This window comes from Glacieibacterium arshaanense, from assembly GCF_004681125.1.
In the GTDB taxonomy this organism is placed as follows: Bacteria; Pseudomonadota; Alphaproteobacteria; order Sphingomonadales; family Sphingomonadaceae; genus Polymorphobacter_A; species Polymorphobacter_A arshaanense.
The window spans coordinates 220,359-277,707 of sequence record NZ_SIHO01000003.1; the positions used below are offsets into that span (position 1 = coordinate 220,359).

The window sequence follows — 57,349 nt, forward strand, 5'->3', positions numbered from 1 at the left end:
CGTCGCCGGCTTCGTCACCGACGACCCGTGGGGCGACCGTCACCAGCCGATGTCGGAGGCTGAGTTCACCGCGATGCTCAAGGCCGGCGTGCCGTTCGCGCGCGACCCCGGCATCGCGATGGAGTATTCGAACTTTGGCTTTGCGACGCTCGGGCGCATCGTCAGCAACGTCTCGGGCCAGCGCTATCAGGATTATATCCGTGAGCAATTCATGCTGCCGCTCGGCATGACGTCGACGGGCTATGACATCGCCAAGTCACCCGAAGCGCTGCGTGCCATCGGCTACCGCTGGCAGGACAATGGCTGGCTGCGCGAGCCCGATATGGCCGACGGCGTGTTCGGCGCGATGGGCGGCGTCGAAACCAGCGCAAACGACTATGCGCGCTGGGTGGCGTTCCTGTTGTCGGGTTGGCCGCCGCGCGATTCCGCCGATACCGGCCCGGTCAAGCGCGCCACGCTGCGTGAAATCGTCGAGGGCTCGAACTTCCCGCGCGGGGCCATGCGCACGGCGTCGGCCGGTGCGCCGTGCCGGCAGGCGATGACCTATGCGATGGGCTGGTATGTCGTCGAAGACTGCGACATCGGCCGCTACCTGACGCACGGCGGCGGCTACCCCGGCTATGGCTCGCGCGTCATGCTGCTGCCCGACCGCGGCGTCGGCATCTTCGTGCTGACCAACCGCACCTATTCGGGGCCGTCGGTGCCAACGCTCAAGGCGGCGTTGGCGCTGGTTGCAAGTGGTGACTTCCCCGAACGCGCCGTGCCGGTCAGCACCGCTGTCGCAAAAGGCTATGACATCGCGCGCAGCATCTGGGCGGCGGGTTCGGTTAGCGACGCCAAGCCCGGGCTGGCGATGAACTTCCTGATGGACAGCGATGAAGCCCATTGGGCCAGCGACTTGGCGCGCATGATAGCGCAAGTTGGTGCGTGCCCGGCGACCGAAGCCCCTAGTCCACGCAGCGCGATGGCAGCGAACTTCACCTGGACGTGCGAACATGGCCGCATTGCTGGCAGCCTTCTGTTGGCGCCGACTCCCGAGGTGGCGTTGCAGGATCTAGAGTTCGAGGTGCTGACGCCTTGAGGCGCTCAGCCCCACGGGTTGCGTGACGGCGCGTGCGGATCGAGAGCCGAGCGGCGTTCGGTGGTGGGGGCAGGGAGCACGCCCATTTCCGCCGCTATCGCCTCGAGTGCGGCGATGCGGTTGCCGGTGTCGGGGTGCGTCGAAAACAGATTGTCCATTCGGCTGCCGAGATGCGGCGGCACGATGTACAGCGACGCCATCGCGGGGTCGCGCGCCGCGACCGGGTTGATGTGACGCGCGGTGCCGTTCGCCAGCTTGGCGAGCGCGCTGGCGAGCGCCAGCGGCTGCCCCGACAGATCGGCAGCAGCGCGGTCGGCGGCATATTCGCGGGTGCGTGAGATCGCCATCTGGACGATTGCCGCCGCCATCGGCGCCAGAATGACCATCGCCAACATCGCCAGCGGGTTGGGGCGATCCGAGCCGCGCCCGCCGAATAGCATGCCGAAGTTGGCGAACATCGAAATGGCACCGGCCACCGTCGCGGTGACAGTCATGATCAGCGTGTCGCGGTTCTTCACATGGCCGAGCTCGTGCGCCATGACCGCTGCGATTTCGTCGCGGTTGAGGATGGCGAGCATGCCGGTGGTCGCGGCGACTGCGGCGTTTTCGGGGTTGCGGCCGGTGGCGAAGGCGTTGGGCGCATCCTGCTGGACAATATAGACTTTGGGCATCGGCAGGCCGGCACGCTCGCTCAGGTCCTTGACGATGCCATAGTATTCGGGCGCGCTATCGGCATCGACTTCGTGCGCATCGTGCATGCGCAGCACCATCTTGTCCGAATTCCAATAGGCATAGAAGTTCATGCCGCCGGCGATGACCAGCGCGATCAGCGCCCCGGCTTTGCCGGCGAACATCGCGCCCAGCGCCATGAACAGCGCGGTCAGCGCGGCGAGCAGCATGAAGGTCTTGGTCATATTCATGGTGCGCTAGGTTGCCACAGCGCGCCGCGATTTCAAGAGTCCAGACCTGCGACAGGTTGAAGCGCAGACCCCAGACACCCTAAATCCGGGTGCAGGGACAAGTCCCTGCCCGCCGGAGGCCCTTCTATTCAGCACTCCAGTGAATATCGATCGCCTGTTCCGAATCCGCCAGCACGCGGCCCACCGGCAACGTCGACTTGGCACCGTCCTTGATCGCCATTTCGAACATCGTGCGCTTGTCCTGGCCCGATAGCGCGAACGTCAGCGTGCGTGCCGACAGAATTGCCGCGCGGGTCAGCGTGATGCGCGCGACGGGGGCTTCGGCCGGCAGCGGGTCGGGCATGACACCGATGACGCGGCATTTGTCGGGCGCGTTGATAGCGGCATCGAGGTCGGGGCCAGCGAAGATCGATGCCGTGTGGCCATCGGCGCCGACGCCGAGCCAGACGAGATCGAGCGGCCAGCGCAGTGCCTCTAGGCGCACATCGGCGTCGTGGCCGGCCTTTTTGTAATCCTTGGCGGCATCGGTCGCGAGCGGGATGACGCGCGCGCCGAGCGGCAGGAAGGTGCGCGCGATGGTGCCGACGTTGCTCAGCGGGCTGGTCGGCGCGACGAGGCGGTCATCGGTGGGGATGATGGTAACGCGCTTCCAGTTGAGCTTGGCCGCCGCAAGCCGTTCGAACACCGGGCCCGGCGTCTTGCCGCCGGGGAAGGCGACGATGGCTTCGCCGCGGGCATCGAGCGCGCTGTCGATGATGAACTCGACATCGGACGCGACCGCATCGGCCATTTCGTCGGCATCGTCATAGTCCCACCATTCGGCTTCGATCATCTTGAACTCCGTACGTCACATTGGCGGCTGCGCTTGCGGTGCCGCGCCCGGCTTGTCAACGTTATACATCGGCGGGGTGCGGCGGCATTTCCACGGCCAAACTAGCGCAGTGCGCCGATTCCCGATATGCCCGAATAATTGAATGCCGCTCAAATTGAAGGCGGACGGGGAAACGAAGATGGCAAACGAACATTTCGACGTGCTGGTTGTCGGCGCCGGCATCTCCGGCATCGGCGCCGGGCATTATTTGCAGGAACGCTGCCCCGACAAAAGCTATGCCATTCTCGAACGCCGCGCCGCGCTCGGTGGCACCTGGGACCTGTTCCGTTACCCCGGCATCCGTTCCGATTCGGACATGTACACGCTGGGCTATGCGTTCCGGCCGTGGACCGGCGCCAAGTCGATCGCCGACGGCCCGGCGATCCTCGACTATCTGCAGGCGACCGCGCGCGACGAGGGCATCGACCGCAAGATCCGCTACAACCACCGGGTGCTCGCCGCCAACTGGTCGACGCCGGACGCGCAATGGACGGTCGATCTCGATGTCGGTGGAGAACGCCGGCAGCTGACCACCGGCTTCCTGTTCATGTGCAGCGGCTATTACAATTACGACGCCGGCTACATGCCCGAATTTCCGGGCATCGACAGCTATAAGGGCGAAGTCGTCCACCCGCAGAAGTGGACGGCCGACATCGTCCATGCCGGCAAGCGCGTCATCGTCATCGGCAGCGGCGCCACCGCGGTGACGCTGGTCCCCGAAATGGCCAAGACCGCCGCGCATGTGACGATGCTGCAGCGTTCCCCCAGCTATGTCGTGTCGCGCCCGGGCGAGGACAGCATCGGGCTGTCGTTGCGCAAATACCTGCCGTCGATGCTGGCGTACCAGTTGACGCGATGGAAGAACGTTCTGCTCGGCATGTACTTCTTCCGGCTGATGCGCAAGTATCCGACGCAGGCCAAGGCGCGGCTGGTCGGCATGGTGCGCGACGAGCTCGGCCCCGACTATGACGTCGAAAAGCACTTCAGCCCGCGCTATAACCCCTGGGACCAGCGCGTCTGCGCGGTGCCCAACGCCGACATGTTTGAAGCCATCCGCAACGGCTCGGCATCGGTCGAAACCGACATCATCGACACCTTCAACGCCACCGGCATCCGGCTCAAATCGGGCAAGCAGCTCGACGCCGACATGATCGTCACCGCGACCGGCCTCGACATGCAGCTGATGGGTGGCGCGAAACTGAGCGTCGACGGCGTGCCGGTCGAAATCAGCAAGGCGCTGACCTACAAGGGCATGATGTTCAGCGACATCCCCAATCTGGCGCTGTCGACGGGCTATACCAACGCATCCTGGACGCTCAAGACCGACCTGACCTGCGCCTATGTCTGCCGCCTGCTGCAGCACATGGACGCGACGGGCACGCGCCAGTGCACGCCGCGCATCACCGATGCCGATGTCGCGCCGGCACCGTTCATCGATTTCAGCTCGGGCTATATCGAGCGCGCCGCCGCGCACCTGCCCAAGCAGGGCAACAAGGCGCCGTGGAAGCTGCACCAGAATTACGCGCTCGACATTTTGACGCTGCGCTTCGGCAAGGTCGATGACGGGACGATGGAGTTCAGCAATCCCGTGCGCGTGAAGGTCGCGGCGTGATGGTGGTTTCAAGGGCCTCCGGCGGGCAGGCGTGACGCCTGTACCCGATTGAATATCGCTTGTCATTCTCGCGTAGACGCGAGTCCCCCTTTCGCACCGTCGGATGCATTTCCGCCTTCGCGGGAATGACAAAGGTCTTATAACTGGGTGCAGGGGCTAGCCCCTGCCCGCCGGAGGCTCTTCAATCTTCGAGGTAATTCAATGACCAAACGCAAACTCGGCCCCTTTGAAATCGAACCCGTCGGCCTCGGCTGCATGTCGCTGAGCCATACGTACGGGCCGCCGCCAAGCGACGAAGACGGCGCCAAGCTGCTCAACCGCGCGCTCGATCTAGGCTATGATTTCTTTGACACCGCGTCGATTTACGGTGTCGGTCATAACGAGACGCTGATCGGCCAGGCGCTCAAGGGCCGGCGCGACGAGTTCGTGCTGGCGTCGAAATGCGGGCTGCGCGTCGGCAATGACGAGGCGCGCGCGACGCGGATTCTCGACGGCTCGCCTGCGGGGATCGCCGAGGTGCTCGATCTCAGCCTGACGCGGCTGGGGGTTGATCATATCGACCTGTATTATCTGCATCGGCTCGACCCGAAGACGCCGATCGAAGAGTCGGTTGGGGCGCTGGCGGACGCGGTCAAGGCGGGCAAGATCCGCAGCATCGGCCTGTCGGAGGTGTCGGCGGCGACGTTGCGGCGCGCCGCGGCAGTGCATCCGATTGCTGCGGTGCAGACCGAATATTCGCTGTGGACGCGCAATCCGGAGATTGCCGTGCTCGACGCCTGCCGCGAACTGGGCACGACGTTCGTGGCGTTTTCGCCGGTGGCGCGCGGCTTTCTGGCTGACGGCGTCGGCGATGCCAGTGCCCTGACGAAGGGCGATTTTCGCCGCCACATGCCGCGCTTCAACCCCCCACATCTGGAGGCCAATCTCAAGCTGCTCGCGGCGTTCAAGGCCATTGCCACCGAACTCGGCGTCACGCCGGGGCAACTGTCGCTGGCGTGGCTACTGAACCGCGACGATCGGCTGGTGACCATCCCCGGCACCGGGTCGATTCCGCACCTCGAGGAGAATTTCGGCGCGCGCGACATCGTGCTGGCGCCCGAGGTGATGGCGCGGCTCGATGCGCTGATCAACCGCCACACTGTTTCTGGGCCGCGCTATGCACCGGCGATGCAGGCATCGATCGATACCGAAGATTTCGCCGACTGACTTCAGCCGGAACAGGGGAACGCTACGTGCAAGCCAAATCGAGGTTGCGGTCGCTGGTCGGCGGGTCGATCGGCAATCTGGTCGAATGGTATGACTGGTACGTCTATTCGGCGTTCGCGCTGTATTTTTCGAAGAGCTTTTTTCCACAGGGTGACCGTACAGCGCAGTTGCTCAACACCGCGGCAGTTTTCGCTATCGGCTTTCTGATGCGGCCGATCGGCGGCTGGTGGCTCGGCAAATACGCCGATGTCCGCGGGCGCAAGGCGGCGTTGACGCTTTCGGTGCTGCTGATGTGCACGGGCTCGCTTCTGATTGCCGTCGTGCCGCCGTTTGCCGTCATCGGCGTCTGGGCACCGGTGGTGCTGGTGGTGGCGCGGCTGCTCCAGGGCCTATCGGTCGGCGGCGAATATGGCACTTCGGCGACGTACATGAGCGAGATGGCGACGGCGAAGCACCGCGGTTTCACCGCCAGTTTCCAATATGTCACGCTGATCATGGGGCAGCTGCTAGCGCTCGGCGTGCTACTGGTGCTGCAGGCGACCATGAGCGACACGGACCTAAATGGCTGGGGCTGGCGCATTCCGTTCGCAGTGGGTGCCGTGCTGGCGGTCGTTGCGTTGTGGCTGCGGCGCAGCATCGAGGAAACGCATAGTTTCGAAGTGCTGCCGGCGTCCGAACGGCGCGGCATCGCCGGTGAGCTGTTCAAGCACCCGCGCGCACTTCTTACCGTGCTCGGCTTGACCGCCGGCGGCTCGCTCGGCTTCTATACCTTTACCACCTACATGCAGAAATTCCTCGTCAACAGCGCCGGCTGGAGCAAGGACGATGCGACCAGTGTTTCGGCGGTATCGCTGCTGCTGTTCATGGTGCTGCAGCCGCTTTTCGGCGCGTTGTCCGACCGCTTCGGGCGGCGCCCGCAGCTGATCGTCTTCGCCGCGCTGGGCGTGCTCGGCACCATCCCGATGCTGACGCGTTTGTCGGCCGCTGCCGACTGGATGACCGGCTTCTGGCTGATCATGGCGGCGCTGGTGGTTATGAGTTGCTACACCGCCATCTCCGGGCTGGTGAAAGCCGAGCTGTTCCCCGCACACATCCGCGCGCTCGGCGTCGGGCTGCCCTACGGTATTGCGGTGTCGGTGTTCGGCGGCAGTGCCGAATATGTCGCGCTCAAATTCAAGGATATGGGCCACGAAAACTGGTTCTTCGTCTATGTCACGGTGATGTTCGGCGTTGCGCTGGTCGCGGCTTGGGCGCTGCCGGAAACGCGTGACGAGACAATGATCGAGGACGATTAAGAGCCTCCGGCGGGCAGGCCTCAGGCCTGCCCGCCGGAGGCTCTTTTTCCCTGCCTGCCGCAGTGCGGAATAATTGGCGAACGCGCGCAATCCTTCTATGCTAGAAAATCGCGGAAGGGGCGATTTTGACCACAACAGTGCCGACCAAACCTCGGGTATTCCTGTCGTATGCACGGGTTGACCGCGCGCGCGTGGCGAAGCTCGCGGCGGCGCTGACCGCGGCGGGGCACCAATTGTGGTGGGATACCGCGATCGAGGCGGGGTCGGCGTTCGCTGCCGATATCGCGCGCGAGCTTGATGCGGCCGATGTGGTCGTCGTCGCTTGGTCGGCGGCGTCGGTAAAATCGGCATGGGTGCTCGATGAAGCGGGCGCCGGGCGCGACCGCAACCGGCTGGTGCCTGTGCTGCTCGATGGCACGCCGCCGCCGCTGGGGTTCCGCCAGCTGCACGCGATTGATCTGTCGAACGGTCGCGAGCGCAAACCGGCGGGTGCCGCCGAACTGGTGCGCGCCGTTGAACGTGTCGCGAGTTCCTTGCCGCTTGAACCCGCGGCCAAGGTGGCGCGCGCCGCGCCGAAGCTGCTGCCGTGGCTGGTCGGGTTGATCGCGCTGGCACTGGTCGCGGTGCTTGGCTGGCAGATGCTGGGGCCGAAATTCACGCGTAGCGATGACAAGCCGGTGGTTGCGGTGCTGCCATTCCTCGACATGTCGGCCGCCAAGGGCGAGGCCTATTTTGCTGAAGGCCTTGCCGAGGAAATTCTCGATACGTTGGCGACCGATACAAGGCTCAAGGTGCTGGGGCGGACAACCGCTTGGGCGATGCGCGACAAGGCCGGCGACCCTGCCTATCTGCGCAGCAAGTTCGGGGTGACGCGTCTGCTCGAAGGCTCGGTACGTGGCGGCGGCGCCGACTCCGGCGGGCGGGTCAAAGTGTCGGTGCGGCTGATCGACACCAAAGACGGCGCCGAGATCTGGTCGCAGGTCTTCGATCGCAGTGAAGCCAATGTGCTTGCGGTGCAGGAAGAAGTTGCGGCCGCGGTGGCCGCGCAATTGGCGGGGCCGGCGAGCGGTGACGGCAAGGCCGCGCATGCCGATGCCACCAGCGTGCCGCCGCGCGTTTACGAAGACATATTGGTGGCGCGCCAGCTCATCCGCACGCGCCAGGCCGATGCGTTGCAACGGGCGCGCGTGCTCGCCGACACGGCGGTGGGGACGGCGCCGAACTACGCGCCGGCCTATGCTGCGCGCTCGACGGCGCTGGTACTGCTGACGCTGTATGGTGACTTGCCGCTGCAACCAGCGTTGACCGACGCGCGGCGCGATGCCGAACGCGCGGTTGCGATCGATCCGCGACTGTCGGAGGCCTATGCGGCGCTGGGCAATGTGCTGATTTCGTTGAATGACCCGCCTGGCGCGATTGCCGCACTTACGCGCGCGGTCAAGCTGCGGCCGAACAATTCCGAAGCGAGGATGCTGCTCGGCCGGGTGATGATGGACAACGGTCAACTCAACCACGCTATCACCGAGTTTACTGCAGCTGTGGCCGCCGATCCGTTGTGGACGACGCCGACAGTCAATCTGATCCGCGCCTATGGGCTGGCGAACCAGCCGACAAAGGTCTGGGAAGTCGAGCGGGCGTTCCGCGCCTTGTCACCCGATCCGGCGGATGCCGAACTTGTGGAAAGCGATGCGGCGATGGCGACGGGTGATTTCGCTCGTGCGCTCAAGCTTGCCGAGGCGGCGCTGCGCCGTAACCCCAAGTCGACCAATGCGATTTCCAGCCGCAACAATGCGCTAATGCCGCTACTCGGCGTTGACCAGATTCCGCTGACGCAGCGGATTTTCTGGCCCGATGCCTATTGGCAGGCGCTGTCGGGGCGCTGGGAAGAGGTGGCGCGGTTGTTGCTGCAGCAGGGCCGCTCGGTTTGGGACGATACAGTGCAGATTTACCTGATGTCGTATGCACTGACCGATCTCGGACGCGGCGCCGATTTGGTGGCGAGCTTTGACGCGCGCTTTGCCAGCATTGCCGAGTATACGGCTTCGCCAGCGGCGTCACCCGGCGGCGCGACTTTGATCGCCAGTGCGATGGATAAGGCCGGTCGCAGTGCCGATGCGACAGCATTGCGCGGCTTCGCGCGGGCCCGGATGGTGCGCAACGAAGCCGGCGGGCTGTCGCCGTCGTGGAACGCCGCCGATTGGGCGACCTTGCTGCTGGCGAGCAATGACCGCGCCGGTGCGGTGGCCAAGCTCGAGGACGGCCTGACGCGTAATTGGGCGGATGTGTGCAGCGGGCCGCTGTGGATCGGCGATCTGTGGCCGTTGAAGCCGTTGCGCGGCGATGCGCGCTTCGACCGCGTTCTCGAACGCTGCCGGACGGCGATCAACAAACAGCGCGCGCAGGCCGGCTTACCGCCGGCGGCGCTGAAGTAACGTGAAACCGGGCAATTTGGCTGGAGATATTGCGATGCGTCGATTGGGACTGGCCGCCGCGCTCATAATGCTTTGGGCCGCTGCGCCGCTGGCGGCGCAAACACCGCCGCCACCGTCGACCGTTGCTGCTACACCCGCCATCGATGTTGCTACACCGGCCGCGCCGTCGGCTATTGCGCCGCCCGCACCACCGGTGCGCAAGCCCGCTACCACCAATGTCGTGATGACAACCAGCGCCGGCACCATCGTCATCGCGCTCGAAACCGAACGCGCGCCGGCGACCGCAGCGAACTTCCTGCGCTATGTCGATCAGAAGCGCTACGACGGCACCACCATCTACCGCGCCATGAAGCTCGGCAAGGACGGGCAATACGGGCTGATCCAGGGTGGCATTTCAGGCAACCCCAAGCGCGCGCTGGCCCCCGTCGCGCACGAATCGACAGCGAAGACCGGCCTGACGCACGACGACGGCGCGATTTCGATGGCGCGCTCGACCCCCGGCTCCGCAACCGGCGATTTTTTCATCGCGATCGGCGCGATGACAGGTCTCGATGCCAATCCTGCTGCCAGCGGTGACAATCAGGGCTTTGCCGTATTCGGCCACGTTGTCGAAGGCATGGACCTGGTCAAAAAGATCCAGCATTTGCCGACGTCCCCAACGCTCGGCGCCGGCGTTATGAAGGGTCAGATGCTCGCCGATCCGGTCAAGATCATCTCGGTCAAGCGCGCCAAGTAACTCAGCTTATGATCAGCCCGTGCGCGATCATGCTGTTCGCGCAATCGACGATCGAGTCCGCTGCCGGGCGCGGTACCCAGCCGAGTATGGCCTTGGCGTGGCTGGCGTCGCAGATGCGCGCCTTGCCGAGTTCGGGCAGCACCATGCCGACGGTCTTGTCGAACTTGCCGACGAGGCGCAACAGGAAGTCCGGCAGGCCGCGCGTCGGCACGCGCTTGGCCTGTTGACCGAGCCGGTCCTTCAGGATCGCAGCAATGTCCTTCATCCACAGGAATTCGCCCGCGCACAGGAAGCGTTCGCCGTTCATGCCCGGCGCGGTCATGGCGCGGACATGCGCGTCGGCGATATCGCGGACATCGACAATGGCGAAGCCGAAGTTGGGCAGGCCCGGCAGTTCGCCGTTCATCAGCTTCGAGATGATTTCGAGCGAGGCCGAATAGTCATTGCCGAGCACCGGCCCGAGCACGGCGCCGGGGTTGATCGTGGCAAATTCAAGCGCGCCGCCCTCGCGCGCCATGAAATCACGTGCCGCACGTTCGGCGATGACCTTTGAGCGCACATAGGCATAAGTGTCGGGATGCGCGGGGTTGGTCCAGTCGGCTTCGGTGAAGACCTGCCGCGCGCCGTCCATGCCGTAGCAGATGGCTGCGGTCGACGACGTCATCACGACACGTTTGACGCCGGCATCGCGCGCCGCGCGCAGCACGCGCAGCGTGCCTTCGCGCGCGGGCACGACGATTTCGTCATCGTGCTTGGGATTGGCGGCGGGGATCGGCGACGCAATGTGCAGGACATAATCGACGCCCTTGGCGGCATCGGCCCAGCCGGCATCATGCGATAAGTCGGCGGCAACGAGTTCGAGCTGATCGACGTTGATCCCCAGCGTCTTGTGCAGGCCAGCGCTCTTGGCGGGGTTGCGCACGGTGCCGCGCACGCTCCAGCCGTCGCGCAGCAGCTGCTGGATGGCGAAGCCGGCGATATAGCCCGACGCTCCGGTGACGAGGACCCGACCCTTGCTTGCCATTTGTGTTGCTCCGGTGAATGAGTGCGATGAAACCGCTAGGCGCGGCGCGATGAACTGGATACAAACTGACAAATCATGTCTAATATGTCAAACATTGAATTGACCCCTGATGCCCAGCGCCGCGCCCGCGTCCGCGAAGCCGCGCTCGATGTGTTCGCGCGCTACGGCTTCCGCCGCACCTCGATGGCCGACCTCGCGGCCGCCGCAGGCATGTCGCGGCCGGCGCTCTATCTGCTGCATCCCAACAAGGCGGCAGTGTTTGCCGACTTGGCCGGCGCGATGCTCGAAGCCAGTTTCGCCGCTGCTGTGGCGGCATGGCCGCCGGGCACGCCGGTCGGGCAGGGGTTGGCGGCGGCGTTGCTGGCCAAAGACCTCGGGCTGTTCCGCTTGCTCGCCGCCTCGCCGCACGGTGCCGAAATTCTCAGCGAAGGCACCGCGCTGACGATGGACCTGCACGCCGACATCGAAGCGCGCTTTCGCGCCCTGCTGATCGAACGCCTGTCCGCCGCCGGCGCCGGCGACGCGCCCGCGCTAGCGCGCATGGTCACCAAGGCCGCTGACGGCCTCAAGCACGCCGGCGGCCGCGAGGCGGATTATGTCGCCGACATCAACCGGCTCGCGGCACTGGTGGCGCGCAGCGCCTAGGCGGCGGTCGCGAACAGCGCCTTGAGCTCGGTCTTCAAAATCTTGCCGTTGGCGTTGCGCGGCAGCGGGCCGTCCCAGAAGCGCACCTCTACCGGCACCTTGAACGCCGCCAATCGTGCGGCGACGAAGGCGCGCAACTCTTCGGCGTCGGCAGTCGCGCCGGTCTTGAGTGTGACGACCGCGGCAGGTTCCTCGCCGAGGCTGTGGTGCGGCCGTGCGACGATGGCGGCGTCCATGACAGCGGGGTGCTCGTACAGCGCCGCTTCGACTTCGACGCAATAGATGTTCTCGCCGCCGCGGATCAGCATGTCCTTGGCGCGGTCCATGATGAACAGGAATCCTTCGTCATCGATGCGGCCAATATCGCCGGTGCGCACCCATCCGTCGACGAATGTCGCGGCGCTGGCTTCGGGCTTGTTCCAATAGCCCTTCACCACGTTGGGCCCGAAGCCCCAGATTTCGCCGACCGAATTTGGCGGCAGGACTTTGCCGTCGGGGTCGGTGACGCGCAGGTCGCATACCGCGACCGCCGGGCCGCAGCTTTCGGGGCGGTTCTCGTAATCTTCGGCCTGATGGTGCGTAAAGGTCGCGCTGGTCTCGGTCATGCCCCAGCCATTGCCGGGCAGCGCCTTGGGCCAGTTCGCCTTAATCTGGCGCACCAGTTCGGGTGCCGATGGCGCGCCACCATAGGAAACGCTCTCAAGGCTCGACAGGTCATATTTGGCGCGGTCGGGGTGTTCTATGATCTGCCAGGCGATCGTCGGCACGCCGCCGGCACCGGTGATGCGCTCGCGCTCGATCAGCTCCATCGCGCGCGGCACGTCCCATTTGCGCATCATCACCAGCTTGGCGCCGGCGAACAGTGACGGCGACAGGATGGCGTGGCAGCCAGTGGCGTGGAAGAACGGCACGCTGATCAACGTGCCCTTCTGCGGCGCGCCGGGGTCGGGCTCGGGCGGGGTTTCGCCGCGGCGCAGATACGAACGCGCCGCCGACGAGGCGCTCGCCATGATGTTCGAGACGATGTTGCGATGCGTGCCGAGCGCGCCCTTGGGCTTGCCGGTGGTGCCGCTGGTGTAGAAAATCGTCGCATCGTCTTCGGGCTCGATCGCGACATCGGGCAGCCCGCCCGCTGGCAACCCGCCCCAGCTGTCAGGCGCGCCTATGACGCTGTCGAGCCGCTGGATCAGCGGATTGCCGCCTTCGGGCCCGAAATCATCTCCGGTGCGCGTCACATAGATGCGTTCGAGGCTCGGGCAATTGGGCAGGTGCTCGGTCAGCCGCGCTAGTCGTTCGGCGTCGACAAGCAGCACTTTGGTGCCTGAGTCGGACAAGCCGTATTCAAGCTCGGCACCCGTCCACCACGCATTGAGCGGTGTGACGATCGCGCCGCACAGCGTGGCCGCAAAGAACGCCACCGGCCATTCGGGCAGGTTGCGCATTACCACCGCGACGCGGTCGCCCTTGACGACGCCGTCGGCCTGCAATTGCGCCGCCAGCCTGAGCGTCGCGCGCGCGAAGGCTTCGAAGCTGACGCGCTCGTCCTCGTGCACCAGAAAAATCTTGTCGTCGTGCGCCCGGCCGGCGATGAACACGTCGCGCAGCGTCGGCGGTGCGTTCTTCCACGTCCGCGTCGGGCGGCCGCGAATGACCACGGTTTCCATTTCAAGCGGCATTCCCGGCGCGGTGAGCAGCGCATGCGCCTCGGCAATCGACATGGCAGGCCAGTTGGTGGTCATCGACACTCCCCAGAGTCGGTTGGATTTTATGGTGCTTATGCCGAGCCGCCGGCGTTTTGCCTAGGGCGTCAGGCTGTCGTCTTGCGCATCGGTCATAACGTCCCAGTCGCGCCGCATCACCGGGTTAAGCAACGTATACGCCAGCGCACCGACGAGCAGCGCCGCGCCGATCCAATAGGGGAGCGACGGCGCGAGCTGGTAAAGCCCGATGCCGACAGCCGGCGCCAGCACGAAGCAGGCGCCGTTGACCGAGGTGACCGCACCCGCGACCGCGCCCTGTTCATGCGGCTCGACCAGCAATGACGAGCCTGCGGTGAACCCCGGCCGTGCAAAGCCGTAGCCAAGACTGGTCAGCGCGAACGCCACGACAATACCGTGATAGTCGCTCGACATGGCAATGCCGAAGGTGCCCAGCGCCGCGAGGCCGGCACCCCAGCGCATCAACGTGCCCGGCGACATGCGCAGCATGCGGATCAGCCCCCATTGCGCCAGCAGCGTCGCGCCGGCACCGGCCATCAGCGCGATGCCGATGAACTTCTGCGCTTCCGCTGCATTGCCGCCGAGCCGGTCGATGATCAGGAATCCCAGCGCCTGACCGGTCGCCGCCTGGATGCTGCCCATCGCAAAGCCAAACGCCATCAGCGGAAAGATGCGGCGGTCGCGCCATGACAGCGCGGCGCGGCGCCCGATATCGGCCGCCACAGCGCTGGCGCCGGTGCCAGAGCCGCCGATTGTCGGCATGCTCGACAAGGCGCCGTGGTGGATGCCGCCGGGATCGACCATCGGCGCGTTCGTCGGGTCGTCGTCGGGCAACAACCGCCGCACGGTCACAAGTACGACCAGCGCTATCGCGGCAAAAGCGAACAGCGGCCCCGACAACCCAAAAATTCCGAGCACGAAGAACGGCGCCACCGCCGGCCCGAGAATGGTGCCGAGCCCGAACGCCGAGCTCAATGTAGCCAGCGCAGTGGTGCGTTCGTGCGCCTCGGTGCGCGCTGCGACATAGGCCTGGCTCGCCGGATTGGCGGCCGAACCGAAGATGCCGAACAGGCTGCGCAAACCGGCGAACAGTGCAAAGGTGACGACCGGAATCAGCAGGCCCTTCAACCCGGCGAGGATGACAAAGGCGCAGCCGAGCATCGACACGCCGAACCCGGCAACACCGATCAGCATCAGCCGCTTGCGGCCGCGGATGTCCGACTGACGCGCCCAATAGGGCGCCGAAAACGTCCACAGCAGCGCCGAGAACGAGAAGATGATCGCGACCAGCATGTCGGGGATGTGGATTTCGCGCGCTATCGCCGGCAGCACCGACTGCAGCGCGGTGTTGCCCGCTGCCACGACCAGCAGCACGGTGAACAGCAGCGCAAAGTCGCGGCGCGGGATCGAAGGTTCAGTCATAGCCCCTGCTAGGCGCGCGGTGCGCGGTTTGCCAAGTCATGATTGCGACCTGCGGCTTGACGCGCTGCGCGCGCGCCCCCTAACTGTGATCAAACCTTGGGAGAGACTGACATGAAATTCTACAACTCGATCGGCCCCAACCCACACGTCGTACGCATGTTCGCAGCCGAAAAGGGCCTGACCCTGCCGACCGTCAGCGTCGATCTGCTCGCCGGTGAAAACCGCCAGCCGGCGCATATGGCGCGCAACCCGACCGGCACCACGCCGGCGCTCGAACTCGACACCGGCAAGTTCATCGCCGAAATCACCGTCATCGCCGACTATCTCGAAGAACTGCACCCGACCCCGGCGCTGATCGGCTCAACCCCCGAGGAGCGCGCCGAAACGCGTATGTGGACGCGCCGCATCGACCTCGGCATCCTCGAACCGATGACCAACGGCTTCCGCGCATCGCAAGGCCGCGGACTGTTCGAACCACGCATGAAGCTGGTCAGCCCCGAAGCCGCCGAAGAACTCAAGGCGCTGGCGCGCCACAAGTTGCTGTGGCTCGACAAGGAACTCGACGGCCGCCAGTTCGTCTGCGGCGACCGTTTCACACTCGCCGACATCCTGCTGTTCGCATTCATGGCATTCGGCGCTGAAGTTGGCCAGCCGATCCCCGACGAGGCGAAGTGGGTCAAGGCGTGGTTCGAACGCGTCAAGGCGCGCCCGAGCGCGGCAGCCTAGTTAAGAGCCTCCGGCGGGCAGGTCCTTGGCCCTGCATCCGATTAGTGCGCCCGCATACTTTGGAGTGTAGGGACTAGTCCCTGCACCGCCCGAGGCCCTTGTTTCAATGCGCCGGCGCAGCGGCGCGTGATGACCACAGGCAGGCGGCGGCGATGATGCCGCCGCCGAGCCAGATTGCCGGCGCGACGCCTTCACCGAAGAACGCCCAGCCGAACAGCGCCGCCCAAGGCAGCGCGGTGAATTCGATCGGCGCCAGCGTCTGGGCGTCGGCGCGGGCATAGGCGCGGCTGAGCAGCTGGACGCCGAGGTTTCCGAGCAGGCCGAGCAGCACGAACCATGGCAGCGCCGTAAGTGCCGGCATGACGCGCAGTTCGGGCGGCAGGAACACCAGCGCCGGCGTCAACATCAGCAGCGGCACCATCGCACCCATCAGCGTCACCACTACCGAGCCGTCGGCGGCGGCACGCGCGCGCAGCAACACCAGCGCCACGGCATAGGTCAGCGCCGCACCGCTGACGGCAGCGAGTCCGAGCAAGCGTGTCTCGCCGCGGATGTCGGCACCCTGCACCGCGACCAGCACGCCGATGAAGCCGAGTATGCCGGCGGCGAAGTTCTGCCAGCGCATCTTTTCGCCGAGCATCGCCCAGGCGAGCGGTGGGGTCAGCAGCGGCGCGGTGAACGACAGCGTGATCGCTTCGGCGAGCGTCAGCACCGTCAGCGACCAATAGAACAGGAACGCTGACGCCGCGATCATCGCGCCGCGCAGCAGATGCGCCGGCCACATCTCGCGCGTCAGCCGCGGGCGACCGGCGCCCCACCATACCACCATTGCTAGCGCGGTGCCGAGCAGATAGCGACCGATCACCACAATCAGCACCGCATGATCGCGGTTGAGATATTTGATGACCGCATCCATCGCGCAAAGGAATGCCAGACCACCGGCGCCGATCAGCATCGGCTTGAGATTATGGCCGCGCGTCATAAGGCCGCCGGTACCGCAAAGCGCTCGGCCAGGAAATCGGCGAGCGCCCGAACCTTTGCTGACAGTCGCCCGGCCGGCGGATAGACCAGCCGCAGCGCCGAGGTCTGCAGGCAATGATCGGGCAGCAGTAGTTCGAGGTGACCATCGGCGAGCGCCTTGCTGACGATGAAATCGGGGAGTTCTGCGAGTCCCAGCCCTGCGATGGCAGCGCCGAGCATCACCGTGCCATTGTCGGCGCGCAGGCGTTCGGGGCCGCGAAACTGCCGGAAGCCGTCGGGCGTGGCGAAACGCCATTGGTCGGCCACGGGCAGGTTGCGGTACAGCAGGCAGGGGTGCGCGGTCAGCGCCTCAGGCCGGTCGGGGCGGCCATGCGCATCTAGATACGCCGGACTGCCGACGATAACGCGCGTGACCGGCCGCAACACCCGCGAGATCAATCCCGAATCGGCCATCGTCACGCTGACCCGCAGGCCAAGGTCGACACCTTCGCCGACGAGGTCGACGCTGCGGTCATCGAGCAGCAGATCGATATTGAGCGCCGGGTGCCGCGCCATGAAGTCGTAAAGGACTGGCGCCAGATGGCCGGTGCCGAATGCCAATGGCGCCGACAGCCTGATGGTGCCGGTCAAAGCGCCGCGCAGGCCGGCCACCGCTTCCTCGGCGGCGCGGGCATCGTCGAGCAACCGTGTTGCCGCTTCGAGATAGGCCGCACCCGCCTCAGTCAGCGCCAGCGTGCGTGTCGTGCGATGGAACAAACGCGCGCCGAGCCGCGTTTCAAGTTCGGTAACGCGTCGTGACAGTTGCGATGTCGAGCCACCAAGCCGCGCGGCGGCAGCAGTGAAGCTGCCCGCGCCCGCCACCGCCACGAACGCTTCCATATCTTCGAACCGGCCCGTCATTGTTGCAAATTACGCAAAGAATATTCGCGTGCAAGTCTCTTTGTCGCAATCACTGCAACGCATAAATCGTGGAAACCCTATCAGGAGACTGTAAATGACCAAAGTTCTCGTGCTCTACTATTCCAGCTACGGCCATATCGAAACGATGGCGCACGCCGTCGCCGAAGGTGCCGCCAGCGTCGACGGCGTCAGCGCGACGGTCAAGCGTGTACCCGAAATCGTGCCGGCCGAAGTCGCAGCCGCGTCGCATTTCAAGACCGATCAGGCCGCGCCTGTCGCCACCGTCGACGAACTCGCCGACTATGACGCGATCATCATTGGTACGCCGACCCGCTTCGGCAACATGGCGGCGCAGATGAAGAACTTCCTCGACCAGACCGGCGCGCTGTGGTTCCAGGGCAAGCTGATCGGCAAGGTCGGCGGCGTCTTTACCTCGACCGCGACACAGCATGGCGGGCAGGAATCGACGCTGCTGGCGACGATCAACGTGCTGATGCACCACGGCCTGTTGATTGCCGGACTGCCGTACAGCTTCCAGGAACAGATGTCGCTCGCCGAAATCGTCGGCGGTTCGCCTTATGGCGCCACGACCATTGCCGGCGGTGACGGCTCGCGTCAGCCCAGCAAGGTCGACCTCAACGGTGCGCGCTTCCAGGGCAAGCACATTGCCGAAACCGCTGCGGCGCTCAAAAAGGGCCGTGCGGCCTAAAGCTCGATCAGATGGTTCGGTAGCTCGTCACTGTCGTCGGCGCGCGGTGGGAAATGCGCGGCAAGCGCCCCACCGGCGTGGCCGACGGCGGCGACAAGCCCGTCGGCGGTGCGGCCGGCCTTGATGCCGTCGAGCAGTGCAACGATGGTGCTGCCCCAGAATTCGGGCTCGACGCGTTCGTAGATAGCCGCATCGGCAACGACTTCGGCAATACGGTCGGCCATGCAGGCGAAGATCAGCACGCCGGTGCGGTCGCGGGTACGTTCAAGGCCGCGCGCCCGGAACTGCGCCAGTGCCTGATGATGCACACGATCGCGTTTGATCGGTGTCGGGGTCAGCCAGGCGCCGAGGCGGGTCCACCACAGCAAAGCCGCCAGCCCCAGAAATATCAGCAGCTGCACAAGCGCATAGGCTTCGAAGCCGCGCACCATGTCGAGCCGCAGGTCGTCGGTGCTCCACACATCAAGCGGGATCAGCCGCGCCGGATCGGCGCCAAGCAGCACCGCGGCCAGCGGCAGCACGAACGCGAGCAGCGCCGCCACCGTCAAAGTCGTGCCGATGTAGCGATGCGGCTTTTCATCGACGATGCAGACGATTTCGCCGCTGGTCTTGAGCTCGGCCTGGGCAATGGCGCTGGCGATGGCCGCGCGTTCGACATCTGAAAACGGCATTACCAGCTCCCCGACGAACCGCCGCCGCCGAAGCCGCCGCCACCGCCGCCAAAACCGCCGCCACCGCCCCAGCCGCCACCGCCACCGAAACCGCCGCCGCCCCAGCCGTTGCTGCGGCCATTGTCACGGCCCCAGCCGCCGGTGCCTGGGCCCCAGATGACGACCGGTGGCACACCGCCCATGCGGCGGCCGCGCTTCGAACGCTTGATGGCGACAAAAATCCACAGGATGATCAGCGCGAGCCAGAACAGTGCCACCGGCGAGAAACCGGCGTCGGCAGGCGCAGCGGCACCGGCCTTCGCCGCTGCGGCCTTGGCGGCCTCTGGTGGCAATTGCAGTTGCGCGATCAGCGCATCGGTGCCCGCGACAACGCCGGCGGGAATGTTGCCGGCCTTGAACTGCGGAATGATGTCGTTGCGGATGATGCGGTTGGTCAGTGCGTCGGTGAGCACCGGTTCAAGCCCGTAGCCGACCTCGATGCGGACCTTGCGGTCGGTCGGCGCGACGATCAGCAACGCACCATTGTTGGTGCCCTTCTGGCCGATGCCCCAGGCGCGGCCGAGCTGGTAGCCATAGTCGCCGATGTCATAGCCCTTGAGGTCGGGCAGCGTCACCACGACCAGCTGGGTGCCATTGGCGGCTTCGAGCGCGGCGAGCTTCTGCGTCAGGGCCGCCTCGACCTCGGGCGGCAACACCTGCGCGTCGTCAACGACGCGCCCGGTCAGTTTCGGAAACGTCGGTGCCGCCAGCGCAATGCTCGACATCAGCCACAGCAACAGCACGCACAGCATCAGCCCCGCCGCACGCCAAGGTGTTGCGGCGGGCGTAGCCTGCCCGAAACCGACGGGACTATTTGGCTGGGGTGTCAAAGCTCACTTTCGGGGCGACTTCGGCGTTGACCGTGGTCGCCTTGAACGGCTGCAGCGGCTTCGAGCCATAGATGACCTTGGCGCCGATCATGTCGGGGAAAGTGCGGATCGTCGTGTTATAATCCTGCACCGCGGTGTTATAGTCCTGCCGCGCGATGGTGATGCGGTTTTCGGTGCCCTCGAGCTGCGACTGCAGCTGCAAGAAGCCCTCGTTCGACTTCAGCTCGGGGTACTTTTCGACGCTGACCAGCAAGCGGCCAAGCGCGCTCGACAGATTGCCTTGCGCGGCCTGATATTGCTCCATAACTGCCGGGTCGCTGAGCTTCGTCGGATCGACGGTGACCTGCGTCGCCTTAGCGCGCGCATCGATGACTGCGGTCAGCGTCGCCTGTTCCTGCTTCGCCGCGCCCTGCACGGTGGCGACAAGGTTGGGGATAAGGTCGGCGCGGCGCTGGTACTGGTTTTCAACCTGTGCCCACGCGGCCTTGGCGGCTTCTTCCTTGGTCGGGATGGTGTTGACGCCGCAACCGGCAAGCGCGAGCGTCAGAGCCAATGGCACGGCGATGCGTGCGGTGCGGGTGGCAAATATCGACATCGTCCGACTTCTCCCTGTTCGTCCGGCGCACCGGAAACGACCGTTGATTGCATTTACTGCGAGCCAGAAACGAATATAGATAGTCGTGGCTCGGCAAACAACTGGGGTGGCAACATGATTCAGGAATTCAAGGCATTCATCTCGCGCGGCAACGTCCTCGACCTCGCGGTCGCGGTCATCATCGGCGCGGCATTCGGCAAGATCGTCGCCTCGCTGACCGACGACATCATCATGCCGGTCATCGGCGCGATCACCGGCGGCATTGATTTCAGCAGTAATTTCATTCGGCTAAGCGCCATTCCCGCCGCCTATGCGGGGTCGCCCGATGACTATGCCGCGCTCAAAAAGGCCGGCGTCGTGCTGCTCGGCTACGGCAGCTTCCTGACCGCGGTGATCAACTTCCTGATCCTGGCGTTCGTCATCTTCATGCTGGTGCGCGTCGCCAACAAGGCCATAAAGCCCGCCGAAGCGCCGCCGGCGCCCGCCACGCCCGAGGACGTCGTGCTGCTGACCGAGATCCGCGACTTGCTCAAGTCGCGCGGCGCCTAGGCCCCGCCAGCACCGGAAAACACGTAATATGATGCCGATTCATGGGTTTGGAGACATGCTCCAGACCACACCGTCATGGATATTGGGAACCGGGTTCCTGATCCTGCAACTCATCGCCTGCGAGCTCGGATTCTTCTGGCACCACCGCTCGGTGGTCAAGAGCGGCGCCGAGCACGAGGCCGGCGAGGAGATGCATGTGCTCGCCGCCGCGCTCGGGCTGTTGGCGCTGATGATCGCCTTCACCTTCGAAATGGCGCAGGGCCGCTATGAGGACCGGCGCCAGCTGGTCGTCGATGAAGCCAATGCCATCGTGCAGACCTATCTGCAGTCACAGTTGCTCAACAATCCCGGCCGCGACGAACTCGGCAACCAGTTGCGCGAATATGTCGATATCCGGTTGAGCTATTTCAAAAGCGGTGGCGACCGCGCCAAGATCGCCGCCTATGACGAAGCCTCGAAGAACAAGCATGTCGATCTATGGCGGACGATGTTGCGCGCTACCGCCGACCAGCGCGGCTCGACGACGGTATTGCTGGTGGCCGAACCGATGGCGCGGATCGTCGACACGCAGGCCGACAGGCGCTCGTCGCGTGTCGCGCGTGTGCCTGCCGAGGTCATGCAGGCGCTGACCATCTATTCGCTGATCACCGCGTTCACGCTCGGCTATATCATGGGGAATGTGCGGACGCGCCACCGCAGCGCTTCGACGATATTGTTCGTGCTGACCACGGTGTCGATCATGGTGACGCTCGACCTCGACAACCCGGTCAGCGGCGGCATCCAGTTAAGCCCTGAACCGCTGCAATCGGCACGCGAGGTGCTGCACACGCAATTTCAGCCGGCGGCCAAGCCATGAAAAAAAAGGGGCGCGCAACGTAAAGTCGCGCGCCCCGCTTTTTCGATGTGACGAAGCGCTTAGCGCGGACCGCGCGAGCGAATCGGGTTCACCACCACGCGCGGGTCGCGCGCCGGCTTGGCGCTGCCGTAGCGGCCCTTGCCCTGGCCACCACCGCCACCGGGGCGGCGGCCGGCCATGCTGCGCGGATCGCGTTCTTCACGCGGCGGCGGAGGTGCGGCCTTTTCGCGGGCGGCAGTTGCCGACACCAGCGCACGGAAATCGGCGGGCAGCGGCAGCATATCGACCTTGATGCGCGTCAGCTTTTCGATGTCGCGCAGGAACGGCCGCTCGTCATCGGCGCAGAACGCGATGGCCTGGCCGGTGGCGCCGGCACGTGCGGTGCGGCCGATGCGGTGGACATAGCTTTCGGGAACGTTCGGCAGTTCATAGTTTATGACGTGGCTGACGCCGTCGACATCGATGCCGCGGGCGGCGATGTCGGTGGCGACTAGCACCTTGCAGTTGCCGCGCTTGAACGCATCGAGTGCGCGCTCGCGCTGGCCCTGGCTCTTGTTGCCGTGGATCGCCTCGGCAACGATGCCGGCATTGCCAAGCTGGCGGACGACGCGATCGGCGCCGTGCTTGGTGCGGGTGAATACCAGCGAACGTTCGACGCCTTCACCGCGCAGCACGCTTTGCAGCAGCGCCGGCTTTTCGGACTGGTTGACGAAGCACACCCATTGCTCGACGCGCTCGGCGGTGGTCGCCGCCGGCTTGACCGACACCTTGACCGGATCGGTCAGGAAGCGGCTGGCGAGGTCTTCGATGGTGCGCGGCATCGTTGCCGAGAAGAACAAAGTCTGGCGCGCCTTCGGCAGGATCTGCACGATGCGCTTCAGCGCATGGATGAAGCCGAGGTCGAGCATCTGGTCGGCTTCGTCGAGCACCAGCACTTCGACCTTGCGCAGGTCGACAGCACCGCGGTCGATGAGGTCGATCAGCCGGCCCGGCGTTGCCACCATGATATCGACGCCGTGGCCGGCATCGCGAATCTGCTTGTTGATCGGCACGCCACCGAACACGACGTTGACCGATAGCCGCATGAAGCGGCCATAGGCGCGGAAGCTGTCGGCGATCTGGCTGGCGAGTTCACGCGTCGGCGCTAGCACGAGGCAGCGCACCGAGCCGCGCGTCGGCGACTTGGGTTGCAGCGACAGGCGGTGCAGCGTCGGCAGCGCGAACGCCGCGGTTTTGCCGGTGCCCGTCTGCGCGATGCCGCACAGGTCGCGACCGGTCATCACGGACGGGATAGCCTGCGCCTGAATCGGCGTCGGGGTGTGATAGCCTTCGGCAGCAAGCGCCTTGGCAATCGGTTCGGCGAGGCCGAAATCGGAAAATTGAGTCAATTTGGTACTTTCTGGTCGCGTGCAAAATGCACATGCGACGCCTGCACCGAAATGGTGCGGAGGTCGCGGGGGGTCTTTTCGACGACCCGCATGATAAGGGCAGCCCGGGTGGGGAGTGCGCATGAGAACGATGTCGAGGCGGTTTCGCCTGATCACGCACATCGTTCGAGCAGCGGCACCTTGGCCACGCTTACGCAGTGCGGCATATGGACGTGACGGCGCGGAATGTCAAGTTGCAGGGTGGGGATTGCGCTCCGGCGCCGGCCGCGACAGCCAGATCACTAGGCATGCCAGCGCCAACCCGACGATGCCGATGCCCGCTTCGGCGAGCAGCATGTTGGTCGAGCCGTAGCGCGTCTGTACCGCGCCGACGATCATCGTCACCACCGGCACCGGCAGGTTGGCGGCGCTCGAAAACGTCGCACCCATCGTTGCAGCGCCGACACTGCCGAGGCATTCGAAGCACACCGCGCCGATCGCCGCCCAGGCCGCGCCGGTCAGCATCGCATTGACCAGCACCATAGTGCCGAACCAACCCGGCGTGTGCGGCGCCAGTGCCATCACCAGCAACCCGACGGCGCTGACAAAGCTGCAGCCGACGAATACCGCACGGCGCGGATAGCGGTCGGCAAGATAGCCGCCGAACAGAGCGCCGGGGATACTGGCCACGCCGCCGAGTGCGCCGGTGGTCAGCGCCACTAGATCGGCGGACGCGCCCCAGTCATCGGCAACCGCGCTCCACAAATTCGCTGACGCTGCCAGCGCGACCGGGGTCATCGACAGCATCAGCGCCAATGCGCCTTTGCGCGTTCGCAAGATCTCCAGCAGCGTCCGGCCGAGCGCGGCGAACTGCGTCCCGAGCCTGAGTCCTGCCTGCCGCTCCGGCAGCCGCACGCGCCGCATCGGCAGCGCTGCGAACAGGATGATCGCCGCCATCAGCAGTGCCGCACCCTCGACGCCGGCGCCGTGCTGCGCCAGCCATAGCCCGGCGCCGCCGCCAACTCCCTGGCCGCCGAGTTGCCCGGCCTGTTGCCAGCCCGCAACTGCGCCGCGCTCGCTAACCGGGTTGGTCTGCGCCATCAGCGCCGTCGTCGCAGTTGCCGACACCGCCGTGGCTATGCCCAGCAGCAGGCTGAGCGCCGACAATAGCGGCATCGACGCCGTCACCAGCGGGGTCACCGCAATGCCGGCGAGCGCCGCGAGCGTGGCGAAGGTCGCCAACCAGTACCAATGCTTGACGGTCAGGCTGACATCGATGACCGGACCGATCAGCAGCTTCGCGGATTGCGGGAACAGGAACAGCCCGACCAGCCCGGCAATCGCCGCAACGCTGACCCCGGCCTGCGCCAGTTCATACCCCAGCGCGATGGTCAGAAAGCCGCTGCAAAGCCCCCATGCCATGTAGAGCAGAGCAAACGCCGGCGGTCGTACGCCGCGCGTCGTGGCAACAGTTTCGTTCATGAATTTCCCCCTGCCGAAAGCTTGACAGCATGGTCGCGCAAGTCAATCGCCTATGTGGTAGGAAGGGGTTGTTTTGAGGGCCCGGCCGGTGCAATACGCGGGCGTATCATGTTGACCCAACGTTCTCGCTATGCGCTGCGCGCGCTGATCTTCCTGGCCCGCGCCGAAAGTGTCGCGCCGGTGCCGATCAGCACGATTGCCGCTGACCAGAAGCTGCCGCGCAAGTTTCTCGAAGCCATTCTGCTCGAACTGCGCAACGGTGGGCTGGTCGAAAGCTATCGTGGCAAGCTAGGCGGCTACCGTTTGGCGCGGGTGCCGCAGAAAATCAGTTTCGGCGAGATCATCCGGCTGATCGAAGGCCCGCTGGCGTTGGTGCCATGCGTCAGCGTAACCGCCTACCAGCCGTGCGCCGACTGTTTCGACGAAGCCACCTGCGCGATCCGCAAGGTCATGCTGACGGTGCGCGAATCGACCGCCAGTATCCTCGACAGCAAGACGCTCGCCGACATTCTGGAACAGCGCGAAGCTGCCTGAGCGGCTCGGCGTGTGGGCACGGCAAACCCAAGCTTGGGGCCGGCCAAGCATTTCGCTATTGCCCAGCAACTCGCTGGGCTTAGGTAACGCCATCATGGGGTGCCGATTCGGAAGGGCTGCGATGCGCCGAGGTTCAATGTTCGTGCTGCGCTCGGCCGAGGCCGGTGCGCGTGGCAATTAGGGGCAAACTTTGACGGCCGTGGCGCTTCAAACAGCGCGCGCGCGCGCGCCGCGCGGCATGGTCGAACGCTCGATCATGCCCGGTTTCGGGCTGACAATGGGCTTTACCGTCTTCTACCTCAGCGTCATCGTGCTCATCCCGCTATCGGCGGTATTCATCAAGTCCGCCGGGATGGGCTTCGAAGCCTTCGCCGAAGTCGCGCTGTCGAAGCGCGCGCTCTATGCCTACCGCCTGAGCTTCGGTGCTGCTGCCATCGCCGCTACGATCAACGCCGTGTTCGGGTTGATCGTCGCCTGGGTGCTGGTGCGCTACGAATTTCCCGGCAAACGCCTGGTCAATGCGCTAGTCGACCTGCCGTTTGCGCTGCCGACGGCGGTGGCAGGTATTGCATTGACCGCGCTTTATGCGCCCAACGGCTGGATCGGCTCATTGCTCGCCCCGTACGGCATCAAGGTGGCGTTCCAGCCGCTTGGCGTCGTCGTGGCGCTGACCTTCATCGGGCTGCCGTTCGTGGTGCGGACGGTCGAGCCGGTGCTCGCCGACCTTGGCCCCGAAGTCGAGGAGGCCGCCGCCAGCCTCGGCGCCGGGCGCTGGCAGACCTTTGCGCGCGTCATCTGGCCGGCGATCCTGCCGGCGCTGGCGACGGGCTTCGCACTGGCGTTTGCGCGCGCGGTTGGTGAATATGGCTCGGTGATATTCATCGCCGGGAACATGCCGTACAAGTCCGAAATCGCGCCGCTGCTCATCGTCATGCAACTCGAACAATATAATGTCCCGGGTGCGACAGCGATTGCCGTGACGATGTTGCTGGCGTCCTTCGCAATGCTATTCGCGATCAACCTGTTGCAGGGCTGGAGCCGGCGCAGGATGGCCGCATGAGTCGCAGCGTTTCCACCACCGAGCCGCGCTGGATGCGTTGGCTGTTGATCGGGCTGGCGCTTGGCTTCCTGGTGCTGAACCTCGCGCTGCCGCTGGCGGCAGTGTTCTTCGAAGCCTTCCGCAAGGGCTGGGACGCCTATGTTGCGGGCATCGTCGAGCCCGATGCCATTGCCGCAATGAAGCTGACGTTACTAGTGGCGTCTATCGCGGTGCCGCTCAACATCGTCTTCGGCATTAGCGCCGCCTGGGCGATCACCAAGTTCGAGTTCCGCTACAAATCGCTGCTGATCACGCTGATCGACCTGCCGTTTTCGGTGTCGCCGGTGGTGTCAGGGCTCGTCTATGTGCTGGTCTTCGGCCTGCAGGGCTGGCTTGGGCCATGGCTGCAGGCTCATGACTGGCAGATCATCTTCGCGGTCCCTGGCATTGTGCTCGCGACGATGTTCGTGACTTTTCCGTTCGTAGCGCGCGAGCTCATCCCGCTTATGCAGGAGCAGGGCCGAGAGGACGAGGAAGCCGCAATTTCACTCGGCGCCGGCGGCTGGCAGACGTTTACGCGCGTCACCTTGCCCAATATCCGTTGGGGGCTGCTTTACGGCGTGCTGCTGTGCAATGCCCGCGCGATGGGTGAATTCGGCGCGGTTTCGGTGGTATCGGGGCATATTCGCGGGCTGACCAACACCATGCCGCTGCACATCGAAATCCTGTACAACGAATACAACTTCGTCGCGGCGTTCGCGGTAGCCACACTGCTCGCCGGGCTCGCGCTGGTGACGCTGGCGATCAAGACGCTGCTCGAATGGCGCTACCGCGACCAGCTGCACGTCAGCGGTCATTGAGGAAAACATGACGGTTTCAGCCCATAACATCGTCAAGCATTTCGGCGCGTTCACCGCGCTCAATGACGTCAGCCTCGAAGCTCAGCCGGGCGAGTTCCTCGCGCTGCTCGGACCGTCGGGATCGGGCAAGACGACGCTTCTGCGCATCATGGCGGGGCTCGAATTCCCTGACAGCGGCAGCATCCGGTTCGACGGCGTCGATGTCTCGACGCGGCCGACGCGCGAGCGCGCTGTCGGCTTCGTGTTCCAGCACTATGCGCTGTTCCGCCACATGACGGTCGCCGAAAACGTCGGCTTCGGGCTGACGGTCAAACCCCGCAACGAGCGGCCGACGCCGGCAAGGATCAGCGCGCGAGTCGATGAACTGCTCAGCCTCGTCCAACTCGGCCACCTCGGCGACCGCTACCCGAGCCAGTTGTCGGGCGGTCAGCGCCAGCGGGTGGCACTCGCCCGAGCGCTTGCGGTCAATCCCAACATCCTGCTGCTCGACGAACCGTTCGGGGCGCTCGATGCCAAGGTGCGCAAGGACCTGCGACGCTGGCTGCGCGAAGTCCACCAGACGATGAAGCTGACGTCGGTGTTCGTCACGCACGACCAGGAAGAGGCGCTCGACCTTGCCGACCGCGTGGTTGTGATGAACCACGGCGTCATCGAGCAGATCGACACGCCCGACGCGGTCTATAACCGCCCGGCGAGCGCCTTCGTCTGCGACTTCCTCGGTAATGCCAACAAGCTCGATTGCACGATTGCGAACGGCGCGGTCGAAATCGGCGGCCACCGTATCGAAAACACTGCGCCACCAGCCAGCGATGGCCTTGGCGTCGCGTTCATCCGACCACATGAATTCGATGTTGCCGCTGCCGGCCAGCCCGGTGTACCGGTGACGCTACGCCGGCTGACGCGCACCGGCCCGATGGCGGCGCTCGATTGCCTGACTGAAACCGGCGCATTAATCGAAATGACGACGATCGAGCCGCCCACGGGATTGCTGCCCGGCGCTGCGCTAACCCTGGTGCCGCGCCGCGTCCGCGCCTATTCGGCCTGACGCCTCGATCAGCCCTTGGGGGCGACCGGCGGCAGCGGCGCCAGCGCCGCACTTTCCAATACCGCCAAGCCACGCATGCCGGTGCGCAGCCGCCCCGCGTTGTTCAGCCAAGTGCTGGCGATGCGGCGCTTGTCGGCGGGCAGCGCGCCAATCTGCAAGACCGCGCCATCGACGTTGCCGATGAGCAGCGCGGCCTGTGCGGCAGCGACGCGGTCGACTGGGTCGGTCGCGGCACTGCCGGTTTCGCGGACGCGGACGATGCTCGACAGGCTGTTAGTGAACGTGTCCCACCAGCTCGCATCGGCGGGCGCGACAGCGCCGGTCAGCCGAGGTGCCAGCTGCGCAAGATCGCGCGCCAGGCTGCGCGACGTCACCGGTGCTGCGCCCAGCGCCAGCACGGCGGCAAGCGGCTCGGCATGCGCAGCACCGAAACGCGACTGCAGCGCCGCCTCGGCACTCGGCACTGCAACCGCGAGCTTTTCGCCCTTTTCGAGCGCGCGGCGCGTCACCCCGAGCAGCAACACTGACTGCGCCGCTTCGGCGTCATGCGCGACGCTGGCGAGCGTCGCTTGCGTCGCTGCCGCACTGGCATCGACGCGTGCTGCCAGCATCGAGACCTGCGTGCTGACCGCATCGATGCGCGCGTTGGTCGTGCCGATGCGCGACGTCAGCTGACCGAAATCGCCGCCGGCCAATGCTGCCGTTGCGGCGGGCTTTTCCGGTTGCGCCTCGAGTGCGGCGACACGACGTTCGATCTTGAGCGTTGCGGCACGCTGGGCTTCGAGATCGGCGACTGTCGGAAGTGTCGACGCGGCAAACCCCGGCAGCTGGCTGCGGATGCGCGTTTCGAACCACGGGTTGGCAATCAGCCCCAGTGCAAACGCTAGCAGCACCGCGCTGATGACCCACGGCAACACCGGTCGCGACCGCGGTGGTGGCGATGCTAGTGGGCGTTCACGCAGCGCGTTGATGCGGTCGAGGCTCGACCGGCTCAGGCTGGGGGCGTCAGTGTCGGTAGGGTCCATCGTCAGCCCTTGTCGCACACCAGCCCCGCCGCCGCAAAGAGCGCAGCTTCGTTGGGGGTCGCGGCGATGCTGACATGCCGCCAGCCATTGCCCGCAGCGGCGGCGACTTTGGCGCTGAGCGCCGCGACGTGCAGCGCCCCGCGCGCCACACCGGCACGGTCGGCAAGCGCCGCGAATACCTGCGCGCTGCGTGCCGAATAGAGCAGCACGACGTCGATTTCGCCTGCCGCCAGTGCTATGCGCGCCGCATCAGGCAGCGTACGGGCGCGGCGTGCAGCATAGACGATGCGGACATCGACCGTCATGCCAGCAGGCAGCTGGGCGCGGGTCCGGTCGGCACCCGCGAGATGCAACAAAGTGGAGATGCCTGCGGCATCCGCCGTCGCCAGCGCCGCCGCAACATCGCCGCCGCCGTCGCAGACGTCGCCGAACCCGGCAGCGCGCAGCGCCACAGCAGTCGTGGAGCCTACGGCATAAACGGGCAGCGCGCGGTACGCCAGCAGGGCTTCACCGCCATGGCGCACCGCATTGGCGCTGGTCACGAGCAGCGCCTGCGGCCCATGGGCGGGTACAACCCAGCGTCGCGGCGCAGTCACAAGCAGCGGTGCCAGCAACGCCGCATGGCCGAGACCGGCGAGCGCCACCGCGGTGGCGCTTGCCGCCGGCTCGGGACGCGTCACCAAAACGCGCATGGTCAGTGGTTGAAGCGCGCGGCGAGGTCGGGACTGGCCGCGGCGAGCAGCCGTGCCGCTAGCGCACGCACCGCAGCGGGGGCGGCATCGAGCGGCTCGGCGAAGCTGTCGCAGACGCGCTCGCGCCCGTCGGGGGCGAGCAGCTCGGCGCGCATGTGCACCATCGCGCCGTCGATTGTCGCGAGCGCCGCCACCGGGCTGTGGCAATCGGCGCCTAGCGCGGCGAGCAAGTCGCGTTCGAGCCGCACCGCCTGTGATGTCGGTGCATCATCGATCGCGGCGAGCAGCGCGGCGGTCGCGGTGTCCCTGGCGCGCAATGTTGTGCCCACGGCGCCCTGCGACGCCGCCGGCAGCATCGTTTCGATGGGGATGGGTGTGCCGACATCATGCCCTAGCCGCGCCAGCCCGGCGGCCGCGAGCAGTGTTGCATCAATATCGCGGTTGGCAACGCGGGCGAGGCGCGTCGCGACATTGCCGCGCAGCATCGACACCAGCAAATCGGGGCGCAACGCCAGCAACTGCGCGGCGCGGCGCGGGCTCGACGTACCGAGTCGCGCGCTGTGCGGTAGTGCGTCGATGCTGGTCGCGCCGATCAGCCGGTCGCGGACATCGGCGCGCGGCAGCATCGGCCCGAGCACCACGCCCGCCGCGAGTTCGGTTTCGACGTCCTTCATCGAATGCACCGCAAGGTCGACACGGCCATCGAGCAGCGCGGCATCGAGCTCCTTTGTCCAAAGCGCCTTGCCGCCAATTTCGGCGAGCGGCCGGTCTTGCACGCGGTCGCCGGTGGTCACCACCGTGACGATTTCGACGGCGTCCTCGCGCCAACCGTGCGCAGCCGCCAAAGCTGCGGCCACCAGCCGCGCCTGCACCAGCGCCAGCGGTGATCCACGTGTGCCTAGTTTGAGCATTTCAGTCATCGCATGCCTTCTGCTAGACGCGCTGGATAATGGCAAGTGACACGACACCCCGCGCACCCGGCAACGCGCCGCCCACCGACTGGGCGACGCTACCAAGCTTTGCCTTCGGCGATACTGCTGCCCCGGCAGATCCGGCGCTTGCCGACGCACTGCTGGCGTTGGTGCTGGCGGGTACTAAGACAGCTACGTGCTGGGATGCCCGCGAAGGGCTAAAGGGCAGCGCGGTGGGTGCCTGCTGGGTGGTGCTCGACGGCGCGCGCACGCCGCGCGCAGTGTTGCGGACGTCGTCGCTCGAAAAATGCCGGTACGATCAAGTCAGCGCCGAATTCGCCTGGCTTGAAGGCGAGGATGACCGGTCGCTTGCCGCATGGCGGGCCGGACATCGCCAGTTTTTCGAAGGCGACGGCCATTTCGCGACCGAGATGTGGCTGTGGTGCGAACGCTTCGAGCTGGTGGCGGTGCTGTGAGCGCGCTCATTCTGGGCATCGAATCGAGTTGCGATGAAACCGCCGTGGCACTGGTCCGCGCCGACCGCACCATCGTTGCGCAGGCGGTCGCGTCGCAGGATGCAGAGCACCGGCCGTTCGGCGGCGTAGTCCCCGAACTCGCCGCGCGCGCGCATGTCGAGCGGCTGACGCCGATGGTTGAGGCGGTGCTGGCGCAGGCTGGCATCAAGCTCGCCGATGTCGATGCGATTGCCTCTACCGCCGGGCCGGGGCTGATCGGCGGCGTCATGGTCGGGCTGGTCACTGCCAAGGCGCTGAGCTTTGCCGCGAACAAGCCGCTGCTGGCCATCAATCACCTCGAAGGCCATGCGCTGTCGCCGCGGCTCGCTGACAGCGGCCTGCAGTTTCCCTATCTGCTGCTGCTGGTATCGGGCGGGCATTGTCAGTTGCTCGCGGTCGACGGCGTTGGGCGTTACCGACGGCTGGCGACGACAATCGATGACGCGGCTGGCGAGGCGTTCGACAAGGTTGCCAAGATTCTCGGCCTCGGTTTCCCCGGCGGACCGGCAGTCGAGCGCGCCGCGAAAACTGGTAACCCATTCGCCTACAAACTGCCGCGGCCGTTGCTCAACACCGACGAACCGCATTTCAGCTTCGCCGGGCTGAAAAGCGCCGTGCTGCGCGCCTGGGCTGCCGCACCCGACAAGTCGTTGCCAGCCTCCGCCGACCTCGCCGCGAGCTTTCAAGCCGCGGTTGTCGATTGCCTGACCGACCGCACGCGCCTTGCGCTGGCCGTCATGCCCGAAGCGACGGCGCTGGTGGTGGCGGGCGGCGTCGCCGCAAATTCGGCCATTCGGGATGCACTGCGCAGTATAGCGGTCGGCGCCGGGCTGCCGTTCGTCGCGCCGCCGCTTTGGCTGTGCACCGACAATGCCGCGATGATCGCCTGGGCCGGTGCCGAGCGGCTGGCCCTGGGACTGGTCGATGGGCTCGACGCGGTGGCGCGGCCGCGCTGGCCGCTCGATCCCGATGGTGAAGCGGTGCGCGGGGCAGGGGTGAAGGCATGATTGCAGTATTGGGCGGCGGTGCCTGGGGCACGGCCCTGGCGCAAGTCATGGCGCGCGGCGGCGAGGATGTGCGGCTATGGGCGCGTGAGCCCGAAGTCGTCGCGGCGGTCAACGATACCCACGCCAACCCGTTGTTCCTGCCCGATGTCGCGCTCGACCCGCGCATTGTCGCGACCGCCGATATGGCGGCGCTGGCCAAAGCCGATGTGTGGCTGGTCGTCGCGCCGGCACAGCATTTGCGTACGGTGCTCGCCGCCGCACCTGTCGCGCATCATCCGATACTGGTGTTGTGCGCCAAGGGTATCGAAACCGGCACGCTGGCACTGATGGCCGAAGTCGCCGCCGAGGTTGCGCCAGGTTGTCCGGTCGCAGTGCTGTCGGGGCCGACGTTCGCAGGCGAAGTCGCGCGCGGTCTGCCGACCGCGATCACACTCGCTTGCGCCGATTCGGATGTCGGTGCAGCGCTGGTCAAGCGGCTGGCGCGCCCGGCGTTCCGCCCCTACCTAACCGATGATGTCACCGGGGCCGAAATCGGCGGCGCAGTGAAGAACGTGCTGGCGATTGCCTGCGGCGTCGTCGTCGGGCGCAAGCTCGGCGAGAATGCCCGCGCCGCGATCATCTCGCGCGGCTTCGCTGAAATGCTGCGCTTCGGGCTGGCACGCGGCGCCCGCGCCGAAACGCTGACCGGGCTGTCGGGGCTCGGCGACCTCGTGCTGACCTGCGGCTCGGTGCAGTCACGCAACATGAGCCTGGGTGTGGCGATCGGCGAAGGCCAACCCGCCAGCGACCTCCTCGCCAACCGGCGTACCGTCGCCGAAGGTGCCGCGACCGCACCCGTGTTGCTCGCCGCCGCCGCCGCCACCGGGGTCGAAATGCCGATCTGCGCGGGTGTGGCGACACTGCTCGGCGGCGCGGCGGTCGATACTGTCATCGGTGCGTTGCTCAGCCGGCCGCTGCGTAGCGAAGGCTGATAGTGCGGGAAGGGCCTCCGGCGGGCAGACCTCGGGCCTGCACCAAACGTCTTGCGGTGCGTCAATGCGACCAGCGACGGTCATGTAAGCACTGCCCCAAACCTATGGTACAGGCCTGAGGCCTGCCTGCTGGAGGCTCTTTCTGCTGTCCGTCAGAAATCGACGGCAATGCCCTTGCGTTCCCAATCGCCGTAGCGCGTCGGGTCGAGGCCGTCGCGGCCGCCGCGTTCTTCGCCGGCCGGCTTGGCTTCGGGCTGCGGCACCGGCGGTGACTTGGGCGGGACGTAGTCCGTAGGCGGACGCTTGGTGGCGGCTTTCGCCATTTCCTGACTTCTCCAAAATTCGTTGCTGGTCTACGCGTCTTGCCAGTGCTGCGCCAGCAATCATGCGCGCGTGGCACGCCAGATGGGGAGCGACATGGCAGCACAGGCTAGTCTCGAAGGGCGCGTCATAGCGGTCACCGGCGCGGGCAGCGGCATCGGGCGGGCACTGGCGAAGCTGCTGGCATCTAAGGGGGCTAAGCTCGCGCTCGCCGACAAGGACGCCAAGGGGCTGGCCGAAACTGCCGCCATGCTGGGCAACTACCCGCAGTCAACGACCGTGCTCGACGTCCGCGACGAGGCCGCGGTCAAGGCGTGGATCGATGCCGCTGTCGCCGACTATGGCAAGCTCGACGGCATCATCAACAACGCCGGGCTCAGCGTCATGGCGCCGTTCGCCGATTGCCCCAAGGATGATTTCGATCTGGTGATGAACGTTAACTTCGATGGCGTCGTGTCTGGGTGCCGCCACGCGCTGCCACATCTGAAAAAGTCCGACACCGCATGGATCGTCAACATCAGCTCGGTATTCGGGCTGATGGGCTTCCCGACGCAGTCGGCGTACAATGCCTCGAAGTTCGCGGTACGCGGGCTAACCGAGGCGCTGCACATCGAACTCGGCATGACCGATCCGCACATCCGCGTCATCCGCGTCCACCCCGGCGGTATCAAGACCAACGTCGCGCGCAACGCCAAGCGTATCGCCGGCATGCCGGGGCAGGTCATGGGCGACGACCCAGGCGCGGATTTCGAGGCGGCAGCGCGCACCACGCCCGAACAGGCGGCGCTGACCATCGTCACCGGCATGGAAAAGGGCACCCACCGCGTGCTGATTGGCGCCGATGCCAAGGTCATCGACTGGATCGTGCGGATCTTCCCGGTCAACTATTTCAAGCGGCTGAGCGGCGTACTCGGCGGCAAGAAGGACTGACCCAAGAGCCTCCGGCGGGCAGGCGTGACGCCTGCACCCGATTGCTTTCCGCGACCCATTTTCGACGCCGGCGCTTGCAGCACTGGCAGCAACAGGGTGCGGGCGTCACGTCTGCCCGCCGGAGGCCCTTTCGCTAAACGCAAAGCGGCCGGCCAACACCCACCGGAGTCGGCCGGCCGCTGGCGCCCGGTCCCCGCTTGAGCCACGGCGGGTCGGGCGAGGGCGTGGCGCGTGCGCTTAGTGCATCGCGCCGTGTGGCTTGGGCGCTGCCGCACCATCGCTCGCCGCCGCCATGCCGGCCTTGAGCTTTTCGATATCGGCAGGCGACAACTGCGGACGATCGACATTGAGCGTCACGCTGTTGAGCTTGGCGCCGAGTTTGAACGGCGGCAGGTAATCGGCATCGTTGACGCCGGTCAACGTGTCCGAACCGACATCGAAGCTCTCGTCCCACTGCAGGATCATCGGCAGCGTGTGGGGCATGGTGACGGTCTGCACGGGCTTGCCATCGACCTTGAGCACGCCGGTACCCGGACGGCCGAGCCCGCTCATGTTGTTGAACGCCAGTGTGCCGACGCCGAGCCCGTCATATTTGAACTCGAAGCTGATGACGTGGCGTCCGGGCGTCAGCACGTCGGTGCCGGCCCATTTGATGCGGTTGAGGTCGACCATGTTCCACAGGAACACCGGTTTGCCGTCCTTGATGTAGAAGCCGTAGCCGCCGAAGCGACCGCCCGACGTCACGATCATCCCGTCGGCACTGCCGCTGGCAGGCACTTCGATATCGGCAGTGAAGGTGTACGAACTGTTGAGGATGTTGGGTGAATCGCCCTGCGGCAGCCCCACCATCGGCCGCGTATAGACGAAGTTTGTCCGGCCCGCGGTGATGTTCGGACGCGGTGCAACGATGCGGCTGGCGACCGAAGCATCCATCGGCAGCACCTGGTACTTCTTGGCTTCTTCCATAAACTTGGCGCGCATCTCTGTAACCTTGGCCGGGTTGGCCTTGGCGATGTCGTCGGTCTGGTTGAAGTTCTCGTCGAGGTGGTACAACTGGAACACTTGGTTGTTGAGCGGATCGGGGTTCGCCGCACCAAAGGCTTCCCATGGCGCGCGGTTGACCGCAGTGCTCAGCAGCCAGCCGTCGTCATACAGCGCGTACTGCCCGAACATTTCGAAATACTGTACCTTGTGGCGCGACGGCACATTGGCGTTCGCCGCATCGAACGTATAGGCGAAGCTGGTGCCTTCGATCGGCTTCTGCTTGATGCCGTCGACATATTCGGGCTCGCGGATGCCCGCGGCTTCGAGAATGGTCGGCACGACGTCGATGACATGGATGAACTGCTGGCGCAGCGCCCCATTGTCCTTGATACGTCCCGGCCATGACACCACCATGTTCTGGTTGATGCCGCCCAGCCGTGAAGCGTTCTGCTTGAACCAGTCGAACGGCGTGTCGAACGCCCAGGACCAGCCCGCTGACATATGGTTGTAGGTCGCCTCGGTACCCCAGACGTCGTAGAACTTCATCTGCGTTTCGGCCGGAATCGCGTTCAGCCCGTTGAAGAACGCGACTTCGTTGGGTGTGCCCAGCGGTCCGCCTTCGGCGCTCGTGCCGTTGTCGCCGTTGATGTAGATGACCAGCGTGTTTTCGGGTTTTCCAAGTTTCTGGAAGGCATCGACGACGCGGCCGGTTTCATAGTCGCTATAAGCGGCATAGGCGGCGAACACTTCGACCTGCTTGATGAACAGCTTCTGCTCGGTCGGGGTCAGCTTGTCCCATGGCTTGATGAACTTTTCGGGCCATGGCGCCAGCGTCGCGTTCTGCGGAATGATGCCTAGCGCCTTCTGCTTGGCGAAAATCTTGTCGCGCAGCTTGTTGTAGCCGTCATCGAACAGGTGCATCGCGCTGATCTTGTCGACCCACTCCTTAGTCGGGTGGTGCGGCGCATGTGTCGCGCCCGGCGCGTACTTGATGAAGATCGGCTTGCTCGGGTCGATCTGGTGGATGCGCGTCATATAGTCGATGGCATCATCGGCCATCGCGGTGACGAGGTTCCACTTGCCGGGCTCGGTTCCCAGGAACGGATAGATCTGCGTGGTGTTGCGGAACAGGTTGGGCTGCCACTGGTTGGCGTCGCCACCGATGAAGCCGTAGAAATATTCGAAGCCCATGCCATTCGGCCACTGGTTGAACGGTCCGGCCTGGCTTGCAGCAAACGCCGGGACATTATGGTCTTTGCCGAACCACGCGGTGGCATAGCCGTTGTCGACAAGGATGCGGCCGATGGTGGCCTTGTCCTGCGCGATGATGCTGTTGTAGCCAGGGAAACCGGTCGACTGCTCCGAAATCACCCCGAAGCCCGCCGAATGATGGTTGCGGCCGGTGATCAGCGCAGCGCGCGTCGGCGAACACAGCGCCGTCGAAAACACCCGGTTGTAACGCAGCCCCTGCGCTGCGATGCGGTCCATCGTCGGTGTCGGGATGACGCCGCCAAAGGTGCTCGGCACGCCGAAGCCAGAATCGTCGGTGATGATCAGCAGGACGTTGGGCGCGGACGCAGGCGGCGTGATGCGCGGTGCCCACCAGATCTTAGAATCCAGCGCATTGTCCTTGATGACGCCGCCGAATTTCGGATCGGGATTGGGCAGTTGCCGGCCCTCGATCGTCGTCGTCGCCGACGGCGAACCTAGCGTGCCGGTGACGACTTGCGCCTGCGCCGGGAAGGCCAGTGCGGTCACCGCAGCCATGGCCGTTGAAATCAGGATATTATGCTTCATGATCGAACCCCCTATTTTGGCAATAGTTGATGGAAATATAACGCATTGTTTTTGCAATGCGCACTACCAATTGCGCCAAATTTCGGGCATTTTGAGCCAAATGGCCAAATCCGATCCCCGTCTCGATATGCCGATGACGATCAGCCACATGCGGCTGGTCTGGCGGTACTTCGCGACCACGCCCGAACGCCGCGCCGCGCTGATCGATGGCACCGGGTTGAGTGCGGACCAAATCGAGAAGAGTGCCAGCGAGATTACTGTCCGGCAGCAGATAAAGTTTTTCGAAAACGCAAACCGGCTTTTTCCGCCCGGCTGGATCTTCGAGGTCAAGGAACTGTTGCACTTTTCGGCGTACGGACCGGTCGGCGTCGCGACCCAGTCGGCAGCGACACTGGGCGATGCGCTGGCCATATTGGCCCGGTTTACGCAGATTCGGACACCGATGGCGCGCGTTAGCCTGCGCCGCGGCCGCTCGCGCTCGCTGGTCGAACTCGAATGTATTGCCGATATAGCCACGGCCGAATGGCATATTGTCGCCAGCGTCGCGATGATGGCGTTGCAGTCATTGATTGGCGGACTGACGACACAACCGGCTCAGTCGCTGGCAGCGCTGCGTTATGGATTGGCGGGCGAACGCACGCGGCATGGCGAGTTGCTCGCAGCCAAACTCGGCGGCCCGACTGTCTTTGACCAGACCGTGAGCTTCATTGCGCTGCCGACCAGTTGGCTGGCGATTGCTTCGCCGTTTGCCGACCCGGCACTGCATGCCAGCGCGCTTGCCAATCTGGAAGCGCTGGTCAAGGCGCGCACCGGCGGCAGTTTCGCGTCGGACCAGATCCAGAACCGTGTCGCGCAGATTCTGGCGCAGGCGCCGCCCGGCCGGCTCGATGCCGAACGCTGCGCGCAGATTATTGGCGTATCGCGGCGCACGCTGACGCGGCGGCTTGCCGAAGAAGGCAGCGGCTTTCGCGCGCTGCTCGAAAATGAACTGCAGCGCCGCGCTATGCGTATGCTGGCATCGGGAACGCTTGGCTTTGCCGATATTGCAGAGCAACTGGGCTATCAGGATACCACCAGCCTGCGTCGCGCCATGCAGCGCTGGGAACGCGCCCCGCGCTGACGCGGCGCGCCTAGTGGTGCGCGGGGGTTGCGGCGGGCTGGCGCGCTACCGGCGCGCAGGGCAGGGTGAATCGGAAAATAGCGCCGCCGCCTGGACGTGCCTCGTGCCAGATCTGGCCACCATGCGCTTCGACAATCGTTCGGCTGATCGACAGCCCAATACCGAGCCCGGCTAGCTTGGTTGAATTGAACGGTTCGAACAGGCGCGGCGCGGCTGGCGGGGAAACGCCGGTGCCGGTGTCGCGCACCGTAATCACGCAAGCGTCACCGACCAGCTTCGTCAGGATGCCGATCCGGCGCAAACCATTTGGTGTCAGCGCCTCGACGGCATTGCGCAGCAAATTAGTCAGCACCTGTTGAATTTGGATCTTGTCGGCAAAAACCGTCGTGGCGCTCGGGTCGAGGTCGATCTTGTATGCTATTTCGAGCACACCTGCATCGGCCAGCGCCATTTTGCTCGCCTCGCGGATCAAATCGGGCAGGTTTTCGGCGCGGCGCTGGTCCTGGTTGTGCGCGGCCATTTCGCGCAGCCGGCGCACGACTTCGACAGCCTTGATGACGCTGGCATCGGCTTGCCCCAGCGCGTCGAGGACGCCTGCCACACCGTCGCCGGTCAGCGCGCCGACCATCCGGCGACTGCCACGGACATAATTCGCGATCGCCGTCAGCGGCTGGTTGAGCTCATGCGCCAGCGTCGATGCCATCGCGCCCATGGCGCTGCCGCGTGACACGTGGATCAGTTCGGACTGCAGGCGGTTGTAACGTTCTTCGGCCTGGTGGCGCTCGTCGATATCCTCGACCGTGCCGTACCATTGCGCCACGTTCCCGTCCGCATCGCGGCGCGGGGCCCCGCGTGAACGCACCCAGCGGTAGTTGCCATCGCCACGGCGCACGCGAAACTGCACGTCGAACGCGGCGCCCACCGTGCCTGCACGCTCCCACACTTCGCCAATCAGCGCCAGGTCATCGGGATGCGCGACACTGCTCCAGTCGCCATTGGCAAACTTCTCGAAGCTCAGCCCGGTCACTTCGTAAAGGCGCTCGCCGACCAGAAGCGGCGCACCGCCTGCAGCGGCGCTCCACGCAATCTGGTCATTGAGGTCGAGCGTCAAACGGTACAGCTCTTCGCTTTCGCGCAGCCGCACCTCGGCAAGCGCGCGCTGCTGCATTTCCGTGGTCAGCGCGCTGGTGCGCTCGATGACGCGCGCCTCAAGCGATGCCGCGAGCGCGCGGACCTGTGCTTCGGCGGCGTCATGCGCTTCCAGAACCGCCTGCGCCTTGCGCTGGCGCGCTCGCGCCCGCAGCGCCCCGCGCGCCGCCGTGACCAGCGATTCGGTGTGCAGTGGCCGCTCGACCAGCGTGATATTGGCGAGCTCCATGACCGCTTTGCGGTCGGTGCTCGGCACGTAGTCACGATGTGTCAGCAGCAGCACCGGGCAGTCCGACCATGGCGGTTGCGCCTCCACCGCAGCGGTCACGCCTTCGATGCCGTAGCGGTCAAGCATCTTTTCGGTCAGTAGCGCCGCGCCAAGCGTGCAATCGCGGATCGCCGCCGCAACGTCACGCGGCGAAGCGACTTTGGCGGTGATGCCGGCCGCCGCCAGTTGCGTCACGATGGCCTGCGCTTCGCGCGGATCGTCAACCAGCAGCAGGATGTGTTCGTCCACTAGGCATCACCCGTGTCACCGGCATCAAGCGAAACCACGCCCGCCAGAAATGCCAGGCGCAGGGCTTCGGGCAGCGACCGTACCCCAAGGTGGTTCATCATGTTCGACCGGTGCATCTCGACAGTCCGCACGCTCAGCCCGAGCCGATACGCCAGCACCTTGTTCGGCAGCCCCTCGGCGAGGCCCTGCAATATGTCGACCTCGCGCCTGGTCAGCTGTTTCAGCCGCTGCGCCGCATCGGCACGCTGGTCGTCTGCTTCGACTTGCCTGTCGAGCGCCGCGAACAAGCGTTCGAGCGTTGCAATCAGTGTGGCTTCATCGAACGGCTTTTCGTGGAAGTCGCTGGCGCCGAGCTTCATCGCCTGCACCGCGGTGGCGATGTCACCGTGCCCGGTCATGATGATGACTGGAAACTGCGCGAGGCGGTCGTGCATCAGCTCGATGACCTGCAGGCCATCGATCTGCGGCATCCGCACATCGAGCAGGACGCAGCCGGGGCTCAGCCCGGGCATATCATCGAGGAACGCCTGACCACTGTTCCACATCCGCGCGACATATCCCGAAGAGTCGAGAAAATAGGCGGTAGAACTGCGCACCATGCTGTCGTCATCGACGACATAGACATGTTTACTTAACGTCATGTCGCCCCCCCTGGTGCGCGCATGCAATTCGTCAGGCAACCCAAAATCTGCGACATGCCCTGTCAAAACCTTCGTGACTACAGATACAGATTTCGTGTGCAGGAATATTGTTAAATACCCGTAACACACGCATCTTTACTGTAGTCCGTGTCGCCCCGCCCAAACTATCGCATGAACCGCCATCCGGACGCAATGACGACGGACCCCGGCGGGTCGCCTAATTGCCAATACGACGACATTTCACCGCATAGGCCGCCGCTTCGCGGCAAATTTCCGACTCCTGAAGGTGCGTTGCCCAGCCGCAGCGCCGAGTCGCGAGTCGCGCATGTTGAATTTTCACGGCGCAAAGCATGGGCGGACGGCTACCGTAGAATCCCCGTATTCGCCCAACAGTCGGGCGCGCAGTGCAACGGGGGTGCCGAACTACTACCGCAATTACCGCAATAGAGGCTGAAAGCCACCGATTCCACTTAACAGCGATGCCCAAAGGGCCTTTTGGATCCTTCACGAGACAAGAACATCATTGATGGAGGCAGCAATGGCCACTCTTTTTGCGAATACGGCGACCTACAAGACCGCGTTTGCGGCACTTCAGTCGGGCGATACGTTGGTGCTGGCGCCGGGCAACTACGGCGTTCTCTACATGAAGGACAAAACCTATACCGAGAACGTGACCATCAAAGGGGGCAGCTTTACCGGCGTCCAGTTGACCAATGTCAGCCATGTCACTCTCGACGGATCGACCATCAAACTGACACCAACGCTGACAAGCACGAACAACGCGCAAGCGGTCCGCGTCGTGGTCAGCGACCATGTCACCATCACCAACGCCAAGATCACAGGCGGGGTCGCGATCAACGGCGTGCCGCAGACCTCGACTGTGCTCGACAAGACCGGCAACGTTATCGGGTTGCCTGCAGGCAAGGGCGTCAATTTTGAAACTTCGAGCGATTGTACCATCAGCAACAGTGACATCAGCGTGTTCCATAAAGGCGTGACCTTTTCGGACAGCACCAACATTACAATCACCGATAACACTATCCATGACCTGCGCACTTCGCCGATTACGGGTTCGGTGCTTTCGGGTTTAACCATTACCGGTAATCACACTTGGACCAGCCATCCCTGGAGCTTTGGCGGCGCCGGCGATCATGGTGATCGGATCCATGTCTGGGTCGATCACGGGCCGGTGCCAGGCGTCACCATCGCCAACAACCTGCTCGAACAGGGTAGTGGCGATGGAATGGTCGGCATCTATCTCGATGACAATGGTATGGGCTACGGCTTTCCTGGTGCCGTCGTCAGCGGCAACACCGTAGTCGAAGGAACTGGTCAGGGCATTCTGCTCGAAAACGTGAGCGGCACTGTCACCGGTAACACTCTAGTCTGGTCGGGCACCGGAACTGCGGCCAACGACACGCCGCGCTTTCAGATCGATGACAACTCGCACAACATCGTGTTCACCGACAACGTCGGCCATGTCCACGTCATCAACAGTACGCATGACCTGCAGTTCTGGAACCAGACTGGCACCATCGAAATTGATCCGACGATGACCCGCGCCGATCGCATGACGATCACCGAAAACGCGACCGTGGTCACCCCACTGGCGTCGTACACGCTCGATGCAGTCACCGACAATCTTACCTACAGCGGGATCGGCAATTTCACCGGTGTCGGCAACGACAAGGTCAACCACCTGACCGGCTGGGACGGTAATGACGTCCTTGACGGCAAGGGCGGTGCCGACATCCTCGAAGGGCTTGGTGGGGACGACACATATTATGTCGACAACGCCGGCGACAAGATCATTGATACAGGTGGCAACGAAACCATCTATTCTTCGATCTCGTGGACGCTGGGGCATCAACTCGAAACACTAATCTACACGGGCACCGTAGGCGCCGTTTTGAACGGCAATGATGAAGACAACACCATCGTCGGCGGCATCGGCAATGATGTAATCAATGGCAACCTTGGCAATGATACGCTTATCGGCGGGCTCGGTGACGACACCTACTACATCAATAACCCAACGCAGACGATCATCGAAGCTGGCGGGAACGACACAGTCATCGTGGATCGTAGCTATGTGCTCGCCACCGGGCTCGAAAATCTGACGCTGACGGGCAGTACAGACGGCAATCTGACCGGCAACGCTGCCGCCAATATCCTGATCGGCAACAGCGGCGCCAATATCATTGACGGCAAGGCCGGCGCCGATACCATGGTCGGTGGTGACGGTAACGACTTCTACTATGTCGACAATGCTGGCGACGTTGTTGTCGAACTCGACACCGGCATTGCCCTGGGTGGTCTCGACAAGGTAAAGACGACTCTGTCGAGTTACACGCTCGGCACCGGCGTCGAGGATGTCGCCTATGGCGGTTCGGGCAGCTTCACAGGTATCGGCAACGCGCTGGTGAACACCATGACTGGCAGCAGCGGCGTCGATAAGCTGTACGGGATGGGCGGCAACGACTTCCTGCTCGGCGCGGCAGGCAACGACGTTCTCGATGGCGGTGCCGGCGCTGACAAGCTCACCGGCGGCACCGGGAACGACGAGTTCCTGTTCCACAAGGGCGAGGCAAACGGCGACATCATCAGCGACTTTGTCGGCAATGGCAGCGCCGCCGGCGATACCATTCACCTCATCGGCTGGGCGGCAGGCTCCACGATGACACTGGTTTCAGGCAACGTCTGGGCGGTTACCGATAGCGTCGACCATAGCGTCGAAAACATCTCGATCACCGGCGCGGTCCACGTCACCGACATCCTATTCGGTTAAATAGCGCGTGCCGGTTCAGCCCCGTCGCTGCCGCCGCAGGGTTCAGACCTGCCCGGTCTAGGGGTTCAGCCGGCGCGGCGCTGCTGCGTCGTCAGGCTCGCGACTTTCATGAGTACGCGTTCGATCTCATTGAAATCGAACGGCTTGCCGAGGCTTTCGTTGGCGCCCTTGGCGCGCGCGGTGGCCAGCAGATTATTCAGTCCGCCCTCGTCGCTGCCCGACATGGCGACTATATATACGCTGGCGTCGAGCGCGCGAATGTCATGCACGGCATCGACCCCGTGGCCGCCGGGCATGACCATGTCGACGAAAACCAGGTCGGGGTGACATTCGGCGAACGTTCGCACGCCCTGTGCGGCGGTATCGGCGGTGAAAATTTCGTGCCCCATCATCTTGAGCACGAACACTAGCGACTTCTGGACGTGTTCATCGTCGTCGATGATCAGGATGCGCAGCAGCGCTGAATCGGCCATCAGGCGGCCTCCATCATTCTCTGGGCAGGAAACTTCAGCTCGAAACGCGTACCGACTCCCGGTGCACTGGCAACCGATATTGAGCCGCCATGCGCCATTACGATGCCGTTGACAATCGAAAGTCCCAGTCCTGTACCACCGGCATTGGCGTGCCGGGTAAAAAACGGCTCGAAAATATGCGCGCGTGTCGCCTCGTCCATGCCGATTCCGTCGTCCGCAACCGTCAGCACGACGTTGCCGCCCGGATCGTGGCGCACATTGATAGTGATGGTGCCATGCTTAGTGCCGATGGCGCGCGCCGCGTTGGTCACCAGGTTGAGCAGCGTCTGGTAGATTTGACCCTTGCTGCCCAGAATCTCGGGAACTTCGGTCATTTCGGCGACAATTTTCGTCGTCTTGGGAATGCCGGCGCGGATGATCGGCAACGCCTGCGCCACCAGTTCATCGAGGCGCAGCGGTTCCTTCGACGCCGGATCCTTGCGGCTGAACCGCAGAATTTCGCGCACCAGCTCGCGCGCCCGGTCTGCCGCGCTGCCGATGAGCTCGAGCCCCTCGCTGATGCGGCCGGGCGCCGATTTGCGTAGCGCCGGCACCAGCATCGTCACCGGCAGCAGCGTATTGTTGAGATCGTGCGCGATGCCGCCCACCAGCTCGCCGAGCGCCTCGAGCTTTTGCGCATGGCGCAGCTGCATTTCGATTTCGGCTTGATGCGCTTGCGCCTTGCGGGCTTCGGTGACGTCCTGAACCACGCCTATCAGGCCGGTCACCGCGCCGCCCGGGCCCTTGATCAGGCGCGTGTGCAAAACGGCATTGCGCGCCGAGGCATCGGCGCCGAGAAAACTATAGTCGATAGGGTCGGACTCGACGCCGTCGCGCGCACGTTCGATCAACCTTGCAAGCGCTGCGCGGTCATCGGGCGCTACCGAAGTATCGGCAAATGCCGCCCAGCTACCGGGCCCTTCACGGCGTGCATGCATCAGATCGAACGCATGGCTGCCTTCGAGCATCATCGTCCTGAAGTCGAGCTCGAAGCTGCCGCTCTTGGCGAGGCGCTGTGCCGATGCCAGATGCTGCTGGCTACGACGCGACCGGTTGCGCGCGACGAGTACCGCGTTGACCAGAAACGCTATCAGCCACACCGCGATGATGGCCAGCGAGCGGTTGATGATCACCATCCACAGCGGCATCTCGCCGCGCGGCGATACGATCACGCCCAGCACGATGAGAAAAGTTGCCAAAGCGGCAAGGTCGATGACGGTGCTCGGACGATTGAACGCCAGCGCGAAGAACACCAGCGGGATATAGCAGATCGCGATATTGAGCTCGAGCGGCGTATATAAATCGATCGTTGCAACCGCGAGGCAGTAAAGTAGCGGCAATCCTATCGGCACGCGCATCACCGTAAGCGTTTCCTGCCGCCAGCTGTCGGCGAGCACGGCGGTGCTCAAAGCGATGGCGACTAGCGCCCCGACACCCGACATTCTGTCCGAATGCGCCGGCGCGAACAGGTAGCCGCCTTGCGCCAGCCGAAAGGCAATGACTTCGAAGGACAGCGCGAAGGTCAGCAGGCAAGCGATCTGGATGGCGACATTCCGCCACGGTGTCGAGCGAACGAGCCCCAAAGTCAGCAATGCCGAGGCCATAATGCCAATCGTCAACGCTGAAGCTACCGGCACTGCGCCTGGTGCGCCGGGGTGGTTGCCTGCCCAGTCGCGGACGAAAAGCTCGCCGAACCCGCGGGGTATGTCGAACATATTGGCTGAAATCGACAATATGCCGACCAGCAGCGCCAAGGCTGCCAACGTCACCGACGTGCGCCTGCGGCCATGCAAATGCAGCCTCAATGCCAGCGCGCAGAGCAATGCCCCAAGCGCCGCATTGAACTTCATCATGAATATGAACGGCAGCTTCTGGTGAAGCCAGGCCGCATGGCTCAGCCAGGAAGCCAGTACCATCGCTGAAATGACAATCGCGAATTGCGGACCGACCCTGGAAATCCATGCCAAGATCCGGTCCTGTCGCCGCAACTCCGCCGGCGGAATTTCCACGAACCTATCCACGCGGCAACATTACACGAATCCTTCGAAAAAATGGATAGCCTAGTTCTGCACGACGGCACGAAGCGCCTTTCAGACGCGAAGTCCGGCTCATGCATGCCTTGGCCAAACAAGGTCTGCACAAGGTATATCACCAGCTCACCGCCGAAAAGCATGACCGAAGCGTTCCAGCGCGACCTGCAATCAGGGACTGCCGCAGCGGCTCTGAAGGATGTGGCGGGGAAAATGGCGGAGAGGGTGGGATTCGAACCCACGGTGAGCTTGCACCCACAACGGTTTTCGAGACCGTCCCATTCGACCACTCTGGCACCTCTCCGCAATCGAGGTGGGCGCACTGGCGTGCACCGGTCGAAGGCGCGCGTATAGCCAGCGACCGGGGGTTTGCCAATAGGCTGCGCGCATTCACCGCGACACTAGGCCTTTTCGTCGCTCGACAAATTCCTATATGCTCTCGTCCGGGCAATCATGCCCATCACGTCCGAGGTAGCTTGTGAACGACAAGTCGATCGATCCGCCGCCCGCCATCGCGCCTGCCGCGACGGGTGAAGCAGGCCTTGCATCGATGCCGATGGCAACATTCGGCATCGGCGATGTCGTGCGTCACCGGCTGTTCCCGTTCCGCGGCGTCATCTTCGATGTCGATCCTCAGTTCGCCAATACCGAGGAATGGTGGCAGTCGATTCCGGAAAACGTCCGGCCGCGCAAGGACCAGCCGTTCTATCACCTGCTCGCCGAAAACGACGACGCGTCATACGTCGCCTATGTCAGCCAGCAGAATCTGGTGCGCGAGGAAGCCGCCGAGCCGGTGCAGCACCCGGGTGTCGAGCAGATGTTCGGCGATTTCCGCGACGGCCGCTACGTCTTGCGCAACCCGCTGCGCAACTAACGCTAGCGCCGCAGCAGCGGCAGTTTGAGCTTGAAGGCGACGATCGCCCAGCCGACGAGATTGCGCACAGACAGCGTCAGTGCCGAGGCGATTGCCGCACCTGTCAGTCCGAACAGCGGGATCAGTGTCAGTGCTGTCAGCAGCGCCACGCCGAGCGACAGCAGCGAATTGCCCAGCGAATAGCGTTCGCCACCGGTCATGATCAGCACCGAGCCGATCGGGCCCGTGAGCACGTTGACCAGCTGCGCCAGCGCGAGGATGCGCAGCACCGTCGCGCCTTCGGCAAACTCGCTGCCGAACAGCTGCATGACCAGCCCCGGAAAACCGAGCGTCAGCACGAACAGCGGCAGCGAAAGCCCCAGGATGATCGCCACCGCTTGCCGCCAGGTGCGGCCGATGCCCGACAGGTCGCCGATGCGGTAGGCCGCCGCGATGCGCGGCCCGGCAACGGCATCGAAGCTGACGATGATCAAGTTGAAGATGCTGGTGACCTGCCACGCGGTGCGAAAAATACCGACTTCGACGGCGCTTTGGTGCGTCGCCAGCAAGGTCAGGATCAGCCAGTCGATCGAATAACCGACGAGCACGACGCACAGGATCGGCCAGCCCTGCGCCAGAATCGGCCGCAACGGCACAGGCGTATGCGGCCAGTCGCGCATGTCGCGCCATTGCACCACGGCACCAATCGCCACGCAGATGGCAATCCCGGCGACATAGGCGATACCGGCACTGACGACGGTGGTCGGCACCGCCAGCACGTGAAGGACGCCCACCGTGGTAATTGCAATTGCCATCGAGGCGGGTCCATCGAGGATCTGCGCGAACAGCACGCGGCCGCTGCTGCGCAACGATGAAGAAACGATACGGATCAGCGCAATAGGGATCACGCCGAAGGTCACGGCGCGCAGCACCAGCCCGTCGGCGGGCCTGTCGTAAAGGCGTTGCAGCAGCGGCACACCGCCCAGCGTCAGCACGACCGCAACAGCGATGCTGGTGACCAGCACCATTGTCGCGACGGTGCGGATGGCGCCGCGCGCGAGATCACGGCGGTCGATCTTGATGTCGCCCGCGACGGTGCGGATCAGGATATAGTCGGTGCCGAGCAGTGCGGCGGTCGAGGCAATCAGCAACGTCGTCACCGCCAGCCCGAACTGGCCGACGCCGGCGGGGCCATAGGCGCGCGCCAGCAGGATGGTAAAGCCAAAGCTCAGCACCGCGCCGACAATCTTGATCGAAAACGCCGCAAAGGTCTGCAGGATGTGCGGATTGCGTTCGAGATAGCCCTTGGCAAGGCTCGTCAGAGCGGCGGTTCGCCGTGCCATGTCAAGCAGACCTCGTATCGATTGCGGGTGTTGCGGTCACCCGCGCGCCAGCACGAGCGCCGACTTGTCGATTTCGGCGCCAGTGCGCGCCGCTTCGACCGCCATCTTGTGCCGGAACGCCGCCGCCATCAGCGCGCCCATGAACAGGAACAGCAGCGGCTGCATCTGCTCCTGGCTCAGCACCAGCTTGATGACGATCGAGTTGAGCACGGCGATCGCCAAAGGCCCCGACAGCAAAAGTTCCTCGTCATCGGTCCTGAAATAAGTCTTGAGTCCACGGATCGCTCCTGAAATGCAGAAACCGAAATAGGAAATGAAGCCAAGGATACCATAGTCGAGCGCCAGCGTCAGGAAGTAGCTGTCAACCGTCTGGGCACCACCGGCATTGCGGAAGTCGAGCGCGTCGCTGCCTTGCGCCGCGCCAAAGCCCAGTGGATGCTTGAGGATCAGCGGGATCGCTCTGTCACGCTGCGCAATACGAGCATCGGTGCTCGATTGCGCTGCGCCAGTGCCGAAAATCGTCGTACGCAGGCGCTGCCACACCGAGACTAGCCCGATAAAGCCAATAAACATCGCCGGGAAGCCGTAGGTAAGTGCGGGCGCAATCATGTCCGACTTACGGAAGTACATGCGGCGCGTCGACCATAGGATCAAATATAAGAAGTTGGATTCGAACCAGCCGACAATGCCGAGGCGCGAGTGCGAAACCCAGATGCCCGCAGAAAACAGTACATAGCCCGCACCGGCGAGCGCCCTGTTGACGGTACTGCGCGTTGTTACGCCGAAATGGATGAGGAACGGTAGACACAGCGCCAAAAACTCTGCGAAGGTCAATCCGACCACAAAAACACTATGGGCTCGATAATAGCCATCGGTGGCGCGCGCTTGTGGACTCAGAATGCGCGCCATGTAAGCTTCGTCGGTGCGCAGGAATGACGGGATGTAAGGCGCATAGGGCAACTGCTCGATGCGGTTTTCCCATAGCCCGATGAGCACTGTGATCGTCGCCAGCCACATCAACACCACCAGAAACCGCCGCAAGGCACCGGGTTGCAGGAACAGATGGCAGGCCAAGAAGAACATGCCCGTCCAGTAGAACTGGTTGTTGACGGCACGCTGGACTGCAGCGACCGGATCGTTGCCGAACGGCAGCGAAATCACCTGCGCCACCAGGAACAGCATCAGGAAATAGAAGGTTGGCTTCGACACCTTGGCGGTCGTCACCATTTCTTCACGCAGTTTCGACGATGTCGCTACCGCCCACAGGAACAGCACCATCAGCCAGAACAACGCAATGCGCGTCGGGCTAATCCACGGAATCCCGGGAATCGCAAAGGCCAGATAGCTCGGCCAGACGATGAACAACGCCATGAAGATCAGGAACGTCTTGTGCATCGCCGGATCGTCCCAGATGTTGATATCCGGGAGCAGCCACAGACTGAGCAGGAACATCACGGCGATAGGAATCGTCGGGATCATCATCATGCCGACGGGCAGATACGCCATCATCAGCCCGTAAAACGTTCCCAGGCCGATGAACGCCATATAGACCATGAACGTCTGCAACCGCGTCCGGGGCGGCTGCACCGCGCGTTTTGAATACAGCGGCAGGACGTTGGGAGTGCTGAGCGCCACTAGTTCTACTCCGACGCGGCCAACAACGGGGTGGACGGCAACGATGACCCTCCTTCTATCGCATTGCCTGCGCCGGTTCCGCAACCACCTTCAATGCGGGCCTGTGCACCCAGCGCCTTTGCCATCGCGCAGCAGTTGATAAGGAATCCCAACGTCGGCCGATCAGGCCGCCAGTTGCCCGCGACAAAGCGGTCCAGTGCCGCGTTGTCAAAAATACCCCAGCGCCGCAACGGTGCGATGTCGAGCCCGGCGGCACCGACCTGCGCCCAGAACATCGCCGTGGTGCTCGAAGCCGATACCGTCGCGGCGGGCTTGCGCCGCAGCCGCTGGCCGACCTTCCGCAGTGCTTTCTTGGTGACCGCGCCGGCGCGCGCCAGCAGGCTGCGGACGCCACCCCCGGCCAGCGCACGCGGTGACATACCTGAATCAAGGGCGAGCCCCGCCAGCCCGGCATCGAGCGCCGCCAGCAGCCGCGCCGCCAGCCGTGCGCCGGCCTTTTCCTGCGGTGCCACCGCGCGCGCGAACGCCGTCATGCGCGGATCAAAGAACGGCATCAGGATCTGGCGCTCGTGGCAGATGCCCGAAATGCCGATGCCGCACCAATGCTGCATGCGCTCACGCTCATACAGCGTGTCGATCTTTTGCGCCCATGTGATGCCGCGGCAATCGAGCACGATATCGGCGAGGCGTTCGCGCAGCGCTGGGCGCTGGGCAGCGACAAACGCGCTCGAAAACAGCTGCGGGTCGACCGAATCGTTCGCCAACAGCCGCCAATCGACCAGCCGCAGCGCCATCGCGCGCGTCGGCTCGGCGTCGAGGCGCTGCCCGGCGTAGTAGAAACCACGCAGCGCCTCGCCGTTCTGCCCAGAAAAGCGCGGCGCACGGAATTGCTGGCCGACCGCGGCGATAAGCACGCGGTCGAGCGGGTTGGTACTGAACTGATGGTCGTGCGCGACCTTGTCGAGCAGCGGCGGCAAGTCGACGGTCGCCAGCACCGCATCGGGATCGGCAACGCTGTGCGCCATGCCCTCGCGCGCGGCGATTCGCTTAGCGACCAGCACATCGGGGGCGTCGGGGGTGCCGATGGTGAAGCCGGCATGCGCGCGCCGCGCCGCTGCCGGCAGCGCCGCGAGCAGCAACCGGCTGTCCATGCCGCCGCTCAGTTCGAACTCGGCTTCGGGAAACTGCGCCGCGAGCGCGACCATGATATCGCGCAGCACGCGCGCGCCGTCTTCAACGCTGACACTGTCGGGGGTCGCGGGCGCTGCCATCGGCGTCACCGTCAGCACGCCGTCGTGGACTGTCGCGCTTTCGCCGGCGGCGAGCTTGCGGACGCCGGCGAACGGCGTGTCGGTGCCGACCATCGAGCCGATCTGTGCCATGCCGAACATCGCATCGGCATCGATGCCGCGCCCGAGCAGTTGCGCGCAGGCCAGCGCCGATGATGATATCACCGCCACGCCGTCGCCCTGCGCAACATAGACGTGGCTCAACCCGATGGCGTCGGTGACGACGCGCACGCTGTCGCGGCGGCGGTCGAGCAGCGCCAGCGCGAATGGCGGAGTAAAGTCGCCTGCAGCCGGCCAAGCGGGCGGGCAGCCCAGCCCATGCCAGCGCCGCGCCAGCTCGGGCAGTTCGATGCGGCGCAGATCGGCGGTCGCGACCAATGCCGGCTGCCGACCGGCGACGACCAGCGCGCCGTCATCGATGACCGGCAGCGCACCGGCGCATAGCCAGGTCGTGGCGGCCTTTGCCTGATCAGATGGCGCCGCATCGTCGCCGCGCGCCGCCCGCGTGCCGGTGCCGACCAGTGCCGCGGCGCGCGTCACCAGTGTCGCCAGTTGCGTGCGCTGTGCGGCATTCGCTGAGACAGCGATAAAGTGCATGCTGGATCCCGTGGCGGCCTTTGCCCGTTCTATTGACGACCAAACGCGTGATAATCCAGCAAAATGACGATTGTGCGTGCTTGCTTAGCGGTCGGGCGGTTACGGGCAGCGCCAGTCAGCACCGATCGCCGTGCCGGGTGCGGCCTTTAAACTGGCGCAAACATCGGCCGGCAACGGCCCCGCCTTGGCCAACGTGGCTTCCATCTGGCGCGCGTTGACATCGCGGTCGCCCCCCACCTTCCAGTCACCGGGCTGGGCGCCGGTCACCGTCAGTCCGCTCGATATGTTGTTGGCGATGGTGATGCCGGTGTCGCTTGGCGTCAGCCGGATACCGCCCTTCGGCCCGATCAGGATGTTGCCGGTGATAGTGACGCCGCGCGTATTGGCGCCCCAACTGATCAGCGCCGCAATGCCATCGGCGTCAGCGACGAACACGTTGTGCGTGATGACGAAATTGTGGTCGCCCGGCCCCGGCGCCGACTTGTCGCCGTGGAACGTCATCGGTCGCGTCGATTTGGTCACGGTATTGGCCTCGACCAGCGCACCGCGGTTGTTGAGATACAGCGTGATGGCATTGCCGTGGACGCCGGTGATCTGCGCGAGGCGGTTGCCGCGGATCGTCGAGTTGGCAACGCCGAGCAGCGCGATGCCGGTACGCCCGACGCGTTCGATGCGGTTGTTCTCGATTGTTACGTCCTGCGCCGCGCCAAGCCGCACGCCCGAGCCACGTTCGATCTCGCGGATTTCGTTGCCGGTAATCTTGAGCCCGTTGACGTTGCGCAGCGTGATGACGCCCTGGCCGTTGAACAGCGACGAGTTGCGGAACTTGTTGTTGACGATCGAAATGCCTTGCGAGGCACCGCCGTTGTTGAGCACGCCGACACCTTCGCGGACCGCGCCGTTGCCGCCGGCGAAGTGTTCGAACGCGAAGCCGCGAATTACGATGTTCGAACGTCCGGCCAAGTCGATGGCAAAGCGGCCATTGCCGATCGTCGGGGCCGCGCCGCCGCGCAGCCATGCCACCGCCTTGCCCGGGCTGATGCTGGCATATTGCCCCGCCGCATCAAGCAGCATCGGGCTACCGACAATGGCATAACGGCCGTCGCGGTCGGTGTAGGGATTGACGTCGCCGGGGATGAATACCAGCACATTGCCGCGTGCGCCAACCAGTGTGCGGCGCGTAACCTGGTTGGCTTGCACCCAGATCGACAACTCGGTGCCCTCGGCATTGCCCGCGAGGCGCTTGGCAGCATCGGGCCATTCGAGTTCGCCGCCGCGTACCTTGGCGCCGGCGCTCACCGGAAACTTGGCATAGCTGTCGATATCGTCCGAAAAGAACGGGTCGGGTGGCGCCGGATATTGCCCCTGATACAGGATGCCGGTGTCGTCGAAGAATTTGACCAGCGCGGTCGCCGGCGGTTTGAAACTAATCAGGCTGAGCTGCGCCCAGTTCGGCGCGTTGCCGCAGCGCGCCGCATCGGGGCAGCGTTCGACCGAGGTCACGGCATCGCTGCCATCAAAGATGGCGGGTGCGGCACCCCATTCGTCGCCGACATAGCGAATCGGGGCAGAAGTGCTGCCGTCGGCGGGCATGAGGATGGTGCCGCGATAGGCGACCCCGCCGCGAAAGCGCACAGTATCGCCGGCGCGTAGCTGGGCTGCACCGGCGCTCCCTGTTGCCGCGCGGTCCCCTGGCGCGTGGCGCCATGCGCTAGTAGCGCTGGTGCCAGCGGCACTATCTGCACCCGCTGCATAATCAACATAATATACGGTGGCGGATGCAGGGCGGCACGCGGCAAGCAGCACCAACACCAGCGCTGCACCGACTGCGCGCAGTCTCAATTGCTGCACTATCACGCCGGCAGTACCGCGCGCCGCTTCAGAGCAAGAGCTGGCTCTTCGACCAAATGCCACGAAAGTGCCGCCAGCGGCAACATGATGACGATGCCCCAGACTATATTTGTAAACGGTGCCAGCCCGATGCCAAGCGCGATCGCCACCTGCTGCGCTGGAAAGCCATAAATGTAGATGCCGTAGCTATAGTCCGGAAGGCGTATGCTTGCGGCCTTGATACTCGCTGGCGCACAGAATGCCGCAACCAGCACAAGATAGCCGAAGCTAATCTGGATTGCCATGGTTTTGACCACACCGTCGGGGAGCAAAAGCGCCGCCGCAGCTCCAGCCAGTGCCAGCGGCCACGACAACCAAAGGCGTTCGCGCCAGAGAAAGAACAGCACCCCGAGAAAAAACGAAAATGCCAGCCGCCGCGGATTTTCCAGCACTGGAACAATTTCAGGAGGCACCAAAAGGTGCACGACGGCGGCAATCAGGAACAGCGCCAACAGCAGGCGCCGCGACAACAACAATCCGACCGCACCGATGAGTGCCAGCACGATGTAGCAGCGCACTTCATGCGGTATCGTCCACAGTGATCCATTGACGACATTGGCGAACTGATTGTCATTAAAAATGCCCGGCAACCGGAATTCGCCGCCCCAAAGCAAAGCATTGCGCAGTACGAAGCTGCGCGTCATTGGATCGGAAAGATACTGGCCGAGCGGCAATGTCCCGAATAAAGCCCATAATCCGAACACCATGACCGCAATCATGACCCACAGTCCGGGCAACAACCGTAGTCCGCGCGCCAGTGTAAAGTCGACTGCGCCGCGCTTGATCAAGCTGCCCGTTACAAGAAACCCGCTCAATGTGAAGAACAGGAACACCGCGAGCCGCGATACGGGAAATCCCAATATGGCTACGCTTGGATCGAGGCCCGCCAGTGGCTGCGTCAGATCCCAGCCGTGTGAAAACATCACTGACGAAGCCAGAATCCAGCGCATCGTCGTGAATGCATTCGCATCGGTTTTCATATCGCCGGGAACGAAATAGCGCCCAAACCGGCCGGGGGCCGTGTTGTAGACGGGGTCTGGCCGTGTCGTTGCCTTCAAGGTTCTTGCCTCGTCTAAAACTGCCACATCCCGTCGCCGGCTGCTGTCAATCTTGGCATATGCGCCAATGCCCCACAGGTTCAAGCAGCCATTGCAGCGCTCGGAACTGCGCTCGTGCTAAACCGTCCCCAACCGATGCCCGCCACGCGTGAAGCTGTGGAACGGAATCGGCCGCTCGGGCTCGTTCTCGCGCGCTGCCACTTCGTGGAGGATGGCGCGGGTGATCGACGGCAGGTCGAGCTCCAGCGCCGCGTCCCAGTCGAACCAGGCCAGTTCGTCGAGCTCGCCGCTGCCGGTGCCTGGGTCGAGGCTGACCAGCGCGCGGGCATCGGCGACGAAGAAGCGTGCGTCGAAGCGCCGTGTGCGGCCCGGCGGCGTTATGGCGCGCGCGACAAAGCGCAATGGTTTGAGGTCGGGCAGCACGCCGGCAGCGCGGAAGTCGCGCCAGGCGCCACGGCCCGGGGTGATACCGCTGACCGGCTGGCCGAGCAGCAGCCCGGTTTCCTCGAAGGTCTCGCGCACTGCGGCCATCGCCAGTGCGCGCGGCAGCACGGCGGCGCGCGCGGCGTTGGTGGTGCGCGCCAGTGCAGTGGCGACATCGTCGGCGAGTTCGCGCGCGGCGGCGCCGCGATAATCGCAAAGGTCGATGCGGCCGCCGGGGAACACCCATTTGTCGGGCATGAAGGCATTGCCGCGGTGGCGACGGCCCATCAGCACGCGCGGGGCGCCGGTGTCGCGGCGGATGATCAGCACCGTAGCGGCATCCTTGGGGCGCATTGGCACGCTGCGGCCGTTGGCGGGGATATCGGCGTCGGGGCCGACGGCTTGCGGTGCAGTGCTGGTCATTGTCCGTGATCTTCCCCGATTGTCTGCCGCGTCCGGACTGTTGCCGGGCTTATTGCGGTGTGTCTGCTGCCTCCGGTGCGACGGCGGTGACCATCGGGGCGGTTGCAGCCATTACAGCAGGCGGGCTCCAGCTACCCTTGCCCGCCGGCAGGATCGACGGCGCCTTGGCCTTGGGCATGTACATGCGCAGCACCAGTGAGAACGGGCCGCTCGGTGCCGGCAGCCAGTTCGCTTCCAGCCCGGGGCCCGGCGAAACCGCGCCGAGATAGATGGTGGTCGAACCGTCAGGGCCCTGCACCATGTTTTGCGCCGCCAGCGTATCGACTCGGTAGCGATTGAGGCTGTTGGCGACCAGCCCGCCGGTGCGCGCGTCGTACATCGACAGCGACCAGAAGGCGTTGACCGGCGGCTGCAAGCCCGACGGAAAGGTGATGGTGTAGCGCTTGGCAGCCCCGTCGAGCGGCGCACCGCGGCTGTCCGTGTCGACGGGCAGGAATATTGCGTCGATCGCGCTGGGGCCGAACGGCGTCAGCGATGCAGCGGCGGCGCGCTGCAGGAAGTCGCCCTTGAACGATGACTGGTCGCCGGTGGGAGAGTCGACCCGCCAACCGTTGACGCGCTTTTCAAGCGACTTTGCGCGTTCAGCAATTGCCGCCTTGCCGTCGGCAAAACCGGCCAGGATGGCTTCGCGGGTTTCGGCCGGCAGCTCGTCGAACGACTTTGTGCGCGCTGGCCCGATGCCGATGCGGCCGAAGCGTTTGGCGGTTTCAGGATCGGCAATCTGTGCCATCGGCAGCAGGAAGTTGAGCGTCTTGGCAAAATCGCTGTCAAACGCCGTCGCACTCACCGGTTGCCAGGTGATGGCGGGTGCCGGTGCCGGTGCGGTGCTCGTCGGGCGGAAAATCGACAGCGGCTGCACGGTGAAGCCCGATTGCATGCGCGCCGCGACATCAAGGTCTTCGGGGCCGAACACCTGTGTGCGGTAGATGACGCGGGCGAAATCGGTCGAGCTGCGCAGCAGTTGCTTGACGCCGGTGGGCACCAGGCCGAGGAAGCTCGGCCCCATCAACATGACGCAGCCGGCGGCGCCGCTGCTCTTGCGATTGTCGACCGACCCGACGTTGTACATGTTCATGTCGGTGACCTGGATCGAGAAATAGCGTTCGCTGGCCACGTCGGGGAAGCACAGGACCATAGGCTCGGCGCGCAGATCGGCCTGCAAGGTCGAGATGATGACATCGCCGTTGGGCCGGTTGACCCCCGCAATGCCCGGCGCCGGCAGCACCGCTTCCGACAGGATCGCGCCGATTGGCCCCTTGTACGCCGGCGAATTGGCGTCGATGTTTTGCGCGTGCATCGCGGTGTAATAGGTGACGATCGGATAGCCGGCGATATAGGCTTCCTTGCCAATCGCGCGGGCGTCTTCGGTGCTCAGGCCACGCAGATCGCGGATACGGTCGCAGCCGCTCAGCCCCAGCCCAAGAAGCGCGCCCGCCACCGCCAGCTTAATGGCGACCTGCGCCGTGCGGCGACCCGGTCCTGCACTGTCGCGCGCTCCAAAACGCATGGTCGAACAATCCCTTGTTGGTCTGGCCCAATCGCCGTCATGCCCGCTACGGCGAAGACGTGGCACTTCGTTACCAGAACGCAAAAGTAAATCCACGCGCTTTGTTAGGCTATTGCACTTCGAGCAGTTCGATCTCGAAGAGTAATGTGGCGTTGGGCGGGATGTCCGAGCCCGCGCCGCGCTCGCCGTAACCAGCTGCCGGTGGAATGATTAACG

The 57,349-nt window shown here is 64.6% G+C and carries 51 protein-coding genes and 1 tRNA gene (2 of these 52 only partly in view); 22 read left to right on the top strand and 30 right to left on the bottom strand.

Annotation, left to right across the window (positions count from 1 at the left end):
* Positions 1-1,081: the 3' portion of a serine hydrolase domain-containing protein gene (locus EUV02_RS13045; protein ID WP_135246729.1), read on the top strand. The gene continues 416 nt to the left of window position 1, outside the view; only the last 1,081 of its 1,497 coding nucleotides appear in the window; its start codon lies off the left edge, out of view; it ends in the stop codon at positions 1,079-1,081.
* Positions 1,082-1,086: 5 nt separating this feature from the next.
* On the opposite strand, the gene htpX is transcribed toward EUV02_RS13045, so the two are convergent.
* On the bottom strand, positions 1,087-2,001 hold the full coding sequence (gene htpX, locus EUV02_RS13050; RefSeq protein WP_135246730.1) for a zinc metalloprotease HtpX: 915 nt from the start codon (positions 1,999-2,001) through the stop codon (positions 1,087-1,089).
* Positions 2,002-2,125: 124 nt separating this feature from the next.
* Positions 2,126-2,833 (bottom strand): 6-phosphogluconolactonase, encoded by a 708-nt coding sequence (pgl, locus tag EUV02_RS13055; protein ID WP_135246731.1) that lies wholly within the window; start codon positions 2,831-2,833, stop codon positions 2,126-2,128.
* Between the two features lie 178 nt (positions 2,834-3,011).
* Here pgl and EUV02_RS13060 point away from each other — a divergent pair, with 178 nt between their 5' ends.
* From EUV02_RS13060 to EUV02_RS13080, 5 genes are all read left to right on the top strand, one after another.
* A complete protein-coding gene (locus tag EUV02_RS13060; protein ID WP_135246732.1) occupies positions 3,012-4,484 on the top strand; it encodes a flavin-containing monooxygenase in 1,473 nt (490 codons plus the stop codon).
* Between the two features lie 201 nt (positions 4,485-4,685).
* Positions 4,686-5,690, top strand: a complete 1,005-nt coding sequence (locus EUV02_RS13065) for an aldo/keto reductase (RefSeq protein WP_135246733.1) — start codon at positions 4,686-4,688, stop codon at positions 5,688-5,690.
* A gap of 26 nt (positions 5,691-5,716) precedes the next feature.
* Positions 5,717-6,985, top strand: coding sequence for an MFS transporter (locus EUV02_RS13070; RefSeq protein ID WP_243445907.1), 1,269 nt, complete (start codon positions 5,717-5,719; stop codon positions 6,983-6,985).
* A gap of 137 nt (positions 6,986-7,122) precedes the next feature.
* A complete protein-coding gene (locus tag EUV02_RS13075; RefSeq protein ID WP_135246734.1) occupies positions 7,123-9,417 on the top strand; it encodes a TIR domain-containing protein in 2,295 nt (764 codons plus the stop codon).
* Between the two features lie 67 nt (positions 9,418-9,484).
* Complete coding sequence (locus tag EUV02_RS13080; RefSeq protein ID WP_135246735.1) at positions 9,485-10,153, top strand: peptidylprolyl isomerase; 669 nt, start codon at positions 9,485-9,487, stop codon at positions 10,151-10,153.
* 1 nt (position 10,154) lies between these two features.
* Here EUV02_RS13080 and EUV02_RS13085 read toward each other — a convergent pair whose 3' ends face one another.
* The gene (locus EUV02_RS13085) at positions 10,155-11,177 is read right to left on the bottom strand and encodes an SDR family oxidoreductase (RefSeq protein WP_135246736.1); all 1,023 of its coding nucleotides are present in this window, start codon (positions 11,175-11,177) and stop codon (positions 10,155-10,157) included.
* An 84-nt stretch (positions 11,178-11,261) separates the two neighbouring features.
* On the opposite strand from EUV02_RS13085, the gene EUV02_RS13090 reads away from it, so the two are divergent.
* Positions 11,262-11,822, top strand: a complete 561-nt coding sequence (locus tag EUV02_RS13090; RefSeq protein ID WP_207790188.1) for a TetR/AcrR family transcriptional regulator — start codon at positions 11,262-11,264, stop codon at positions 11,820-11,822.
* Here the strand turns inward: EUV02_RS13090 and EUV02_RS13095 are convergent.
* The gene (locus EUV02_RS13095; RefSeq protein ID WP_135246738.1) at positions 11,819-13,561 is read right to left on the bottom strand and encodes a class I adenylate-forming enzyme family protein; all 1,743 of its coding nucleotides are present in this window, start codon (positions 13,559-13,561) and stop codon (positions 11,819-11,821) included. The genes EUV02_RS13090 and EUV02_RS13095 overlap by 4 nt on opposite strands.
* Positions 13,562-13,621: 60 nt before the next feature.
* Positions 13,622-14,962: an MFS transporter gene (locus EUV02_RS13100; protein ID WP_135246739.1), complete on the bottom strand. Its 1,341-nt coding sequence runs from the start codon at positions 14,960-14,962 to the stop codon at positions 13,622-13,624.
* A gap of 111 nt (positions 14,963-15,073) precedes the next feature.
* On the opposite strand from EUV02_RS13100, the gene EUV02_RS13105 reads away from it, so the two are divergent.
* Positions 15,074-15,688: a glutathione S-transferase family protein gene (locus EUV02_RS13105; protein WP_135246740.1), complete on the top strand. Its 615-nt coding sequence runs from the start codon at positions 15,074-15,076 to the stop codon at positions 15,686-15,688.
* A gap of 103 nt (positions 15,689-15,791) precedes the next feature.
* On the opposite strand, the gene EUV02_RS13110 is transcribed toward EUV02_RS13105, so the two are convergent.
* Together EUV02_RS13110 and EUV02_RS13115 are read right to left on the bottom strand one after the other, a co-directional pair.
* Complete coding sequence (locus tag EUV02_RS13110; protein WP_135246741.1) at positions 15,792-16,670, bottom strand: DMT family transporter; 879 nt, start codon at positions 16,668-16,670, stop codon at positions 15,792-15,794.
* A complete protein-coding gene (locus tag EUV02_RS13115; RefSeq protein WP_135246742.1) occupies positions 16,667-17,569 on the bottom strand; it encodes a LysR family transcriptional regulator in 903 nt (300 codons plus the stop codon). The genes EUV02_RS13110 and EUV02_RS13115 overlap by 4 nt, the downstream gene beginning before the upstream one ends.
* Before the next feature lie 94 nt (positions 17,570-17,663).
* Between EUV02_RS13115 and wrbA the strand changes: the two genes are divergently transcribed.
* Positions 17,664-18,278: an NAD(P)H:quinone oxidoreductase gene (wrbA, locus tag EUV02_RS13120; protein ID WP_135246743.1), complete on the top strand. Its 615-nt coding sequence runs from the start codon at positions 17,664-17,666 to the stop codon at positions 18,276-18,278.
* On the opposite strand, the gene EUV02_RS13125 is transcribed toward wrbA, so the two are convergent.
* Genes EUV02_RS13125 through EUV02_RS13135 form a run of 3 tightly spaced genes read right to left on the bottom strand, consistent with a single transcriptional unit; the run spans position 18,275 to position 20,413 of the window.
* Positions 18,275-18,949 carry a TPM domain-containing protein gene (locus tag EUV02_RS13125; protein WP_135246744.1) on the bottom strand — a complete coding sequence of 225 codons (675 nt, stop codon included), beginning with the start codon at positions 18,947-18,949 and terminating at the stop codon, positions 18,275-18,277. The two genes, wrbA and EUV02_RS13125, sit on opposite strands and share 4 nt — an antisense overlap.
* Positions 18,949-19,740 carry a TPM domain-containing protein gene (locus tag EUV02_RS13130; protein ID WP_135246745.1) on the bottom strand — a complete coding sequence of 264 codons (792 nt, stop codon included), beginning with the start codon at positions 19,738-19,740 and terminating at the stop codon, positions 18,949-18,951. The genes EUV02_RS13125 and EUV02_RS13130 overlap by 1 nt, the downstream gene beginning before the upstream one ends.
* Before the next feature lie 58 nt (positions 19,741-19,798).
* Positions 19,799-20,413: a LemA family protein gene (locus EUV02_RS13135; protein ID WP_135246746.1), complete on the bottom strand. Its 615-nt coding sequence runs from the start codon at positions 20,411-20,413 to the stop codon at positions 19,799-19,801.
* A gap of 114 nt (positions 20,414-20,527) precedes the next feature.
* Between EUV02_RS13135 and mscL the strand changes: the two genes are divergently transcribed.
* Positions 20,528-20,962 (top strand): large conductance mechanosensitive channel protein MscL, encoded by a 435-nt coding sequence (gene mscL, locus EUV02_RS13140; RefSeq protein ID WP_135246747.1) that lies wholly within the window; start codon positions 20,528-20,530, stop codon positions 20,960-20,962.
* Between the two features lie 55 nt (positions 20,963-21,017).
* On the top strand, positions 21,018-21,818 hold the full coding sequence (locus tag EUV02_RS13145; RefSeq protein ID WP_166430626.1) for a bestrophin-like domain: 801 nt from the start codon (positions 21,018-21,020) through the stop codon (positions 21,816-21,818).
* Positions 21,819-21,877: 59 nt separating this feature from the next.
* Here the strand turns inward: EUV02_RS13145 and EUV02_RS13150 are convergent, their stop codons facing one another.
* The gene (locus EUV02_RS13150) at positions 21,878-23,206 is read right to left on the bottom strand and encodes a DEAD/DEAH box helicase (protein WP_135246749.1); all 1,329 of its coding nucleotides are present in this window, start codon (positions 23,204-23,206) and stop codon (positions 21,878-21,880) included.
* 228 nt (positions 23,207-23,434) lie between these two features.
* Complete coding sequence (locus tag EUV02_RS13155; RefSeq protein ID WP_135246750.1) at positions 23,435-24,667, bottom strand: MFS transporter; 1,233 nt, start codon at positions 24,665-24,667, stop codon at positions 23,435-23,437.
* Between the two features lie 108 nt (positions 24,668-24,775).
* On the opposite strand from EUV02_RS13155, the gene EUV02_RS13160 reads away from it, so the two are divergent.
* From EUV02_RS13160 to EUV02_RS13175, 4 genes are all read left to right on the top strand, one after another.
* A complete protein-coding gene (locus tag EUV02_RS13160; RefSeq protein WP_135246751.1) occupies positions 24,776-25,201 on the top strand; it encodes an RrF2 family transcriptional regulator in 426 nt (141 codons plus the stop codon).
* Positions 25,202-25,400: 199 nt separating this feature from the next.
* Positions 25,401-26,261: a sulfate ABC transporter permease subunit CysT gene (cysT, locus tag EUV02_RS13165; RefSeq protein ID WP_243445908.1), complete on the top strand. Its 861-nt coding sequence runs from the start codon at positions 25,401-25,403 to the stop codon at positions 26,259-26,261.
* The gene (gene cysW / locus EUV02_RS13170) at positions 26,258-27,100 is read left to right on the top strand and encodes a sulfate ABC transporter permease subunit CysW (protein WP_135246752.1); all 843 of its coding nucleotides are present in this window, start codon (positions 26,258-26,260) and stop codon (positions 27,098-27,100) included. The genes cysT and cysW overlap by 4 nt, the downstream gene beginning before the upstream one ends.
* A 7-nt stretch (positions 27,101-27,107) precedes the next feature.
* Complete coding sequence (locus EUV02_RS13175; protein WP_135246753.1) at positions 27,108-28,145, top strand: sulfate/molybdate ABC transporter ATP-binding protein; 1,038 nt, start codon at positions 27,108-27,110, stop codon at positions 28,143-28,145.
* Positions 28,146-28,153: 8 nt separating this feature from the next.
* Here EUV02_RS13175 and EUV02_RS13180 read toward each other — a convergent pair whose 3' ends face one another.
* From EUV02_RS13180 to hemC, 3 genes are read right to left on the bottom strand one after another with little or no spacing between them, the layout of a single operon-like run.
* The gene (locus tag EUV02_RS13180; RefSeq protein ID WP_135246754.1) at positions 28,154-29,170 is read right to left on the bottom strand and encodes a hypothetical protein; all 1,017 of its coding nucleotides are present in this window, start codon (positions 29,168-29,170) and stop codon (positions 28,154-28,156) included.
* Between the two features lie 2 nt (positions 29,171-29,172).
* On the bottom strand, positions 29,173-29,862 hold the full coding sequence (locus EUV02_RS13185) for a uroporphyrinogen-III synthase (protein WP_135246755.1): 690 nt from the start codon (positions 29,860-29,862) through the stop codon (positions 29,173-29,175).
* A gap of 2 nt (positions 29,863-29,864) precedes the next feature.
* Positions 29,865-30,782 carry a hydroxymethylbilane synthase gene (hemC, locus tag EUV02_RS13190; RefSeq protein ID WP_135246756.1) on the bottom strand — a complete coding sequence of 306 codons (918 nt, stop codon included), beginning with the start codon at positions 30,780-30,782 and terminating at the stop codon, positions 29,865-29,867.
* Positions 30,783-30,811: 29 nt separating this feature from the next.
* Here hemC and EUV02_RS13195 point away from each other — a divergent pair, with 29 nt between their 5' ends.
* The 3 genes from EUV02_RS13195 to EUV02_RS13205 are packed head-to-tail and all read left to right on the top strand — an operon-like array spanning position 30,812 to position 33,266.
* Complete coding sequence (locus EUV02_RS13195) at positions 30,812-31,249, top strand: ASCH domain-containing protein (protein WP_135246757.1); 438 nt, start codon at positions 30,812-30,814, stop codon at positions 31,247-31,249.
* Positions 31,246-32,295: a tRNA (adenosine(37)-N6)-threonylcarbamoyltransferase complex transferase subunit TsaD gene (gene tsaD, locus EUV02_RS13200; protein ID WP_243445909.1), complete on the top strand. Its 1,050-nt coding sequence runs from the start codon at positions 31,246-31,248 to the stop codon at positions 32,293-32,295. The genes EUV02_RS13195 and tsaD overlap by 4 nt, the downstream gene beginning before the upstream one ends.
* Positions 32,292-33,266, top strand: coding sequence for an NAD(P)H-dependent glycerol-3-phosphate dehydrogenase (locus tag EUV02_RS13205; protein WP_135246759.1), 975 nt, complete (start codon positions 32,292-32,294; stop codon positions 33,264-33,266). Before tsaD ends, EUV02_RS13205 begins: the two co-directional genes overlap by 4 nt.
* A gap of 152 nt (positions 33,267-33,418) precedes the next feature.
* On the opposite strand, the gene EUV02_RS13210 is transcribed toward EUV02_RS13205, so the two are convergent.
* Positions 33,419-33,589, bottom strand: a complete 171-nt coding sequence (locus EUV02_RS13210) for a DUF1674 domain-containing protein (RefSeq protein WP_135246760.1) — start codon at positions 33,587-33,589, stop codon at positions 33,419-33,421.
* Between the two features lie 94 nt (positions 33,590-33,683).
* Between EUV02_RS13210 and EUV02_RS13215 the strand changes: the two genes are divergently transcribed.
* The gene (locus EUV02_RS13215; RefSeq protein WP_135246761.1) at positions 33,684-34,517 is read left to right on the top strand and encodes an SDR family NAD(P)-dependent oxidoreductase; all 834 of its coding nucleotides are present in this window, start codon (positions 33,684-33,686) and stop codon (positions 34,515-34,517) included.
* Between the two features lie 237 nt (positions 34,518-34,754).
* On the opposite strand, the gene EUV02_RS13220 is transcribed toward EUV02_RS13215, so the two are convergent.
* On the bottom strand, positions 34,755-37,298 hold the full coding sequence (locus EUV02_RS13220; RefSeq protein WP_135246762.1) for an arylsulfatase: 2,544 nt from the start codon (positions 37,296-37,298) through the stop codon (positions 34,755-34,757).
* 100 nt (positions 37,299-37,398) lie between these two features.
* On the opposite strand from EUV02_RS13220, the gene EUV02_RS13225 reads away from it, so the two are divergent.
* Entirely contained in the window at positions 37,399-38,418 is a 1,020-nt protein-coding gene (locus EUV02_RS13225; protein WP_166430627.1) for an AraC family transcriptional regulator, read from the top strand.
* A gap of 10 nt (positions 38,419-38,428) precedes the next feature.
* Here the strand turns inward: EUV02_RS13225 and EUV02_RS13230 are convergent, their stop codons facing one another.
* Positions 38,429-40,084 (bottom strand): ATP-binding protein, encoded by a 1,656-nt coding sequence (locus tag EUV02_RS13230; protein WP_135246764.1) that lies wholly within the window; start codon positions 40,082-40,084, stop codon positions 38,429-38,431.
* Positions 40,084-40,725: a response regulator transcription factor gene (locus tag EUV02_RS13235; RefSeq protein ID WP_135246765.1), complete on the bottom strand. Its 642-nt coding sequence runs from the start codon at positions 40,723-40,725 to the stop codon at positions 40,084-40,086. The genes EUV02_RS13230 and EUV02_RS13235 overlap by 1 nt, the downstream gene beginning before the upstream one ends.
* A gap of 538 nt (positions 40,726-41,263) precedes the next feature.
* Between EUV02_RS13235 and EUV02_RS13240 the strand changes: the two genes are divergently transcribed.
* Entirely contained in the window at positions 41,264-43,513 is a 2,250-nt protein-coding gene (locus EUV02_RS13240) for a right-handed parallel beta-helix repeat-containing protein (RefSeq protein WP_166430628.1), read from the top strand.
* 65 nt (positions 43,514-43,578) lie between these two features.
* On the opposite strand, the gene EUV02_RS13245 is transcribed toward EUV02_RS13240, so the two are convergent.
* The 3 genes from EUV02_RS13245 to EUV02_RS13255 form a co-directional block, all read right to left on the bottom strand.
* Entirely contained in the window at positions 43,579-43,986 is a 408-nt protein-coding gene (locus tag EUV02_RS13245; protein WP_135246767.1) for a response regulator, read from the bottom strand.
* Positions 43,986-45,941, bottom strand: a complete 1,956-nt coding sequence (locus EUV02_RS13250) for a sensor histidine kinase (RefSeq protein ID WP_135246768.1) — start codon at positions 45,939-45,941, stop codon at positions 43,986-43,988. The genes EUV02_RS13245 and EUV02_RS13250 overlap by 1 nt, the downstream gene beginning before the upstream one ends.
* Positions 45,942-46,269: 328 nt before the next feature.
* Positions 46,270-46,359, bottom strand: a tRNA-Ser gene (locus tag EUV02_RS13255).
* A gap of 246 nt (positions 46,360-46,605) precedes the next feature.
* Between EUV02_RS13255 and hspQ the strand changes: the two genes are divergently transcribed.
* Positions 46,606-46,929, top strand: coding sequence for a heat shock protein HspQ (gene hspQ / locus EUV02_RS13260; protein WP_135247014.1), 324 nt, complete (start codon positions 46,606-46,608; stop codon positions 46,927-46,929).
* A 2-nt stretch (positions 46,930-46,931) separates the two neighbouring features.
* On the opposite strand, the gene EUV02_RS13265 is transcribed toward hspQ, so the two are convergent.
* The 8 genes from EUV02_RS13265 to EUV02_RS13300 all read right to left on the bottom strand — a co-directional run.
* A complete protein-coding gene (locus EUV02_RS13265; RefSeq protein ID WP_135246769.1) occupies positions 46,932-48,251 on the bottom strand; it encodes an oligosaccharide flippase family protein in 1,320 nt (439 codons plus the stop codon).
* A 36-nt stretch (positions 48,252-48,287) separates the two neighbouring features.
* Positions 48,288-49,886 (bottom strand): O-antigen ligase family protein, encoded by a 1,599-nt coding sequence (locus EUV02_RS13270; protein ID WP_135246770.1) that lies wholly within the window; start codon positions 49,884-49,886, stop codon positions 48,288-48,290.
* A 5-nt stretch (positions 49,887-49,891) separates the two neighbouring features.
* Positions 49,892-51,772 carry an asparagine synthetase B family protein gene (locus EUV02_RS13275; RefSeq protein ID WP_135246771.1) on the bottom strand — a complete coding sequence of 627 codons (1,881 nt, stop codon included), beginning with the start codon at positions 51,770-51,772 and terminating at the stop codon, positions 49,892-49,894.
* A 99-nt stretch (positions 51,773-51,871) separates the two neighbouring features.
* On the bottom strand, positions 51,872-53,407 hold the full coding sequence (locus tag EUV02_RS13280) for a right-handed parallel beta-helix repeat-containing protein (RefSeq protein WP_166430629.1): 1,536 nt from the start codon (positions 53,405-53,407) through the stop codon (positions 51,872-51,874).
* Positions 53,408-53,625: 218 nt separating this feature from the next.
* Positions 53,626-54,804: an acyltransferase family protein gene (locus tag EUV02_RS13285; RefSeq protein ID WP_135246773.1), complete on the bottom strand. Its 1,179-nt coding sequence runs from the start codon at positions 54,802-54,804 to the stop codon at positions 53,626-53,628.
* A 33-nt stretch (positions 54,805-54,837) separates the two neighbouring features.
* Positions 54,838-55,566 (bottom strand): NUDIX hydrolase, encoded by a 729-nt coding sequence (locus tag EUV02_RS13290; RefSeq protein ID WP_166430630.1) that lies wholly within the window; start codon positions 55,564-55,566, stop codon positions 54,838-54,840.
* A 49-nt stretch (positions 55,567-55,615) separates the two neighbouring features.
* A complete protein-coding gene (locus EUV02_RS13295) occupies positions 55,616-57,133 on the bottom strand; it encodes a DUF1254 domain-containing protein (protein ID WP_135246774.1) in 1,518 nt (505 codons plus the stop codon).
* Between the two features lie 109 nt (positions 57,134-57,242).
* Positions 57,243-57,349, bottom strand: partial view of an FKBP-type peptidyl-prolyl cis-trans isomerase gene (locus EUV02_RS13300; RefSeq protein WP_243445910.1) — the 3' portion only. 331 nt of this gene lie beyond the right edge of the window; 107 of the gene's 438 nt are visible here — the last part of the coding sequence; its start codon lies off the right edge, out of view — the gene reads right to left on this strand; it ends in the stop codon at positions 57,243-57,245.

Excerpts from the sequence above, each read along its gene's own strand:
- htpX (WP_135246730.1), bottom strand. The coding sequence starts at position 2,001 with ATGAATATGACCAAGACCTTCATGCTGCTCGCCGCGCTGACCGCGCTG.
- pgl (WP_135246731.1), bottom strand. The coding sequence starts at position 2,833 with ATGATCGAAGCCGAATGGTGGGACTATGACGATGCCGACGAAATGGCC.
- EUV02_RS13060 (WP_135246732.1), top strand. The coding sequence starts at position 3,012 with ATGGCAAACGAACATTTCGACGTGCTGGTTGTCGGCGCCGGCATCTCC.
- EUV02_RS13065 (WP_135246733.1), top strand. The coding sequence starts at position 4,686 with ATGACCAAACGCAAACTCGGCCCCTTTGAAATCGAACCCGTCGGCCTC.
- EUV02_RS13080 (WP_135246735.1), top strand. The coding sequence starts at position 9,485 with ATGCTTTGGGCCGCTGCGCCGCTGGCGGCGCAAACACCGCCGCCACCG.
- EUV02_RS13085 (WP_135246736.1), bottom strand. The coding sequence starts at position 11,177 with ATGGCAAGCAAGGGTCGGGTCCTCGTCACCGGAGCGTCGGGCTATATC.
- EUV02_RS13090 (WP_207790188.1), top strand. The coding sequence starts at position 11,262 with ATGTCAAACATTGAATTGACCCCTGATGCCCAGCGCCGCGCCCGCGTC.
- EUV02_RS13095 (WP_135246738.1), bottom strand. The coding sequence starts at position 13,561 with ATGACCACCAACTGGCCTGCCATGTCGATTGCCGAGGCGCATGCGCTG.
- EUV02_RS13100 (WP_135246739.1), bottom strand. The coding sequence starts at position 14,962 with ATGACTGAACCTTCGATCCCGCGCCGCGACTTTGCGCTGCTGTTCACC.
- EUV02_RS13105 (WP_135246740.1), top strand. The coding sequence starts at position 15,074 with ATGAAATTCTACAACTCGATCGGCCCCAACCCACACGTCGTACGCATG.
- EUV02_RS13110 (WP_135246741.1), bottom strand. The coding sequence starts at position 16,670 with ATGACGCGCGGCCATAATCTCAAGCCGATGCTGATCGGCGCCGGTGGT.
- EUV02_RS13115 (WP_135246742.1), bottom strand. The coding sequence starts at position 17,569 with ATGACGGGCCGGTTCGAAGATATGGAAGCGTTCGTGGCGGTGGCGGGC.
- wrbA (WP_135246743.1), top strand. The coding sequence starts at position 17,664 with ATGACCAAAGTTCTCGTGCTCTACTATTCCAGCTACGGCCATATCGAA.
- EUV02_RS13125 (WP_135246744.1), bottom strand. The coding sequence starts at position 18,949 with ATGCCGTTTTCAGATGTCGAACGCGCGGCCATCGCCAGCGCCATTGCC.
- EUV02_RS13130 (WP_135246745.1), bottom strand. The coding sequence starts at position 19,740 with ATGCTGTGCGTGCTGTTGCTGTGGCTGATGTCGAGCATTGCGCTGGCG.
- EUV02_RS13135 (WP_135246746.1), bottom strand. The coding sequence starts at position 20,413 with ATGTCGATATTTGCCACCCGCACCGCACGCATCGCCGTGCCATTGGCT.
- mscL (WP_135246747.1), top strand. The coding sequence starts at position 20,528 with ATGATTCAGGAATTCAAGGCATTCATCTCGCGCGGCAACGTCCTCGAC.
- EUV02_RS13145 (WP_166430626.1), top strand. The coding sequence starts at position 21,018 with ATGCTCCAGACCACACCGTCATGGATATTGGGAACCGGGTTCCTGATC.
- EUV02_RS13155 (WP_135246750.1), bottom strand. The coding sequence starts at position 24,667 with ATGAACGAAACTGTTGCCACGACGCGCGGCGTACGACCGCCGGCGTTT.
- EUV02_RS13160 (WP_135246751.1), top strand. The coding sequence starts at position 24,776 with ATGTTGACCCAACGTTCTCGCTATGCGCTGCGCGCGCTGATCTTCCTG.
- cysW (WP_135246752.1), top strand. The coding sequence starts at position 26,258 with ATGAGTCGCAGCGTTTCCACCACCGAGCCGCGCTGGATGCGTTGGCTG.
- EUV02_RS13175 (WP_135246753.1), top strand. The coding sequence starts at position 27,108 with ATGACGGTTTCAGCCCATAACATCGTCAAGCATTTCGGCGCGTTCACC.
- EUV02_RS13180 (WP_135246754.1), bottom strand. The coding sequence starts at position 29,170 with ATGGACCCTACCGACACTGACGCCCCCAGCCTGAGCCGGTCGAGCCTC.
- EUV02_RS13185 (WP_135246755.1), bottom strand. The coding sequence starts at position 29,862 with ATGCGCGTTTTGGTGACGCGTCCCGAGCCGGCGGCAAGCGCCACCGCG.
- hemC (WP_135246756.1), bottom strand. The coding sequence starts at position 30,782 with ATGACTGAAATGCTCAAACTAGGCACACGTGGATCACCGCTGGCGCTG.
- EUV02_RS13195 (WP_135246757.1), top strand. The coding sequence starts at position 30,812 with ATGGCAAGTGACACGACACCCCGCGCACCCGGCAACGCGCCGCCCACC.
- EUV02_RS13205 (WP_135246759.1), top strand. The coding sequence starts at position 32,292 with ATGATTGCAGTATTGGGCGGCGGTGCCTGGGGCACGGCCCTGGCGCAA.
- EUV02_RS13210 (WP_135246760.1), bottom strand. The coding sequence starts at position 33,589 with ATGGCGAAAGCCGCCACCAAGCGTCCGCCTACGGACTACGTCCCGCCC.
- EUV02_RS13215 (WP_135246761.1), top strand. The coding sequence starts at position 33,684 with ATGGCAGCACAGGCTAGTCTCGAAGGGCGCGTCATAGCGGTCACCGGC.
- EUV02_RS13220 (WP_135246762.1), bottom strand. The coding sequence starts at position 37,298 with ATGAAGCATAATATCCTGATTTCAACGGCCATGGCTGCGGTGACCGCA.
- EUV02_RS13225 (WP_166430627.1), top strand. The coding sequence starts at position 37,399 with ATGGCCAAATCCGATCCCCGTCTCGATATGCCGATGACGATCAGCCAC.
- EUV02_RS13235 (WP_135246765.1), bottom strand. The coding sequence starts at position 40,725 with ATGACGTTAAGTAAACATGTCTATGTCGTCGATGACGACAGCATGGTG.
- EUV02_RS13240 (WP_166430628.1), top strand. The coding sequence starts at position 41,264 with ATGGCCACTCTTTTTGCGAATACGGCGACCTACAAGACCGCGTTTGCG.
- EUV02_RS13245 (WP_135246767.1), bottom strand. The coding sequence starts at position 43,986 with ATGGCCGATTCAGCGCTGCTGCGCATCCTGATCATCGACGACGATGAA.
- EUV02_RS13250 (WP_135246768.1), bottom strand. The coding sequence starts at position 45,941 with ATGGTACTGGCTTCCTGGCTGAGCCATGCGGCCTGGCTTCACCAGAAG.
- hspQ (WP_135247014.1), top strand. The coding sequence starts at position 46,606 with ATGCCGATGGCAACATTCGGCATCGGCGATGTCGTGCGTCACCGGCTG.
- EUV02_RS13265 (WP_135246769.1), bottom strand. The coding sequence starts at position 48,251 with ATGGCACGGCGAACCGCCGCTCTGACGAGCCTTGCCAAGGGCTATCTC.
- EUV02_RS13275 (WP_135246771.1), bottom strand. The coding sequence starts at position 51,772 with ATGCACTTTATCGCTGTCTCAGCGAATGCCGCACAGCGCACGCAACTG.
- EUV02_RS13290 (WP_166430630.1), bottom strand. The coding sequence starts at position 55,566 with ATGACCAGCACTGCACCGCAAGCCGTCGGCCCCGACGCCGATATCCCC.
- EUV02_RS13295 (WP_135246774.1), bottom strand. The coding sequence starts at position 57,133 with ATGCGTTTTGGAGCGCGCGACAGTGCAGGACCGGGTCGCCGCACGGCG.